The 56,452-nt window shown below is 72.4% G+C and carries 51 protein-coding genes and 1 rRNA gene (1 of these 52 cut by a window edge); 12 read left to right on the top strand and 40 right to left on the bottom strand.

The window, feature by feature from the left end; all coding sequences use genetic code 11:
* The 8 genes from ACZ7DE_RS17735 to ACZ7DE_RS17700 all read right to left on the bottom strand — a co-directional run.
* Positions 1–901, bottom strand: partial view of a hypothetical protein gene (locus ACZ7DE_RS17735; RefSeq protein ID WP_470762166.1) — the 5' portion only. Its footprint begins 830 nt before the window's first position; only the first 901 of its 1,731 coding nucleotides appear in the window; its start codon is at positions 899–901; its stop codon lies beyond the left edge, outside the window.
* A gap of 175 nt (positions 902–1,076) precedes the next feature.
* Positions 1,077–1,988 carry a S1 family peptidase gene (locus tag ACZ7DE_RS17730; protein ID WP_470762163.1) on the bottom strand — a complete coding sequence of 304 codons (912 nt, stop codon included), beginning with the start codon at positions 1,986–1,988 and terminating at the stop codon, positions 1,077–1,079.
* Positions 1,989–2,214: 226 nt separating this feature from the next.
* Positions 2,215–3,003 (bottom strand): DUF1684 domain-containing protein, encoded by a 789-nt coding sequence (locus tag ACZ7DE_RS17725; RefSeq protein WP_470762159.1) that lies wholly within the window; start codon positions 3,001–3,003, stop codon positions 2,215–2,217.
* On the bottom strand, positions 3,000–3,131 hold the full coding sequence (locus tag ACZ7DE_RS17720; RefSeq protein WP_470762156.1) for a hypothetical protein: 132 nt from the start codon (positions 3,129–3,131) through the stop codon (positions 3,000–3,002). Before ACZ7DE_RS17720 ends, ACZ7DE_RS17725 begins: the two co-directional genes overlap by 4 nt.
* Positions 3,128–4,213, bottom strand: coding sequence for an LLM class flavin-dependent oxidoreductase (locus tag ACZ7DE_RS17715; RefSeq protein WP_470762155.1), 1,086 nt, complete (start codon positions 4,211–4,213; stop codon positions 3,128–3,130). Before ACZ7DE_RS17715 ends, ACZ7DE_RS17720 begins: the two co-directional genes overlap by 4 nt.
* A gap of 41 nt (positions 4,214–4,254) precedes the next feature.
* The gene (locus ACZ7DE_RS17710; RefSeq protein ID WP_470762152.1) at positions 4,255–6,054 is read right to left on the bottom strand and encodes an FAD/NAD(P)-binding protein; all 1,800 of its coding nucleotides are present in this window, start codon (positions 6,052–6,054) and stop codon (positions 4,255–4,257) included.
* Positions 6,055–6,403: 349 nt separating this feature from the next.
* Positions 6,404–7,003 (bottom strand): GTP-binding protein, encoded by a 600-nt coding sequence (locus ACZ7DE_RS17705; RefSeq protein ID WP_470762150.1) that lies wholly within the window; start codon positions 7,001–7,003, stop codon positions 6,404–6,406.
* Positions 7,004–7,126: 123 nt separating this feature from the next.
* A complete protein-coding gene (locus ACZ7DE_RS17700; protein WP_470762147.1) occupies positions 7,127–8,350 on the bottom strand; it encodes a DUF5685 family protein in 1,224 nt (407 codons plus the stop codon).
* A gap of 312 nt (positions 8,351–8,662) precedes the next feature.
* Between ACZ7DE_RS17700 and ACZ7DE_RS17695 the strand changes: the two genes are divergently transcribed.
* Positions 8,663–9,100: a cell division protein SepF gene (locus ACZ7DE_RS17695; RefSeq protein WP_470762145.1), complete on the top strand. Its 438-nt coding sequence runs from the start codon at positions 8,663–8,665 to the stop codon at positions 9,098–9,100.
* A gap of 37 nt (positions 9,101–9,137) precedes the next feature.
* On the opposite strand, the gene ACZ7DE_RS17690 is transcribed toward ACZ7DE_RS17695, so the two are convergent.
* Together ACZ7DE_RS17690 and ACZ7DE_RS17685 are read right to left on the bottom strand one after the other, a co-directional pair.
* Positions 9,138–10,328: an acyl-CoA dehydrogenase family protein gene (locus tag ACZ7DE_RS17690; protein ID WP_470762144.1), complete on the bottom strand. Its 1,191-nt coding sequence runs from the start codon at positions 10,326–10,328 to the stop codon at positions 9,138–9,140.
* A 145-nt stretch (positions 10,329–10,473) separates the two neighbouring features.
* Positions 10,474–12,075 carry an MFS transporter gene (locus ACZ7DE_RS17685; protein WP_470762140.1) on the bottom strand — a complete coding sequence of 534 codons (1,602 nt, stop codon included), beginning with the start codon at positions 12,073–12,075 and terminating at the stop codon, positions 10,474–10,476.
* A 327-nt stretch (positions 12,076–12,402) separates the two neighbouring features.
* On the opposite strand from ACZ7DE_RS17685, the gene ACZ7DE_RS17680 reads away from it, so the two are divergent.
* Both ACZ7DE_RS17680 and ACZ7DE_RS17675 read left to right on the top strand, forming a co-directional pair.
* Positions 12,403–13,677 (top strand): mannosyltransferase family protein, encoded by a 1,275-nt coding sequence (locus ACZ7DE_RS17680; RefSeq protein ID WP_470762138.1) that lies wholly within the window; start codon positions 12,403–12,405, stop codon positions 13,675–13,677.
* A gap of 206 nt (positions 13,678–13,883) precedes the next feature.
* On the top strand, positions 13,884–14,912 hold the full coding sequence (locus tag ACZ7DE_RS17675; RefSeq protein ID WP_470762136.1) for a phosphatase PAP2 family protein: 1,029 nt from the start codon (positions 13,884–13,886) through the stop codon (positions 14,910–14,912).
* A gap of 129 nt (positions 14,913–15,041) precedes the next feature.
* Here ACZ7DE_RS17675 and ACZ7DE_RS17670 read toward each other — a convergent pair whose 3' ends face one another.
* Entirely contained in the window at positions 15,042–15,257 is a 216-nt protein-coding gene (locus ACZ7DE_RS17670) for an I78 family peptidase inhibitor (protein WP_470762134.1), read from the bottom strand.
* Positions 15,258–15,711: 454 nt separating this feature from the next.
* Entirely contained in the window at positions 15,712–16,437 is a 726-nt protein-coding gene (locus ACZ7DE_RS17665; RefSeq protein ID WP_470762133.1) for a LysM peptidoglycan-binding domain-containing protein, read from the bottom strand.
* A 535-nt stretch (positions 16,438–16,972) separates the two neighbouring features.
* Between ACZ7DE_RS17665 and ACZ7DE_RS17660 the strand changes: the two genes are divergently transcribed.
* Positions 16,973–17,755: a hypothetical protein gene (locus tag ACZ7DE_RS17660; protein ID WP_470762130.1), complete on the top strand. Its 783-nt coding sequence runs from the start codon at positions 16,973–16,975 to the stop codon at positions 17,753–17,755.
* 408 nt (positions 17,756–18,163) lie between these two features.
* Positions 18,164–18,574 (top strand): hypothetical protein, encoded by a 411-nt coding sequence (locus ACZ7DE_RS17655; protein ID WP_470762128.1) that lies wholly within the window; start codon positions 18,164–18,166, stop codon positions 18,572–18,574.
* 63 nt (positions 18,575–18,637) lie between these two features.
* Here ACZ7DE_RS17655 and der read toward each other — a convergent pair whose 3' ends face one another.
* From der to aroH, 5 genes are all read right to left on the bottom strand, one after another.
* Positions 18,638–20,122: a ribosome biogenesis GTPase Der gene (der, locus tag ACZ7DE_RS17650; RefSeq protein WP_470762125.1), complete on the bottom strand. Its 1,485-nt coding sequence runs from the start codon at positions 20,120–20,122 to the stop codon at positions 18,638–18,640.
* Positions 20,123–20,210: 88 nt separating this feature from the next.
* On the bottom strand, positions 20,211–20,903 hold the full coding sequence (locus ACZ7DE_RS17645) for a lysophospholipid acyltransferase family protein (RefSeq protein WP_470762121.1): 693 nt from the start codon (positions 20,901–20,903) through the stop codon (positions 20,211–20,213).
* Positions 20,861–21,547 (bottom strand): (d)CMP kinase, encoded by a 687-nt coding sequence (gene cmk, locus ACZ7DE_RS17640; protein WP_470762119.1) that lies wholly within the window; start codon positions 21,545–21,547, stop codon positions 20,861–20,863. The genes ACZ7DE_RS17645 and cmk overlap by 43 nt, the downstream gene beginning before the upstream one ends.
* 263 nt (positions 21,548–21,810) lie before the next feature.
* On the bottom strand, positions 21,811–22,896 hold the full coding sequence (locus ACZ7DE_RS17635; RefSeq protein ID WP_470762117.1) for a prephenate dehydrogenase: 1,086 nt from the start codon (positions 22,894–22,896) through the stop codon (positions 21,811–21,813).
* Complete coding sequence (gene aroH, locus ACZ7DE_RS17630) at positions 22,893–23,255, bottom strand: chorismate mutase (protein WP_470762115.1); 363 nt, start codon at positions 23,253–23,255, stop codon at positions 22,893–22,895. The genes ACZ7DE_RS17635 and aroH overlap by 4 nt, the downstream gene beginning before the upstream one ends.
* 256 nt (positions 23,256–23,511) lie before the next feature.
* Here aroH and ACZ7DE_RS17625 point away from each other — a divergent pair, with 256 nt between their 5' ends.
* Genes ACZ7DE_RS17625 through ACZ7DE_RS17615 form a run of 3 tightly spaced genes read left to right on the top strand, consistent with a single transcriptional unit; the run spans position 23,512 to position 25,185 of the window.
* On the top strand, positions 23,512–24,162 hold the full coding sequence (locus ACZ7DE_RS17625) for a hypothetical protein (protein WP_470762113.1): 651 nt from the start codon (positions 23,512–23,514) through the stop codon (positions 24,160–24,162).
* 22 nt (positions 24,163–24,184) lie between these two features.
* Complete coding sequence (locus ACZ7DE_RS17620; protein WP_470762111.1) at positions 24,185–24,769, top strand: DUF6529 family protein; 585 nt, start codon at positions 24,185–24,187, stop codon at positions 24,767–24,769.
* Complete coding sequence (locus ACZ7DE_RS17615; protein ID WP_470762109.1) at positions 24,766–25,185, top strand: Rieske (2Fe-2S) protein; 420 nt, start codon at positions 24,766–24,768, stop codon at positions 25,183–25,185. The genes ACZ7DE_RS17620 and ACZ7DE_RS17615 overlap by 4 nt, the downstream gene beginning before the upstream one ends.
* Before the next feature lie 20 nt (positions 25,186–25,205).
* Here the strand turns inward: ACZ7DE_RS17615 and ACZ7DE_RS17610 are convergent, their stop codons facing one another.
* The 11 genes from ACZ7DE_RS17610 to ACZ7DE_RS17560 all read right to left on the bottom strand — a co-directional run bounded on the left by ACZ7DE_RS17610 (position 25,206) and on the right by ACZ7DE_RS17560 (position 38,207).
* Entirely contained in the window at positions 25,206–26,228 is a 1,023-nt protein-coding gene (locus ACZ7DE_RS17610; protein ID WP_470762108.1) for an ADP-ribosylglycohydrolase family protein, read from the bottom strand.
* Entirely contained in the window at positions 26,225–26,956 is a 732-nt protein-coding gene (locus tag ACZ7DE_RS17605; protein WP_470762814.1) for an NUDIX hydrolase, read from the bottom strand. The genes ACZ7DE_RS17610 and ACZ7DE_RS17605 overlap by 4 nt, the downstream gene beginning before the upstream one ends.
* Before the next feature lie 63 nt (positions 26,957–27,019).
* Positions 27,020–28,141, bottom strand: a complete 1,122-nt coding sequence (locus ACZ7DE_RS17600; protein ID WP_470762106.1) for a pseudouridine synthase — start codon at positions 28,139–28,141, stop codon at positions 27,020–27,022.
* Positions 28,141–28,710 carry an SMC-Scp complex subunit ScpB gene (scpB, locus tag ACZ7DE_RS17595; protein ID WP_470762812.1) on the bottom strand — a complete coding sequence of 190 codons (570 nt, stop codon included), beginning with the start codon at positions 28,708–28,710 and terminating at the stop codon, positions 28,141–28,143. Before scpB ends, ACZ7DE_RS17600 begins: the two co-directional genes overlap by 1 nt.
* A 53-nt stretch (positions 28,711–28,763) precedes the next feature.
* Entirely contained in the window at positions 28,764–30,101 is a 1,338-nt protein-coding gene (locus ACZ7DE_RS17590) for a segregation and condensation protein A (RefSeq protein WP_470762104.1), read from the bottom strand.
* Positions 30,102–30,119: 18 nt separating this feature from the next.
* Complete coding sequence (locus ACZ7DE_RS17585; protein ID WP_470762103.1) at positions 30,120–30,707, bottom strand: hypothetical protein; 588 nt, start codon at positions 30,705–30,707, stop codon at positions 30,120–30,122.
* Complete coding sequence (locus ACZ7DE_RS17580; RefSeq protein ID WP_470762100.1) at positions 30,692–31,828, bottom strand: ParA family protein; 1,137 nt, start codon at positions 31,826–31,828, stop codon at positions 30,692–30,694. The genes ACZ7DE_RS17585 and ACZ7DE_RS17580 overlap by 16 nt, the downstream gene beginning before the upstream one ends.
* A gap of 401 nt (positions 31,829–32,229) precedes the next feature.
* Positions 32,230–33,354, bottom strand: a complete 1,125-nt coding sequence (ald, locus tag ACZ7DE_RS17575; protein ID WP_470762098.1) for an alanine dehydrogenase — start codon at positions 33,352–33,354, stop codon at positions 32,230–32,232.
* Between the two features lie 136 nt (positions 33,355–33,490).
* Positions 33,491–35,557, bottom strand: coding sequence for a tetratricopeptide repeat protein (locus ACZ7DE_RS17570; protein ID WP_470762096.1), 2,067 nt, complete (start codon positions 35,555–35,557; stop codon positions 33,491–33,493).
* Positions 35,558–35,823: 266 nt separating this feature from the next.
* A complete protein-coding gene (locus ACZ7DE_RS17565) occupies positions 35,824–36,450 on the bottom strand; it encodes an NUDIX domain-containing protein (protein WP_470762094.1) in 627 nt (208 codons plus the stop codon).
* Between the two features lie 92 nt (positions 36,451–36,542).
* Positions 36,543–38,207 (bottom strand): CTP synthase, encoded by a 1,665-nt coding sequence (locus ACZ7DE_RS17560; RefSeq protein WP_470762091.1) that lies wholly within the window; start codon positions 38,205–38,207, stop codon positions 36,543–36,545.
* Positions 38,208–38,675: 468 nt separating this feature from the next.
* Between ACZ7DE_RS17560 and ACZ7DE_RS17555 the strand changes: the two genes are divergently transcribed.
* A complete protein-coding gene (locus ACZ7DE_RS17555) occupies positions 38,676–40,478 on the top strand; it encodes a glycoside hydrolase family 15 protein (RefSeq protein WP_470762810.1) in 1,803 nt (600 codons plus the stop codon).
* Between the two features lie 256 nt (positions 40,479–40,734).
* Positions 40,735–42,384, top strand: a complete 1,650-nt coding sequence (locus ACZ7DE_RS17550; protein ID WP_470762089.1) for a PucR family transcriptional regulator — start codon at positions 40,735–40,737, stop codon at positions 42,382–42,384.
* A gap of 333 nt (positions 42,385–42,717) precedes the next feature.
* Here ACZ7DE_RS17550 and ACZ7DE_RS17545 read toward each other — a convergent pair whose 3' ends face one another.
* From ACZ7DE_RS17545 to ACZ7DE_RS17525, 5 genes are all read right to left on the bottom strand, one after another.
* Positions 42,718–43,845, bottom strand: a complete 1,128-nt coding sequence (locus tag ACZ7DE_RS17545) for a glycosyltransferase family 4 protein (RefSeq protein ID WP_470762087.1) — start codon at positions 43,843–43,845, stop codon at positions 42,718–42,720.
* Between the two features lie 422 nt (positions 43,846–44,267).
* The gene (gene recN, locus ACZ7DE_RS17540) at positions 44,268–45,986 is read right to left on the bottom strand and encodes a DNA repair protein RecN (protein WP_470762808.1); all 1,719 of its coding nucleotides are present in this window, start codon (positions 45,984–45,986) and stop codon (positions 44,268–44,270) included.
* A gap of 100 nt (positions 45,987–46,086) precedes the next feature.
* Entirely contained in the window at positions 46,087–46,992 is a 906-nt protein-coding gene (locus ACZ7DE_RS17535) for an NAD kinase (protein WP_470762086.1), read from the bottom strand.
* Positions 46,989–47,804 carry a TlyA family RNA methyltransferase gene (locus tag ACZ7DE_RS17530; RefSeq protein WP_470762084.1) on the bottom strand — a complete coding sequence of 272 codons (816 nt, stop codon included), beginning with the start codon at positions 47,802–47,804 and terminating at the stop codon, positions 46,989–46,991. Before ACZ7DE_RS17530 ends, ACZ7DE_RS17535 begins: the two co-directional genes overlap by 4 nt.
* 7 nt (positions 47,805–47,811) lie before the next feature.
* Positions 47,812–48,123: a hypothetical protein gene (locus tag ACZ7DE_RS17525; RefSeq protein ID WP_470762082.1), complete on the bottom strand. Its 312-nt coding sequence runs from the start codon at positions 48,121–48,123 to the stop codon at positions 47,812–47,814.
* 42 nt (positions 48,124–48,165) lie between these two features.
* Here ACZ7DE_RS17525 and ACZ7DE_RS17520 point away from each other — a divergent pair, with 42 nt between their 5' ends.
* On the top strand, positions 48,166–48,513 hold the full coding sequence (locus ACZ7DE_RS17520) for an SCP2 sterol-binding domain-containing protein (RefSeq protein WP_470762080.1): 348 nt from the start codon (positions 48,166–48,168) through the stop codon (positions 48,511–48,513).
* On the opposite strand, the gene ACZ7DE_RS17515 is transcribed toward ACZ7DE_RS17520, so the two are convergent.
* From ACZ7DE_RS17515 to ACZ7DE_RS17500, 4 genes are all read right to left on the bottom strand, one after another.
* Positions 48,497–49,381 carry an ABC transporter ATP-binding protein gene (locus ACZ7DE_RS17515; protein ID WP_470762078.1) on the bottom strand — a complete coding sequence of 295 codons (885 nt, stop codon included), beginning with the start codon at positions 49,379–49,381 and terminating at the stop codon, positions 48,497–48,499. The genes ACZ7DE_RS17520 and ACZ7DE_RS17515 overlap by 17 nt on opposite strands.
* The gene (locus tag ACZ7DE_RS17510; RefSeq protein ID WP_470762806.1) at positions 49,378–50,397 is read right to left on the bottom strand and encodes a FecCD family ABC transporter permease; all 1,020 of its coding nucleotides are present in this window, start codon (positions 50,395–50,397) and stop codon (positions 49,378–49,380) included. Before ACZ7DE_RS17510 ends, ACZ7DE_RS17515 begins: the two co-directional genes overlap by 4 nt.
* Before the next feature lie 71 nt (positions 50,398–50,468).
* On the bottom strand, positions 50,469–51,512 hold the full coding sequence (locus ACZ7DE_RS17505) for a FecCD family ABC transporter permease (RefSeq protein ID WP_470762076.1): 1,044 nt from the start codon (positions 51,510–51,512) through the stop codon (positions 50,469–50,471).
* Positions 51,513–51,585: 73 nt separating this feature from the next.
* Positions 51,586–52,614 carry an HAD hydrolase-like protein gene (locus ACZ7DE_RS17500; protein WP_470762074.1) on the bottom strand — a complete coding sequence of 343 codons (1,029 nt, stop codon included), beginning with the start codon at positions 52,612–52,614 and terminating at the stop codon, positions 51,586–51,588.
* Between the two features lie 73 nt (positions 52,615–52,687).
* Between ACZ7DE_RS17500 and ACZ7DE_RS17495 the strand changes: the two genes are divergently transcribed.
* Entirely contained in the window at positions 52,688–53,971 is a 1,284-nt protein-coding gene (locus ACZ7DE_RS17495; RefSeq protein WP_470762073.1) for a DUF1015 domain-containing protein, read from the top strand.
* A 76-nt stretch (positions 53,972–54,047) separates the two neighbouring features.
* Here ACZ7DE_RS17495 and ACZ7DE_RS17490 read toward each other — a convergent pair whose 3' ends face one another.
* The 3 genes from ACZ7DE_RS17490 to rrf all read right to left on the bottom strand — a co-directional run bounded on the left by ACZ7DE_RS17490 (position 54,048) and on the right by rrf (position 56,278).
* Positions 54,048–54,791: a tetratricopeptide repeat protein gene (locus tag ACZ7DE_RS17490; RefSeq protein WP_470762071.1), complete on the bottom strand. Its 744-nt coding sequence runs from the start codon at positions 54,789–54,791 to the stop codon at positions 54,048–54,050.
* Positions 54,773–55,885, bottom strand: a complete 1,113-nt coding sequence (locus ACZ7DE_RS17485) for a hypothetical protein (RefSeq protein WP_470762069.1) — start codon at positions 55,883–55,885, stop codon at positions 54,773–54,775. The genes ACZ7DE_RS17490 and ACZ7DE_RS17485 overlap by 19 nt, the downstream gene beginning before the upstream one ends.
* Positions 55,886–56,161: 276 nt before the next feature.
* Positions 56,162–56,278 (bottom strand): 5S ribosomal RNA (gene rrf, locus ACZ7DE_RS17480).
* Positions 56,279–56,452 lie beyond the last annotated feature (174 nt).

Here is a 56,452-nt window from a genome sequence, read left to right as displayed (position 1 = left end):
ACAGCGAGCGCGGCAGCACTCCGCTGTCGAGCCCGGCCTGGACGACGCCGTAGCCGAGGCCGACGTCGGGCAGGTCGGTGTCGTCCGGGATGCTGCCGCTGAGGTCGGCCAGCGAGGTGGAGACGGTGGTGTCGAGGGCGAAGTAGCCGGCGCACTGCCGGTAGCCGGCGTCGGCGGTGGTGGCGCGGTCGCCGTCGAAGTCGGCGGTCACGAAGTACCCGGTGACGACTCCGCCGAGCGAGTGGCCGCCGCACAGCACCTTGCGCGCCCGCAGGCCCTGGTCGGGCAGTTCGGCGACGAGCAGGTCGTACTGGTCGCGGACGGTCTGCTCGATGCCGAGCCTCGCCATCCAGCCCAGCCGCTCGTTGCCGGCGAACCCGGCGAAGGTGCGCCCGCCGACCTGCCTGCCGCGGTAGTAGTAGTCGACGGCGGCGTGCTGGTCGCGGGAGTCGATGCCGGTGTGGTCCTCCAGGCAGTTGGAGCGCCGGTCCAGGGCCCAGAACTCGATGTGCAGGCCCTGTTCGGCGGCGCGGGCCACGGTGTTGCGGGCGACGCTGTCGAACGCTCCGGCGCCCTCCAGGATGCCCGGCTGGGCGACGAGGATCCGGTCGGCGTCCGCCGAGGCCGCGGGGCCGTCGGACGAGCGGTAGCGCAGGTACGACAGCCAGTCGCACGCCGCCGGGCGCGCTCCGAAGGAGGCCGGCAGCGGCGCCTTCACCCGTACCGCCGACTCGGTCACCCCGGCGACCGGACTCGACGACGTCACGGGCGTCTCGGTCCTGGCGTTCTGCCCCTGGGCGTTCGGGGCGGCCGCGGTGAGGGCGCCGGCGGTCAGCAGCACCGCGAGCGCGGCACTGCGCAGGGCTTTCGCGGAACTTCCCGTGCTGCGACTCGGTTTCATAGCCGGACCGTAGGGCCGGGTGGAGCGGTCGGTCGGGCAGTGCTCACAAGAACTCAGCAGTCGTCCGCGCTTTTGTCAGAGCCGGACGAACGGGCGCCCGACGGCAGCGGGCCCCCGCACGACGGTTCGCGTGCGGGGGCCCGCCGACGATGCTGCGGGACCGACCGGAGGCGGACTAGAAGACGCTGACGCCGTAGGCGTTCAGGGCCTCCACCACCGGCTGGAAGAAGGTGGTGCCGCCGGAACTGCAGTTGCCGCTGCCGCCGGAGGTCAGACCGTAGGCGACGCCGCTGGTCGAGTACAGCGCACCGCCGGAGTCACCGCCCTCGGCGCAGACGGTGGTCTGGATCATGCCGTAGACGACATCGCCGCCGCCGTAGTTGACGGTCGCGTTCAGGGCCGTCACCCGGCCGCTGTGGATGCCGGTGGTCGAGCCGTCGCGGTAGACGGTGGCGCCGACGCTGGGCGTGCCCGCGCTGGTGATGTCCGTGTTGCCCGCGGTGCCGGACTTGGTGACCGAGGTGTTGGTGTACCGGACCAGCGCGTAGTCGTTGGTCGGGAAGCTGTAGCTGACGTTCGTGCCCAGGGTCGTCGTCTGCCCGGAGTTGGAGTACCAGGTCGACGCGACCTCGCCGCAGTGGCCGGCGGTGAGGAAGTAGTAGGTGCTGCCGCTGCGGACGTTGAAGCCGAGCGAGCAGCGGTAGCCGCCGCCGTAGATGGCGTCGCCGCCCGCGATGAGCTTGTTGAACTTGCCCGGGGTGTGCTTGATCGTGAGGGCGCCGGCGTTGCCGCCCGCCTGCTCCTTGATCTTGGCGATCTCGGAGTCCGAGACCGTGCTGTCGACGGTGACCACGAGTCGGTTGGTCTTGCTGTCGACCGCCCAGGCGGTGCCCGGGACGTCCGCCTTGAGCACCGAGGCGCCGGCGCTCTTGAGTTCGGCGGCGCTGAAGGTGGTGTTGTCCGCCGCGCTCGCGTTGGGGATCGCGATGGCGGCCGCGGCCACGAGTCCGGTGGCCACGGCGGTCAGCCGGGTCCGTCTCGAGATACCGCTCATGGGGGTGGTGGGGGTGGTGCGCTTGATCCTCACGTTTCGTTCCCTCCCAGGGGAAGTCGGGGGCCCGTCGTGTGGGGTCGAGGCCCGTGAGGCGCAGCCAGGACCGACGTTCGTCCGGATTTCGGACACGTCGTGACCCTGACAAGCGCTGAGGGGGAGTATTCGGCCGAACGGCCGGTAGGCGCAAGGGCGCCTTTCGGCCGTCCAACGGTGAACGAACTGCGTGAGTCGATCCCTCTTGCAGCCCTCTTGCCCCAGCTCAGACCAGGTTGCGCTCCCCTGCCTCGACCGCCACGTCCCATGTGTTCCCCGGCGGCGGGAAGGGACAGATGAAAGCGTCGGCAAAGGCGCACGGAGGCAGTACGGCACGGTTGAAGTCCACCGTGGTGCGTCCGTCCGCGTCCGGTGCGCCGGAGTACAGGAACCGGAAGCGATAGCTGCTCACCCCACTGGTGGAGTCGGCGAAGACAACCCACAGCGAGCCGTCGCCCTGCACACCGGCCTGGAGCGTGAGCTCCAGGCCGTCGAGGACGACCGCCAGTTCCCCGCCGAGTGCGAGACCCCGCTCGCGCCCGTCGGCGTTCGGCACCCGTACGGTGCGGTCCTCGCCGTACGGGGTGAAGCGCCCCGGCACCGACCAGCGCGGGTCGTACGCCGTGGCCTCGATGCCGGCGAACCGGCGACGCGCCTCGGAGGCGGGGTCGAAGTCGCGCACGCCCCAGACGCCTTCGCGGACCAGCACGACCAGCCGCCGCTCGCCGTGCGCGACCCGGGCCGCGCTCACCGGGCCGGGGTCGGCGCCGAGCCGTATCCGCCCGGTGAACTGCTCTCCGTCCACGGTCAGCCCGTCGGAGCCGGTCGCGGTGAGCACCACGGCGTCCTCTTCGGCCACCCACACCCCTGGGGTGTCCGGAAGTCGACCCTCCGGATGGTCCTCGAGCCACCGGGTGCCGGTGAGCGCGAGCGGCCCGTAGGGTGCCGCGACCGTCTCGACCCGGCGCTCGTGCCAGCGCTTCCAGGCGTCTGCCGCATGCGCATCCGTCGTCATGTCGGTCGGTTCCTCTCGTCGTTCTCCGGGTTCTCCGGGTTCTCCGGGTTCTCCGGGTTCTCGGCGTTCTCGGCGTTCTCGGCGTTCTCGGCGTTCTCGGCGTACTCGGCGTCTCTGCCGGTCGTCATGCCACTCCCCCCGCGTACCGGTCGGCGGGCCGGGTCAGGCCCAGGTGCTCGCGCAGGGTGCTGCCCGGATAGAAGGTGCGGAACAGGCCCCGGTGCTGAAGGAGCGCCACCGTGCCGTTGACCAGGCGCTCCAGGTCCCGGCGCGGTTCCACGGGGGTGAGGTGGAAACCGTCGACGGCTCCTTCCCGACGCCAGGTGGCGACGAGGTCGGCGAGGTCGACGGGGCCGCCCCGGTAGAGCGGGCCCCGCGCGCTCTGCCGGGGGCCGCCTCCGCCGTGGCCGGGGTCGGCGGCGTGCTCGCCGTCGCCGAGGTCGATGAGCAGACTCGCCAGGACCCGCAGGGAGTTCGGGTCGCGCCCGGCTCCGGCGGCTTCGGACCGCAGCCGGTCCCTGGCGGCACTGGCCTGCGCGGCGCTCACGGCGCGGACGAGAGCCACGTCGGCGTGACGGGCGGCGACCGACCGGGCGTGCCCCTCGGCGGCGTCGATCACCCGCACGGGGCGGCCCTGCCGGGGTCCGGGCGCGCCGGAGGACCCCTGTCCCGGGAGGGCGGAGCCGCTGAAGCCGACGGGATGCAGCCTGTCCCGGTCGGTGCGGTGGCCGTTGCGCGGCTCCCGCGTCCCGGCGTCGTCCTCGCGGCCGCTTCCCGACCTCGCCGCCGCGTCGGCGACTTCACCGGCCTCCTGCCATAGCGCGTCCGGGACAGCGGCGGGCCGACGGCCGAACAGCCGGGTCTCCTCCTCGGCGGTGAAGACGTCGACGCGCAAGCCGGCCCGGCCCCGGCTGACCCGGTCGAGCTCGGCGATCGCCGCCCGAACGCGGAACGGCTCGGGGTCGGCGAGCGTGGGCACCAGTCCGACGCGCCGCGTGGCCGACGCCACCCGGGACAGGACGGCCGGCGCGTCGGGTCCGGGGCGGGCGACGGCGTCCGGGTGGGTGACGGCGTCGTCCAGGGTGACGAAGTCGAGCCCGCCGCGTTCGGCGAGCCGCGCCAGTTCGACGTACGGGCCGGCGTCGCGCACACCGGGCTGGTCGACGGCGGCGGCCAGGTGCAGCATCCCCCGGCCGGGCGATGAGGTCATGGTGAAGAACCCTTTCTGTGGCGCTTCGAGGTGGAGTCGGTTCAGCCGACGGCGTCGACGCCCAGGTCCCGCAGGAACACCAGGGCGGAGCGCGCTGCGGCGTCGTTCTGCCGGAACGCGGGGCCGCCCGTGCGCGGCCGGGTGAACGCGCCCGGGGTACGTCCGTCGGTGTGCGGCCCGAGCGCGAAGCGCCGGGGATGCGGCCGGCCGGACCGGTCCAGCACCCGCCCGTCCGCGCGGTCCACCCGCAGCAGCCCGTCCGGGGTCTCGCCGGCGCCGTCGGCGTGCAGCCCGCGCAGCAGCGGATCGAGGGCGCGGCGCAGCGTCGGCTCCGGCAGCCGGGCCTCCACCAGCGCCCGCGCCTCGACGGAGAAGCCCGGCACGGTCGCGCCGGACGCCCGGAACACGCCGTCCTCGGCGCGCACGGTCATGCCCGCGCCGACGAACTTCACCACCCCGGCCCGGGACAGCGCGAGCAGCTGCCGCAGCCGGGGGCCGGGCGGCCCGGAGGCGAGGTAGCTGAAGAAACCGTGCCACCCGGAACCGATGTCCCCGAGCCTGACCAGTTGCCCGTAGACGGACAGCAGAGCGAGGAAGACGGCCAGGTCGGGGCTGTGGGAGGCGTCGTGACGGCGGCTCAGGTCGTCCTCGACGTAGGTGCGCAGCCCTTCCTGGAACTGTTCGAAGGACCCGTAGGCGATCCCGTCCAGCGGGCGGTCCAGTGCGGCCAGGTCGAGCCGGTCCCGCGGATCGGGCACGGCGGAGGCCACCAGCGCCTCACGCTCGGCCCCCTCGGCCGCGGCCGCGTACTTCTCCTCGAAGTCGGTCCAGGCGATCGCGGTCCGCTCGGCGTGGACCGTGAACAGCCGGTGGTAGTGGGCGAAGCCCAGCTCCTTCTCCACCAGCGGCCACACGTCCCGCCGGAAGTCGAAGCCCCCGGGCCGCGCCAGCAGTTCGTCGATCTCGGCGGGCCCCAGGAAGCGGGGCAGCGGCGGCCGTTCGCCGGTCCAGTCGTAGCCGATCTTCGAGTGGTACGGCACCCCGCGGCGCGAGCCGACGTACAGCACCGGCTCGCGGCCCGACGGCACGTAGACGTCCCCCTCGTACCGTCCGCCGCGCCCCTCGGTGAGCAGCACCATCAGGTCGACGAAGGCGAGCCCGAAGCCGCGCACCAGGACGGGTTCGCCCGCCCGGAGCGCGGACAGGTCGCTGTCGGCGGTGAAGTCCGGCGGGAGGTGGACGAGCCCGTGCTCGCGGGCGTACGCGGCCAACGCGCTCTGCTCCTCGTCGAGTTCGGCGTCGAGATGGCCGAGGGCGAGGACCACGAGGTCGGCGGCCAGGGGCCGGGGCCGGCCCTCCAGCCACACCTGCTGGCGCTCCTCGCGCGAGCCGTCCACCCGCAGGGCGCGCCGTGGGTGGTGGTGGACGGTGATCTCCGGGGGCAGCGCGGCGACGGCCTGCTCGTGCACCCAGCGCAGATAGGCGCCCTGGATCTGCCGGTCGGCGAAGACGCGACCGTCGAGGCCGGCCCACTCGTGCAGGGTGGGCCCGGGCCGCACGGGTCCGGCCATCTGCACCGTGTCGTCGGTGAACATGGTGACGTCCTCGGCGTGCGAGTTCATCCACAGCAGCGGCGACTGGGCGGCCCGCCAGATGCGTCCGGCGCCCGGCGGATGCGGGTCGACGAGATGGATGTCGAGCCCTGAACCGGCGTACAGCTCAGGAGCGTTGGCGGCAATCCGCTCGATGAGACCGGTCCCGCGCGGACCGGCCCCGACGATCACGAGAGACCGTCTCGCCGGGGGTTCGGCCGGGGGTGGGGCAAGGGGCTCGGAAGGCATGCGAAGGCTCCGTGACACGGGTGGGCGCCTTCACCACACGGCTGGAGACACGGCCGAGCCCCTCAGCAGGGCCGTGCAGCGAGAGTACGGGGGTGTTTCCCCTCACTGTCAAGGCTGTCCGAACTGTGAGCGCTACGTCTCGGATCAGTTGACGACCAACCGGGGACCTGTTCCACTTGGCCCATGCATCCGCAGCAGTGGCTGGTCACCCGCTCCCACATCGACTTCGGTCGAGTGTGGTCCTGTTCCTGTTGAGCTGACCCCCTGCGCGCCCGGTTTCCGGGCGTCCCCTGCGCGTTCCTCCCTCGCCAGTTCCGTCTTCACCCACGCACCCTCCCCTCGCCTTTCCTCATCCTCGTGCCACCGCGGCCCGGCGCTCGGGCGCCGCCCGCACCCCGATCACCCGGTCCATCAGGGCGCCCAGCACATCCCGGACCGACCCCCGCTCCCGCGCGTCGCACTCCAGCACGGGAACGTCCGCACCGAGCCCCAACGCCTCCCTGACCTGGTCCAGTTCGAACCGTTCGGCCCCGTCGAAGCGGTTGACGGCGAGGACGAACGGCGCGCCCTGGGCCTCGAAGTAGTCGAGGGCGGGGAAGCACTCCTCGATGCGCCGGGTGTCCGCGAGGACGACCGTCCCCAGCGCGCCCTCCACCAGGTCGTCCCACAGAAAGGAGAAGCGGTCCTGGCCGGGCGTGCCGAACAGGTACAGCGCGATGGCCGGGTCGAGCCTGATCCGCCCGAAGTCGAGCGCGACGGTGGTCTTCGTCTTGGACTCCACGCCCTCGAGCGAGTCGACCCCCACCGACACCTGGGTGATCGCCGCCTCCGTGTCGAGCGGTTCGATCTCGGAGACGGCCGCGATGAAGGTGGTCTTGCCCACCCCGAGCCCTCCGCTCACGACGATCTTCACGGCGAGCGGCACGGTCTGGTCAGAGCGCCCGGGCATGGTCCGTGGTCCTTTCGAGCATCCGCGTCCTTGGCGGGAGATACGTCCCGGGGACGCCCGGCGCTCACCGTCCCGGCGTCCGCCACGGACGATGAGCGCGCACACACGGCACGTGACGTCCCGTCAGCACGAGCAGTCGCAGGCGCAGCACTCACAGCACGAGCAGCCGTCACAGCAGTCGCAGCAACTGCAGTCACAGCTGCCACAGTCGCCGCAGTCGTTGCAGAGGCCCTCGCGCTTCTTCCGCGACCAGGGCCCTTCGAACTCGTCGGCGCAGCAGACCTTGCAGGTGCAGCACAGGCCGAGCGCGACCGCGCAGCCGGCCAGGAAGCCCCGCTTCCCGGGGCGGGGCGGCTCGCCCCCGTAGGGGTTGCCGTACGGGTTGCCGGGTGCGTTCGGGGCGTGCGGATCCGCCGGGTTCTGCGGGGCGTAGGGGCCGGTCGGCGGCCCGAACGCGTCCTGCGGTCCATGCGCGTGTCCGCACGACTGCGTCCCGAACGCCCGGTCCACCGAGCGTCCCAGCTCGTGCGCGAGCAGCAGATGCGCCAGCCTGCCCTCCTCGAACTCGACGTCCTTCAGGGCCAGCCGGATGCCGTGCAGGGCGTCGTCGGCGAGCCTGCGGGCCTCGGCGAGCGGGGTGTGCGTGGCCGTCAGCGGGTTCCAGGCGCCGGCCGCCGCGTCCGCTGCCTGGTCCTCGACCGCGTCCAGCAGATGCGCCAGCCGTCCGAAGAGGCGGCCGGCCTCGGCGAGCGGCGCGGCGTTGCCGGGCCGGCCCGCCAGAACCGCTGTGTGCGCGAAGGCGGCGGCCGTTGCGGTCTCGGTCGGCTCGGTGACGGTCAGCAGTGAGGTGCCCGGCCCGGCGAGGGCCTCGATGCCGACCTGCCGGTCGACGGCGTCGACGAGGACGGCGGTGTCGAATCCGACGGCGGCTCCGCTCCGTTCCCCGGCCCGCCCCCAGCTCGCGGCGACCCTGCGCGCGGCGACGGCGACCGGCCGCCGCGCCAGCATCCCGTCCCCGTCGGCGACGTGGTCGCGCACCTTGGCGGAGGCGAGCACCAGCGAGACGGCCGCCGCGAGCCGTGCGCCCTCGCCCTGCGCGACGGAGGCGGTGCGCATTCCGCGGAGCGGGCACGGTCCCGCCGTGCGCCGCCGGCCGCCGGCGGCGGTCCGCTCGGCCTGAGCCTCCGTCAGAACCGATATCAGCAGCCCGTCGTAGTTGGTGACGACCCGCGCGAACTGCCCGTGATCACCGCGCAGCGCGAGGCACAGCCCGCACAGGTGCGCCATCCACTGGGTCTTGAGACCCTCTCCGAGCCGGTGACTGCACGGCCTGACGATTCCGAACACGACAACCCCCGTCGTCCTTGGGACATTGAGCTGCGGCATGCTATCGACTGATTGTCACGCCGGATCGGGGGCACTCGGTTCACCCGGACGCACCGTCCGTCACCCGTCCGCCACGAAGAATCATATTTCACTCACAGTCAGCAGCCGTATGCGATACGACCCTTGGGAGACGCGGGCTCTCGACGTATTCGCTGTGCACCAGTACCGTCACAAACCCCCCGCGCGGCGTCTATCCACTTGGCGCGACATCCGCATCATGGACGACCATGGGGAATGCGGAAAGCAGAAAGACCGCTGTGAGAGGAGGCGTCCATGGGATCGGTGCGCAAGGCGAGTGCCTGGCTTGGCCTCGTCGACGACAACGATGACGAGCGTTACTACGACGACGACTATTCCGAGGGGACCGACTCCGGAGACGCCTGGGTCACCGACCCCCGCGTGAAGGTGGCGGCGGACACGGCCGAGGAGAAGGGCCGCCGGATCGGCACCGTCACCCCGGACAGCTTCCGGGACGCGCGGGCGATCGGCGAACTGTTCCGCGAGGGCGTGCCGGTCATCATGAACCTCACCGCCATGGAGGCCGCCGACGCCAAGCGCGTGGTCGACTTCGCGGCGGGGCTGATCTTCGGCCTGCGGGGCTCGATCGAGCGGGTGTCCACCCGGGTGTTCCTGCTGACCCCCGCCAACACGGAGATCGTGAACGGGGACCCGTCCGCGCATCGGGCGGACGGTTTCTTCAACCAGAGCTGAGGCAGGGCCGCTCGCCGGCCCTGCCCCCCTCCGGGGGTCAGCGGAAGGCGTCGAGCCCGGTGAGTGCCTTGCCCAGCACGAGCTGGTGCATCTCGACGGTGCCCTCGTAGGTGAGGACCGACTCGAGGTTGGTCGCGTGCCGCATGACGGGGTATTCGAGGGAGATCCCGTTGGCGCCGAGGACGGTGCGCGCGGTCCGGCAGATCTCGATCGCCTCCCGCACGTTGTTGAGCTTGCCGAAGCTGACCTGCTCGGGACGCAGGCGGCCGGCGTCCATGCGCCGCCCCAGATGGTGGGCGAGCAGGATCCCCTTGTGCAGTTCGACCGCCATGTCGGCGAGCTTGGCCTGGGTGAGCTGGAACCCTCCGATGGGCCGCCCGAACTGCTCCCGCGTCCTGGAGTACTCGACAGCGGTCTCGAAGCACGACCGCGCCGCGCCCATCGCGCCCCAGACGATCCCGTAGCGCGCGTGGGACAGACAGCTGAGCGGACCACGCAGTCCGGTGACCTCGGGCAGCACGGCGTCGGCGGGCAACCGCACGTCGTCGAGCACGAGTTCGCTGGTCACACTGGCGCGCAGAGACCACTTGTGCTTGATCTCGGGGGCGGAGAAGCCGGGACTGCCCGCCGGGACGAGGAAGCCCCGGATCCCTTCCTCCGTCTGCGCCCACACGACGGCGACGCCGGCGACCGACCCGTTGGTGATCCACATCTTGCGCCCGTCGAGCACCCAGTCCGAGCCGTCCCGCTTGGCGTACGTCCGCATGCCCGCGGGGTCGGACCCGTGGTCGGGCTCGGTGAGGCCGAAGCACCCGATGACCTCACCGGCGGCCATGCGGGGCAGCCACTGCTGCTTCTGCTCCTCGGAGCCGAACCGGTGGACGGCGTACATGGCCAAGGACCCCTGGACGGAGACGAGCGACCGGATCCCGGAGTCGGCGGCTTCGAGTTCGAGGCACGCGAGCCCGTACTGCACGGCGCCGGCGCCCGCGCACCCGTACCCCTCCAGGGACATCCCGAGCGCGCCGATCCCGCCGAGCTCCCGGGCCAGCTCCCGGATGACCGGCAGCTCCCCGCGCTCGTACCACTCGGCGACGTACGGCAGCACCCGGTCCGCCGCCCAGCCGCGGACGGTGTCACGGATCGCGAGATCCTCCGGCTCCAGCAGGTCGTCGATCCCGAGCGGATCGGCGGGGTCGAAGGGGGGCAACTTCGAGGACGCGGACATACGACAGCCTCCGGCAGGAACCAAAAACTAGCACCGCTAACCAAAATATCCCGCCCGACGTTACGACCCCACACCCCCCACGTCCAGTACACCGCCCACAACGCCACCCACGAGCCGCCTGCGGCCTGGTGCGTGGGTGGGTGGCTCATGCCGAGACGCGGGACTCCGCGACTTCCCTGGGTGCGGGGAGCTCCACCCCCGCCGGAGGCGCCTCGCACTGCATGACGCGCGGCAACCGCAACGCCATCACCGCGCCCAGCAGCAACAACCCCGCGCTCACCAGCAGCGTGACGTGCAGACCGTGCACGAAGCTCTCCTTCGCGACCCGCCGCAGCGCCACCCCGGCCGGCCCGCCCAGCTGCCCGGCCACCTCGTAGGCCTCGCCCAGCGAATGCCCCGCGGCCGCCGACGCGGACCCCGGCACCCCGGGCACGGAGGACAGCCCAGGAGTGTACGCAGCGTTCATCACGCTCCCGAGGAGCGCGATCCCGATCCCCGCCCCCAACTGGTACGACGTCTCCCCGATCGCCGCCGCCCCGCCCGCCTGCTCCGGCGGGGCCTCGCTCAGCATCGACTCGTACGCCGCGAAGAGCGTCGTCTCCAGGCCGAACCCGAGCAGTACGAACCCGAAGAGCAGCAGTCCCGCGTTGTCCGACCCGCCCATCGCGGTCAGCACCAGCACCGCCAGCGCGGTGAGAACGAACCCCCCGCAGACCATCCGCCGCGGCCCGAACCCCCGCAGCAGCCGTGCCCCGGCCAGCCCCGCCGCCATCGCGGCGAAGGTCAGCGGCAGCAGTCGCAGGCCCGTCTCCAGCGGGGACAGACCCAGCACCAGCTGCAGGTACTGCGCCGCGATCAGTTCGAGACCGACCAGCGCCAGCATCGCCAGCACGATGCATCCCACCGACGTGCTGAACGCCGGCCGCGCGAACATCCCCAGGTCCACCAGGGGGTGCGCCCGCCGTCGCTGACGTCGTACGAAGAAGACGATCAGGACCGCGCCCACCGCCAGCGGCACCACGGTGAACGGACCCAGCTCCCCGCCGCCCAGCCGCTTCACGCCCAGCACGACGCCGAACAGCCCCGCCGCCGCCATCAGCGCGCCGACCACGTCCCAGGGCCCGTCTCCCGCGCCCCGCGACTCGGGCAGCAGCAGCCGTCCCACCGGGAGGCTGACCAGCATCAACGGAATGTTGACGAGGAAGACCGAGCCCCACCAGAAGTGTTCGAGGAGGAAACCGCCGAGCAGCGGGCCGATCGCGGCGCCCACCGCCGCCACCGCGCTCCAGATGCCTATCGCCAGCGCCCTCTCGCGCCGGTCCGGGAACACCTGCCGCAGGATCGACAGCGTCGCCGGCATGATCATCGCGCCGCCCACCCCGAGGAGCGCGCGCGCCACGATCAGCGTCTGCGCGCTCCCGGCGAACGCCGCCATCGCGGAGGCGACGCCGAACAGGGCGTAGCCGAGCAGCAGGACCCGTCTGCGCCCCACCTTGTCGCCGAGCGTGCCGAAGAGGATCAGCAGCGAGGCGCAGACCAGTGGATAGGTGTCGACGATCCAGAGCAGCTCGATGGCGCCGGGCCGCAGGTCCTCGGTGACGGCGGGCACCGCCACGTGCAGCACGGTCGCGTCGACGGCGACCAGCAACAGGCTGACGCACAGCACCACCAGGACGACCCAGCGGTTGGCACCGGCCCCGGCCGCCCTACGGCGCAGCCCAGCGGCGGCCGTGGTCGTCCCGGACATGAACGTACCTCCCAGGTGATCCCCCGGTTCGGCGGGCTCACGGGGTGGGGAAGCCCCGCGGCTCGGCCGGAGAGGAGCGGTGATCTCCGGCCCGCGCAGACGAACACGAGTGACACGCAGCGTACGCGAGTTCGCGCCGGGGCCACGTGGCGGACATCTCACCGTTCACGAGGACCCGTGTGGCGTGCGCCACTGTGTTGCCTCTGCGTACACCGTTGCCCGCCCTTCGTGCATCCGCGCGTACGCGGTCGAGTACACGGCGTCGCGCCTCGGCCCCCGAGAGCCCGCCGATCACCCTCGCCGGCCGCCGCGTCGATAATCGGGCCCGTGACCGATCTCGAGACGCGTGTGACGCTCCGCGGCTCCGCGCCCCTGCGCCGGGCGGCCCCCGCCCTCCTGGGGTACGCGGCCGTACGCGGCCTGGGCCTGCTCGTCCTCGCCGTGTGGAGCGCGGTCCGCGACAAGGACGCGTACACGCTGCTGACCGCCCGGTGGGACGCCCTCTGGTACACCAGGGTCGCCGAGCTGGGATACGGCTACGAGGTCCGTCTGCCGAACGGCGACGTCCATTCCAACCTCGCCTTCTTCCCGCTGCTGCCCTGGCTGGAGAGGCTCCTGCACGCGGTGACCCCGCTGTCGTACGCGGACGCCGGTTTCGTCGTGTCCCTGCTCGCCTCGCTCGCGGCGGCCTGGGGCGTCTTCGCGGTCGCCGACCACGTCCACGGACGCCGGGCCGGGGTGTGCGCGGTCCTGCTGTGGGCCGTCCTGCCCGTGGGGATCGTGCAGTCGATGGCGTACAGCGAGTCGCTGTTCACGGCACTGGCCGCCTGGTCGCTGTACGCGGTGCTCACCGGCCGGTGGGTGACCGCGGGCGCCCTGGCGTCGTTGTCCGGTCTCACCCGTCCCGTCGGGCTCGCGGTGGTCGCGGCGGTGTGGGCGGCCGGCGCGGCGTCCTTCCTCCGTGACCGCGGGGACGCGAGGGAGGTCTCGTTCGCGGGAACCCGCAGCGCAGCGCCCACGTCCGGCGCACACGCCCCCGAACACGCCCCGCGTCCGTCGGCGGGGACTCCGGACCGGCGCGAGGAGGGCGCCGCGAGGCCCGGCTTCGCGCCGCGCGCCCTCGGCATGCTTCTCGCGCCCCTCGGCGCCGCCGGATACGTTCTGTGGGTCGGCCACCGCACCGGCCGGGGCCCCCTCGGCTATCTCGACGTCCAGGCCGGCTGGCGCAACGGCTTCGACGGGGGCTTCACCTTCGCCCGCTTCGTCGCCGACAAGTTCACGTCGTTCCCGTCCGCCCTCGCCGGGCTCGGACTGATCGTCGGCGTCGCCCTGCTGCTCCGGCTGTACGTGGTCTGCGTACGCCGGGGTCAGCCGCTCCCGCTGCTGGTGTACGGGGGCGTGGTCCTCGCGCTCGCCCTGTGCGCGTCGAGCTACTTCGGCTCGAAGCCACGCCTGTTGATGCCGGCGTTCCCGCTCCTGCTGCCCCTCGCGGTGGCGCTGGCCCGGCTGCGGACCGGCAGGTCGGTCCTGGTGGTGGGGTGCGTGGCGGCGGCGTCGGCCGTGTACGGGGCGTGGTGGCTGAACGGCTCGGGTCCCCCCTGATCGAAGTCCGGCTTTTCAGTGAAGCCTTTCATCGGTTACCTAAAACCATCCCCTCGGATGATCAAAAGAATTGAAGGAAACGGTGTTCGACGCTTAGTGATTCCGCAGGGATAAACAGCGTTCTGAGAGCAATCCCACATCACATCGTCATCACAAACCAGCGGAATCGGCCGGGTCTCGAGCTCACTCGCTGTAACGTCGTTTAGGTGCGTACCGAACAAAACCTCACCCGTCTGGACCGGGTGTTCGCCAGGCTCGACCGTGAGCCGGAACGACCGGCCCACATCGATGTGCCGAAGATGAGCAGGCACCGGGTCGCCCTGTTGCTGGCGACCCTGGCCTTCTATCTGGCGATCGTGTGGCTCGTGGTGATCACCTCGTGGCTGGTCCGCCTCGACTGGCAGGTCATGTTCTTCCGGCCGTACCAGCAGTGGCCCGAGATCCACGCCTTCCTCGACTACTACGTGGTCCTCGGCCAGCGCGGCCCGACCGCCGTGATGGTCGCCGCCTGGCTCGGCTGGAGATCCTGGCGTCAGCACACCCTGCGCCCGCTGCTCACGCTGGGCGCCTCGCTGCTGCTGCTGAACATCACCGTCGGCGCCGCCAAGCTCGGCATGGGCCGGCTGGGACCGCACTACGCGACCACCATCGGCTCGAACGAAATGGGCCTGGGCGGCGATATATTCCCCAGCGGCCACACCGCCAACGCGGTGGTGACCTGGGGAATCCTGGCGTATCTGGCCTCCACGCCGCGGGCCCGCCGCTGGCTGTCCGCCGTGTCCGCCGTGGTCTCCCTCGGCGTCGGCCTCACCACCGTCTACCTCGGTACGCACTGGCTGAGCGACGTCGTGCTCGGCTGGGCCGCGGGTCTGCTGATCCTGCTGGCGCTGCCCTGGTGCGAACCGCTGATCGCCCGTGCCGAGGTCTCGATCTTCGCCCTGCGCGACCGCCTGCGCGAGCGTCGCAGCGGCACGGTCCCGGCTCCGGTCACCCCCGTCGCGGTGTCCGTGCCCCTCAAGCACCGCCCCGCGCCCCAGGACGAGCCCTCCACGGGCCGTGAGCCGGTTTCTCCGACCCGTTCGCCGCGCTCGCCCGTCTACCTGGCCCCGGGCCCGCACACGGCCCGCTCGGAGCGCACCCCGGTCACCCCGGCCGGCAGCCGCCGTCCACCGCACGCCGACCGCCTCCCGCGCGGCGCCGCGACCTCGGCGGCCCGCCCCGTCACCGGCGGCTGACCTCGGCGAACGCCGCCCCACGACGGCGGGACTCCGGTACGCACACCTTGGTCCCGCGCACGAAGGCCCCGGTTCCCCCTTCGGGAACCGGGGCCTTCGTCGTACCCCGTGCGCGCCGGCCCGGCCGCCTCAGCCCTTCCAGGCGCGCGCCACGCGCCCGTCCCGCACCTCGAAGTTCAGCCGCCCGAAGCGGTACTCCATGGTGACGATCGTCCCGGGCTCCAGCAGGCGCACCGTCGACCACCCCCGCTCGCGCGCGAGCCGCTCGGCCTGTGCGGCCTCGAGGCCGACGTACCCGTCCGGGTTGTCCTGGGGCTCCACTGGCGGAGTGCTGTTCGGTGCCATGCCGCCACGCTAGGCCGCGCGCCCGGCCCCGGGGAACCCCGTACGGCGGCCGCGGATCACTCCGGTCACACTTCTGTCACAGGATCACGACATGTGTTTAGGTCGCCGTTCCGCCATCCGTGCACAGCGGAACGTCACACGTACGGGCGGTTCCGCGCGCGTTCCACGCGTATTCGAACGCAATTCCCGGAGGTCGTTCCGACGCTCCGGATATCGCGTCGGAAAGCGCGTTCAGAACCACTCCCGGACCCTGCTGCATTTCCTTCCGTGCGGGGCCGGAAAAGCTGACGGCTCATAGGAAATACACGGCTCCCCCACACATCCTCCGTACGTCCTCCGGGGGGCGGGGACCCGGCCGGCCCGCGCGGCCCGGACCCCGGGGCCTGTGCAACCGTGGCGGCCCCAGCCGGTCGTCTCACCGGGTGGGGCCGCCGTGTCACGGAGGGGGAACGGCTCAGAGCGTGAGGCGCTGCCCGGGGACGATCAGGTCCGGGTCGCCGCCGATGACGGCCCGGTTCTCGGCGTAGACCCGCTGCCAGGTCATCCCATTCCGGGCCGCGATGGTGCTCAGCGTGTCGCCCTGGCGGACGGTGTAGTCACCGCGGGACGAGCCGCGCGAGGTCTGGCTCGCCGTGCGCTCCTGCGTCTGCGAGGAGCTCGACCTGGTGGAGCTCGACTCCGAGGAGCGCGACTTCGTGGACTTCGAGCTGTTCGACTTGTTCGAGTGGTTCCAGCTGTTCGAGGAACCGGACTTCGAGGAGGCGGACCCGGCCTCGCCCGACCCGGAGGACGAGCCCGCCCCCGGTGCGCTGCCGGACGCCCCGGCGCGCGCCGAGCAGGTCGGCCACGCGCCCCACCCCTGGGAGTTCTGCACCTTGGTGGCGACGGAGATCTGCTGTGCCTTGCTGGCCTTGTCGGCGGTGGACGCGTAGGCGGTGCCGCCGTACGCGCGCCAGGTACCGGCGGAGAACTGCAGCCCACCGTAGTAGCCGTTGCCGGTGTTGATGTGCCAGTTGCCGCCGCTCTCGCACTGGGCGATGCGGTCCCACACCCCGCTGTCGGCAGCCGCCGCGTCACCGGTGGCGGACAGCAGTCCGAGGGGGGCGAGAAGCACCGCCCCGGCGAGGACCGCCGTCTTGCGCGACGACTTGCGGGTGTAGTGATCGGCACATTCGGACATGTAGATCCCTCTCTACGTACCCGGGCTCCCCCTGACCGGGGCGCGTCGGCCGCGCAGGGACGCGGTCGTCGCGCTCCGCCCCGTCCGTCGGCGGTCGTGCTGCGCGGTCTGGCTCTGCGCGGCCGGCGGACGTACCCGAGCGGTGCTCGTTGCACACGGCGGAGCAATCTATGGACCTGACGCCCCGTTATCAACCAACCCCCCGTTCCCCCAGGCCAGTTGGCGGTTACCTTAGGTAGCGGCGAATTCCGGTCACCCGGTTCATTCGTTCATTTCCTGATTTGTCGACCGGAAGTCCGACCCGACTGTGAGCCAGTTCACCGGGCCAACCTCCGTGACCTGCCCGTTACTTGACATAAAGTGCCCGTCCGGGCACGCAGTGCGACCAAGCACGCAGAATGGTTCGATTCCGTTCGCCGTACAGCGTGACTCCCGCCACAGATCGCCCGTTGTCTTCTTCATGAGCCGGGGACCCACCCGGACCACGAGCCGGAGTCACCCGGCCTCGCACGCACCGCATCCGAGGGAGCCACCCGTGCCGCGCATGCTCGACGTCAGCGACGAGGTACGCGCCGAGATCGGCGACGAAGAAGCCGACCGGCTGCTCGCCGGAGACAACGCCCCGGGCAGTTACGACTGCACGTCCTGCCGCACCCCGGGCGACTCCGCGAACGAGCACACCAGCACCGTCCTGTTCATCGGGGACGAGACCGCCGTCCTCGCCTTCGCCCACGCCACCTGCCTGCCCTCCCAGGTCGTGCAGGTCACCGAGGAGCAGTTGCAGGGCGCGGTGCGCTCCATCAGCGGCGACACCGTCGACCTGGACCCCGACAAGGTCGTGCCCGAGCAGGCGGTGCTCGGCGTGACCAGCGGACTCGTCCTGATCGCCGGGGAGTTGCACCCGGCCCTGGTGGTCGAGCCGACCGCGCCCATCGTGCGGCCCGGCACGATCGGCGCGGGCGACGACTTCCTGCCGCTGCTCATCGAGCAGGGCTTCATGCCGCTGAGCGAGCTGACCGAGGTGCCGCCGGTGCAGCACGGCTGGTCCGTGCTCCTCGCGATGGGACAGCTGCACGCCGTGCTGCAGCCCTCGTCGAACGGCGGCCAGCCGGTCGCCTGGTGGCAGGCGCACCAGCCGCTGCAGGTGACGGAGGGTTGGCGAGCCGCGGCCAACAAGCACCAGCAGGTCCTGATGTTCGCGGCGCCGGTCGGCTCCATCGGGCGCCAGCCGCGGGAGGACCTCCTGCGGGACGCGCTGGACAAGGCCGCGGCGAACGGGCAGTTGGTCGGCGCGGCGATGCCCCTCGCGGGCACCTGAGCCCGCGTCGGACCGCGGGCCCGGGGCCCGGGGCCTGGGGCCGGAAGCCCGGGGGTCGGGGGTCAGAGCCCGGAGCCCGGGGGGCCGGAGCCCGGGGGTCGGGGTCGGGGGCTGGAGCCCGGGGGTCGGAACCCGGGCGCCTGGGGTCCCACGGCGCGGAGCAGCCGCCGGTGATCCGCGGCCCCGCTCCCTCCCCTGTGATCCACGACCCCGCGTCCGCCCCCGTGATCCGCGCCCGCGCGTCCGCCCCCGTGATCCGCGGCCCCGCGTCCACCCTCGTGATCCGCGACTTCGCGTCCGCCCCCGGGATCCGCGGTCCCACGCCCTCCCCCGCGTTCCGCGCCCGCGCGCCCTCCGCGGACGGCCGGTGTGCCGCATCCCTTCCCGTGCCGCGTCGTTTGGACATACGTGCACACCTACGACGTTCCCCGCCGCCCGCCCTACCCGTCGATCCCGTCCACACGACCGGCCGAGGACTCCCAGGGCGGCCCATCGGCCACGCCGATCTACGACGCGCTCTACTCCGAGTACGTCAAGACGTTCCGTTCGCTGCCGGGCGACCGCAGCGGCGAGGACGAACTGGGCTTCACCGCCTTCGGGAACATCCCGCACCACACGAGCTCGTACCCGGCGCCGCGCCCGGGGTCGTTCAGCAGCTCGTACAGCGCCTACAGCGCGGGGGCGCAGACCGCGCGGCACGGCATGGGACAGCAGTCCCAGTGGCAGCGCGTCGGGCAGATCGGCCAGCAGGCCACGCCCACGGCGGCGATGCACCACGTCCCCGCGGCGCTCCCGCCGGCCCCCCGCAGGGCCTTCTGAGCGACTCCGGACGCGGCTGGAGGGCGGCACCCACTTGGGGTGCCGCCCTCCAGCCGTGTCGTGTCACTTCTTCTTGTTGCCGCCGCGCTTCTCGCGCACCCGCACCGAGATGTGGATCGGCGTGCCGTCGAAGCCGAACTCCTCGCGCAGTCGGCGCTCGATGAAGCGCCGGTAGCCCGCCTCGATGAACCCGGAGGCGAAGAACACGAACCGCGGGGGCTTGGTGCCGGCCTGGGTGCCGAAGAGGATGCGCGGCTGCTTGCCGCCCCGGACCGGGTGCGGGTGGGCCGCGACCAGCTCGCCGAGGAAGGCGTTGAGGCGGCCCGTCGGGACACGGGTCTCCCAGCCGGCCAGGGCGGTCTCGATCGCCGGGACCAGCTTCTCCATGTGCCGCCCGGTGCGCGCCGAGACGTTGACCCGCGGCGCCCACGCCACCTGGGCGAACTCGGTCTCGATCTCCCGCTCCAGGTAGTAGCGGCGCTCCTCGTCGAGGGTGTCCCACTTGTTGTAGGCGATGACCAGTGCGCGCCCGGCGTCCACGGCCATCGTGACGATGCGCTGGTCCTGCACCGAGATCGACTCGGAGGCGTCGATCAGGATGACCGCCACCTCGGCCTTCTCCACGGCCGCCGCGGTACGCAGCGAGGCGTAGTAGTCGGCGCCCTGCTGGAGGTGGACGCGCTTGCGGATACCGGCCGTGTCGACGAACTTCCAGGTCACGCCGCCGAGTTCGATCAGCTCGTCGACCGGGTCACGGGTGGTGCCCGCCATCTCGTTGACGACGACGCGCTCTTCGTTCGCCACCTTGTTGAGCAGCGAGGACTTGCCGACGTTCGGGCGGCCGATGAGCGCGATGCGGCGCGGTCCGCCGACCGCGGCGCCGAAGCTCTGCTCGGGGGCCTCCGGCAGCGCCTCCAGGACCGCGTCCAGCATGTCGCCGGTGCCGCGGCCGTGCAGGGCGGAGACGGGGTGCGGCTCGCCGAGGCCGAGGGACCACAGGTACGCCGCGTCGGCCTCGCCGCTCTGGCCGTCGACCTTGTTGGCGGCGAGCACGACGGGCTTGCCGGCCTTGCGCAGCAGCCGGACGACCGCCTCGTCGGTGTCGGTCGCGCCGACCTTGGCGTCCACGACGAAGACGACGGCGTCGGCCGCCTCGATCGCGTACTCGGCCTGCGCGGCCACGGACGCGTCGATGCCGAGGACGTCCTGCTCCCAGCCGCCGGTGTCGACGACCTTGAAGCGGCGGCCCGCCCACTCGGCCTCGTAGGTCACGCGGTCGCGGGTGACGCCCGGCTTGTCCTCGACGACGGCCTCACGGCGGCCGATGATCCGGTTCACCAGGGTCGACTTGCCGACGTTCGGACGGCCGACGACGGCGAGCACGGGCAGCGGGCCGTGACCGGCGGCCTCGATCGCCCCCTCGACGTCCTCGATGTCGAAGCCCTCTACCGCGGCGAGCTCCATGAACTCCGCGTACTCGGCGTCGCCGAGCGCCCCGTGGTCGTGCTCGAAGGATCCCGAGCCGTCGGGCTGGATGTGGTCGTTCATGAAGTCCGTACCTCGTCGTTCATTCGTGGTGATCGGTGGAGCGCCCGTTTTGTTCAGGTTGATCCACTACTCGGTTATTCAGTGTCGCTCAGCGCCCGGTCAGGCGCCTGGCGTTTTCCAGGTGTGCGGCGAGCTGCTTCTGGATGCGTTCCGTGGCCTCGTCCAGCGCCTTGCGGGTGCGCCGTCCACTGCCGTCGCCGGCCTCGAAGGGGTCTCCGAAGACGACGTCGACGCGGGAGCGCAGCGGGGGCAGCGCCTTTATCAACCGTCCGCGCCGCTCCGTGCTTCCCAGCACGGCGACGGGGACGATCGGCGCTCCGCCGCGCACCGCGAAGTAGGCCAGCCCGGCGCGCAGGGCGGCGAAGTCGCCCTCGCCGCGGGTGCCCTCCGGGAAGATCCCGAGGACCCCGCCGTTGTCCAGCACGCCCAGCGCGCGGGTGATGGCCGTCCGGTCGGTGGTGTCCCGGTCGACCTTGAGCTGGCCGATACGGGTCAGGAAGGGGTCCAGCGGGCCGATGAACGCCTCCTTCTTGATCAGGAAGTGCGTCGGCCGCGGCGCCACGCCCATCACCATCGGGCCGTCGATGTTGTGGGAGTGGTTGATCGCGAAGATCAGCGGACCGGTCGCGGGCACCTTCCAGGCGCCCAGCACCCGTGGCTTCCACAGCCCGTACATCAGGCCGACGCCGATGCGCCGTCCGACCTCTGCGCCCTTCTCCGAGGGCGCGGGCGTCGCCGTCACCTCGCGGTCCGCTTCTCCTCGACGAGGGTGACGACGCACTCGATGACCTGGGTCAGCGTCAGCTCGGTGGTGTCCACCTCGACGGCGTCGTCCGCCTTGGCGAGCGGGGAGGTCTTGCGGGAGGAGTCGGCGGCGTCCCGCTTGATCAGCGCCTCCCGGGTGGCGTGGACGTCCGCGCCCTTCAGCTCGCCGCTGCGGCGGGCCGCGCGCGCCTCCGGGGAGGCGGTGAGGAAGATCTTCAGGTCGGCGTCGGGCAGCACGGTGGTGCCGATGTCCCGTCCCTCGACGACGATGCCCTTCTCCGCGGAGGCCGCCAGCGAGCGCTGCAGCTCGGTGATCCGGGCCCGCACCTCCGGAACCGCGCTGACCGCGCTGACCTTGGAGGTGACCTCCTGGGTGCGGATGGGAGCGGACACGTCGACACCGTCGACCGTGATGGTCGGGTGGGCCGGGTCGGTGCCGGAGACGATCTCCGGCTTGCCGGCGACGGCGGCGATCGCCGAGGGGTCCTCGATGTCGATCGCGTTGCTGACCATCCACCACGTGATCGCCCGGTACTGGGCGCCGGTGTCCAGGTAGCTCAGCCCGAGCTGGGCGGCCACGGCCTTGGACGTGCTCGACTTGCCCGTGCCGGAGGGGCCGTCTATGGCGACAATCACGGGCTGGGCGGCGCCGTTTTCCACGGGGGGACACCTTCCTGGTGCGAGGCGGTGGGTGTACGGGGGCGCGACTGTGCCCCGCACAAGGTTACCGGGCACAGGTCACTCGTCCGGCCGCGGCCGATTTGCGCCTCCGTCGGCCCGTCCGGCGTCCGAGGACGCGTCCCGTCCGGGCCCGCGGCGGGGGCCGGGGGCAGCGGGGGTCCGTGGTGCGCCCCCGGGTGACGGCCGCACCGGCAACACGCGTCCACGCCGCCGCGCCCCCGCGTCCCCGCCCCCCGGGACGTCTACTGCCGGATCGCCCAGCCCTTCTCGCGCAACGCCGCCGAGAGGACCGGCGCCGACTTGGGCTCGACCATCAGCTGGACCAGGCCCGCCTGCTGCCCCGTCGCGTGCTCGATGCGGACGTCCTCGACGTTGACGCCCGCCTGCCCCGCGTCGGCGAAGATGCGGGCCAGCTGCCCGGGCTGGTCGTCGATGAGCACGGCGACGACCTCGTAGGCCCGCGGAGCGGCCCCGTGCTTGCCGGGGACGCGGACCTGGCCCGCGTTGCCGCGGCGCAGCACGTCCTCGATGCCGCCGGCGCCCTCGCGCCGCTTGGCGTCGTCGGAGGACTGCAGCGCGCGCAACGCCTGCACCGTCTCCTCCAGGTCGGCGGCGACGTCGGTGAGCAGGTCGGCGACCGGCCCCGGGTTCGCGGAGAGGATGTCGATCCACATCCGGGGGTCGGAGGCGGCGATCCGGGTGACGTCCCGGATGCCCTGTCCGCACAGCCGTACGGCGGCCTCCTCGGCGTGCTCCAGGCGCGCCGCGACCATGCTGGAGACCAGGTGGGGCATGTGGGAGACGAGCGCCACCGCGCGGTCGTGGGCGTCCGCGTCCATGACCACCGGGACGGCCCGGCAGTGCGAGACCAGCTCCAGGGCGAGGTTCAGCACCTCGGTGTCGGTGTCCCGGGTCGGCGTGAGGACCCACGGCCGGCCCTCGAAGAGGTCGCCGGTCGCGGCCAGCGGACCCGACTTCTCGCGGCCCGACATGGGGTGCGTGCCGATGTACGCCGACAGGTCCAGGCCGAGCGCCTGCAGCTCGCGGCGCGGTCCGCCCTTGACGCTGGCCACGTCGAGGTAGCCGCGGGCCACCCCCCGGCGCATCGCGTCGGCGAGCACGCCGGCCACGTGTGCGGGCGGGGCGGCGATGATCGCGAGGTCCACCGGGCCCTCGGGCTGCTCGTCGGAGCCCGCGCCCAGCGCAGCCGCCGTACGGGCCTGCTCGGGGTCGTGGTCGGCGAGGTGGACGGTGACGCCCCGCTGGGCGAGGGCGAGCGCGGCGGACGTGCCGATCAGCCCGGTGCCGACGACGAGTGCGGTCCTCACTGGGCGATGTCCTTGCGCAGTCCGGCCGCGGCGCCGAGGTAGACGTGGTTGATGTCGGCGCGCGGCCGGTCGGACTCGATGTGCGCGAGGATGCGGACGACCCGCGGCATGGCGCCCTCGATGTCGAGTTCCTGGGCGCAGATCAGCGGCACGTCGACGATGCCGAGCTTGCGGGCCGCGGCCGCCGGGAAGTCGCTGTGCAGGTCGGGCGTGGCCGTGAACCAGATGCTGATCAGGTCGTCGACGCTGAGCGAGTTGCGCTCCAGGACGGCGGTGAGCAGAGCCCCCACCTGCTCGTCCATGTGGCCGGCCTCGTCCCGCTCGAGTTGGACGGCTCCCCGGACCGCTCGTACCGCCACGGCGCTGCTCCTCGCTGAAGTGCTGACGTGCTGCTGAGTGCTGCTGTGCTGCTGTGCTGACGTGCTGACGTGCTGCTGAATGCCGATGTACCGGCCTACGGCTCTTGACTCATCCAGCCTAGTCATGCCGTGCCGGTCCGGTGCGCGCCGCCCGCGTGCCGAGACGACAACGCCCCCGCACGCCCTTTACGGCGGGTGCGGCCTGCGCTCTGATGACACTCTGACGGCAGGACACCCGCATCGGGGAAGGCCCGACATGAAGCGTCCAGGACCCCTGCTCACCCTTCTCGCGGGACTGGTGTTCGGCCTGTTCCTGCTGACGCTCAACGCGACGACGGAGACGCGCACCGCGTCGTCCTCGTACGAGAAGCGGCCGCCCAGTCCGGCCCCCGCCCGGAGCACGGTCTCCCCCACGCCCGCGCCCACCCCCTCCCGCGGCCGGGCGGCCGACGCCGACTACGCCGGCCGCACCGACGACGACGCGGCGGCGGTCGCCGTCTCCGTCCGCGACGGCAGGGCGATCGCCTACTACTGCGACGGCCGCACCCAGGAGTCCTGGCTCAAGGGCGACGTGAAGGACGACGGCACGCTGCGGCTCACCGGCGAGCACGGCGCGAAGCTGGAGGGCACGCTGCGGGACGGCCGGAGGATCGACGGCACGGTCGACGTCGGGGGGCGCCACGCCTTCACCGTGGACCGGGCGAGGAAGCCGTCTGGGCTGTGGCGGGCGACGGCCACCGTGCGCTCCGCGAGGATCGACGGCGGCTGGATCGTCCTGAAGGACGGCGGTCAGGTCGGCATCGTCACCCGCGACGGCGAGCCCTCCCCCGCTCCCCGCATCGACCCGCGGACCGGCACGGTGACGGTCGACGGCGAGCGGCTCACGGCCCGCCCCGCCACCCCCTGACCCCTTCGAGCAGGGAGCCACCATGACCATCGACCCGAACGCCGCCACCCAGGGCTTCCCCGCGCCCGAGCCCGCGGGACGCGGCCCGCACCCGGCCCGCTATCTGGTCCCGGCGCTCGTCGCCGCCGCGGTGGCGCTCGCCCTGGGCGTGTACGGCAAGGTCCACGACCCGGCCGGGACGGCCTTCAACCTGGCCGGCTTCAGCAGCACGGGCGCGGTGAAGTCCTGGCTGGCGTCGGCCGCGATGTTCTTCGCCCTGGTGCAGCTGGTCTCGGCGCTGATGCTGTACGGGAGGCTGCCCGGCCCGGCCTGGTCGGGCAGACTGCACCGCTGGTCCGGCCGCGCGGCCTTCTTGATCGCGGTCCCGGTTGCCGTGCACTGTCTGTACGCGCTTGGCTGGCAGACGTACGAAACACGCGTGATGTGGCACTCCGTCCTGGGTTGCTTCTTCTTCGGCGCTTTCAGTGCCAAGATGCTGCTGCTCCGCTGGGAGCGCCTGCCGGGCTGGCTGCTGCCGATCGTCGGCGGACTCGTCTTCGCCGCGCTGACGGTGATCTGGCTGACCTCGGCCCTCTGGTTCTTCCGCACCTTCGGAGTGACGACATGACCCTCCCCGCGACACGACGCACGGTTCTCCTGGCGACGGGCGGCGCGGCAGCGGCGCTCACGGCGGGGTGCAGCACCTACGGCGACGACAACGCGTCGTCCTCGTCCGAGAAGTCGTCGGCCGCCGCCGGCCAGGAACTGGCGAAGACGACCGACATCCCCGTGGGCGGCGGCAAGATCTTCGCCGACGAGAAGGTGGTCGTGACCCAGCCGGCGAAGGACGACTTCAAGGCGTTCTCCGCGGTCTGCACGCACCAGGGCTGCACGGTCGCCGGCATCGCCGACGGCATCATCCACTGCCCCTGCCACAAGAGCGAGTTCCGCATCGCCGACGGCTCGGTGGCCGGCGGGCCGGCGCCCAGTCCGCTGCCCGCGCAGCAGATCACGGTCACGGGCGGCACGATCAAGCTGGCCTGAGCCACCGGCCCACCGGCGGCTCACTGGTCCCAGAGCGCCCCGAGCGTCACCAGTTCCCCCTGGTACTCGATCCGGTCCGCCCATGCCGTCGGCCAGGCGTCGGCGCCGGCGTAGGCGCCGGCGAAGGCCCCGGCCAGACAGGCGATGGAGTCGGAGTCCCCGGACGAACAGGCGGCCCGGCGCAGCGCGGTCACCGGCTCGTCGGGGAAGAGCAGGAAGCACAGCAGGCCGGCTGCCATGGCCTCCTCGGCGATCCACCCCTCCCCGGCGTCCAGACAGGGGTCGGTCTCGGGCGACGGGCGGCGCAGCGTCTCCTGCAGTCGCTCCAGCACGCCCAGGCACTCGTCCCAGCCGCGCGCGATGAAGTGCTCCGCGCTGGGGTCCTGGCTGCGGGTCCACAGGTCGCCGAGCCAGCGGTGGTGATAGCGGGTGCGGTTGTCGAGGGCGTACGAGCGCAGCAGCCCCACCAGGGCGGCCGGGTCGGCGCCCTGGGCGAGCAGCCGTACGGCGTGGGCCGTGAGGTCGGAGGCGGCGAGCGCGGTGGGGTGACCATGGGTGAGGGCGGACTGGAGCTGGGCCGCCCCGGCCCGCTGCTCGTCACTGAGGCCGGGGACGAGGCCGACGGGGGCGACGCGCATGTTGGCGCCGCAGCCCTTGGAGCCGATCCGACTGGCGTCCTGCCACAGGCGTTCGTCGTCCTCGAGGAGGTCGCAGGCGGTCAGGCAGGTCCGGCCCGGGGCCCGGTTGTTGTCCGGCGACCGGTACCAGTCCACGAACTCCTCGCGCAGCGGCCGCTCCAGCGACGCCGGCACGAGCAGCCCGCGGTCCATGGCGGTCCGCAGGGCGCGCCCCACCGCGAGGGTCATCTGCGTGTCGTCCGAGACGAAGGCGCGCGCGGGCAGTTCCATCTCCCGCCACGGCCCGCACTTGGCGAGGATCGACGGGACGTCGTTGAACTCGGTGGGGAAGCCGAGCGCGTCGCCCAGGGCGAGGCCCAGCAGGGAGCCGGTGGCGCGCTTCCTGACGGTGGTCGAGGTGGTCATGCGGGGCGTCCTTCCCGGGGCGGTCGCAGCAGGGGCGGGTGGAGTGCGGTGGCGGTGCCCGCGCGGTAGAGGGCGGCGGGCTTGCCGCGTCCGCCGGTCAGACGTGCGGCGCCGGGCACGGGCTCGACGAAGCCCGGGGTGGCGAGCACCTTGCGCCGGAAGTTGGGACGGTCGAGGACGGTCCCCCACACCGTCTCGTAGACCTGCTGCAGCTCGCCGAGGGTGAACTCGGGCGGGCAGAAGGCGGTCGCGAGGCAGGTGTACTCGAGCTTGGCGCCGACCCGGTCGTGGGCGTCGGCCAGGATCCGGTCGTGGTCGAAGGCGAGCGGCTCGACGTCGTCGTACGGCTGCCAGCGCGCCTGGGCCGCGTCGCCGCCGCCGGTGGGCTCGGGGGCGTCGGGCAGCAGGGCGGCGAAGGCCACGGACACGACCCGCATCCGGGGGTCGCGGCCGGGCTCGCTGTAGGTGCGCACCTGCTCCAGGTGCAGCCCGGAGACGTCCTTCAGGCCGGTCTCCTCGGCGAGTTCCCGCCGAGCGGCGGTCTCCGCGGACTCGTCCGGGAGCACGAAGCCGCCGGGCAGCGCCCAGTGTCCGGCGTACGGCTCCTGACCGCGCTCGACGAGCAGGACGTGCAGGACGCCCGCGCGCAGCGTCAGGACGGCGAGGTCGACGGTGACCGCGAAGGGCTCGTAGGCGTGCTTGTCGTAGCCGTGCGGGCCGGACACCATGACGAACACCCCCTAGTAATAGTCACTACGACTATAAAAGGGGGTGCCGTACCGCACAAGGCTTTAGAGGTCGACTTCCTTCATCAGCATGCCGACCTCGGTGTTGGACAGCCGGCGCAGCCAGCCCGACTTCTGGTCGCCCAGGGTGATCGGCCCGAAGGCGACGCGCACCAGCTTGTCCACCGGGAACCCGGCCTCCGCCAGCATCCGGCGCACGATGTGCTTGCGGCCCTCGTGCAGGGTCACCTCGACCAGGTAGTTCTTGCCGGTCTGCTCGACGACCCGGAAGTGGTCCGCCTTCGCGTACCCGTCGTCCAGCTGGATGCCGTCCTTGAGCTTCTTGCCCAGGTCGCGCGGGATCGGGCCCACGATGTGCGCGAGGTAGACCTTCTTCACGCCGTACTTGGGGTGCGTCAGCCGGTGCGCGAGCTCGCCGTGGTTGGTGAGCAGGATGACGCCCTCGGTCTCGGTGTCGAGCCGGCCCACGTGGAACAGCCGCGTCTCGCGGTTGGTCACGTAGTCGCCGAGGCACTGACGGCCCTCGTTGTCCTCCATCGTGGAGACGACGCCGGCCGGCTTGTTCAGCGAGAAGAACTGGTACGACTGGGTCGCGACGGTCAGGCCGTCGACCTTGACCTCGTCCTTCTCCGGGTCGACCCGCTTGCCCTGCTCCAGGACGATCTCGCCGTTGACCTCGACCCGCGCCTGCTCGATCAGCTCCTCGCAGGCCCGCCGCGAACCGTAGCCCGCGCGCGCGAGGATCTTCTGCAGCCGCTCGCCCTCCTGCTCGGCGCCCGGGAAGGTCTTGGGCAGCTTGACGTCCTTCTTGGCCGCGTACCGCTCGCGGTTGCGCTCCTCGGCGCGGGCCTCGTACTCGCGCGAGGTCGCCGGGACCGAACGGCCGCGCCCGGTGCCCTGCCCCTGCTTGGGGCCGCCCTTGGCGCCGCCGCGTGCGGAGGCGCCCCGCCCGGACTTGGGGCCTTCATGGGTGCCGCCCGGGCCCACGTCGTAGCGGCGCTCCTCGGGGCGGGGCTTCTTCGGCCGGCCGCCCTGCTTGTCGTCACGGGCGTTACCGGCGCCGCGGTAGTTACCGCGCCCACCGCTGCTCCCGCCGCGGCCGCCGCTGTTGCCACCACGGCTCCCGCCGTTGTTTCCGCTGCTGTTCCTGCCGCTGCTGCTTCGCATCAAATTTCCGTCTTGTCGTCTGCGTCCTCGGAATCCGGAGCGTCCGGATCGAACGACGGCACCGCCTCCTGGGTCTCGGCCTCGATCGCCTCCGCCTCCGGGAGGAAGGGCGCGAGTTCCGGGAGCTCGTCCAGGCCGCGCAGGCCCATCCGCTCCAGAAAGTAGTTCGTCGTCACGTACAGGATCGCACCTGTTTCGGGTTCCGCGCCCGCCTCCTCCACCAGACCGCGCTGGAGCAGGGTGCGCATGACACCGTCGCAGTTCACTCCGCGCACCGCGGAGACCCTGCTGCGGCTGACCGGCTGACGGTAGGCGACGACCGCCAGGGTCTCCAGCGCCGCCTGGGTGAGCCGGGCCTGCTGCCCGTCCAGGACGAAGCCCTCCACGGCCGCCGCGTACTCGGGCCGGGTGTAGAAGCGCCAGCCGCCCGCGACGAGCCTGAGCTCGAAACCGCGCCCCTGCACGGTGTACTCGTCGGCCAGCTCGCGCAGCGCGTCGGCGATCTGGCGCCGGGGCCGCTGCAGGATCTTCGCGAGATGCTCCTCGGTCGCGGGTTCGTCGACGACCATCAGGACGGCCTCCAGGGCCGGCTTGAGGTCCAGTGCGGCGACGGTCTCCTCGCTCACTTCCGCGTCTCCTTCTCGGGCTCCTCGGGCGGCCGGTCGAACTCGTCGGTGACCGTCGGCTGCGCGTTCCCGTCCCCGCCGGTCCAGCGCACCAGCAGCTCGCCCAGCGCGGTCTCCTGGTCGAGGGCGACGGCCTTCTCCCGGTACAGCTCCAGCAGCGCGAGGAAGCGGGCGACGACGGTGAGGGTGTCGTCGGTGTCCTCGACCAGCGTCCGGAAGCTGGCCTCGCCGAGCTCCCGCAGCCGGGCGACGACGATCCCGGCCTGCTCCTGCACGCTCACCAGCGGCGCGTGGATGTGGTCGACGTACACCTGCGGCTTGGCCCTGGGCTGCATCGCTTTGACCGCGAGCTTCGCGAACCCCTCCGCGCCGATGCTGATGACCACCTCGGGCAGCAGCTCGGCGTGGTGCGGTTCGAGTCCGACGGTGCGGGGGTAGCGGCGGCCCTCGCTCTCCAGCCGGTGCGTGAAGATGTCGGCGACCTGCTTGTAGGCCCGGTACTGCAGCAGACGGGCGAAGAGCAGGTCCCGGGCCTCCAGCAGGGCCAGGTCGGCCTCGTCCTCGACCTCCGCGGCGGGCAGCAGCCGGGCCGCCTTCAGATCGAGCAGCGTGGCGGCCACGACCAGGAACTCCGTCGTCTGGTCGAGGTCCCAGTCCGGCCCCATGGCCCGGATGTGCGCCATGAACTCGTCGGTGACCTTCGACAGCGCGACCTCGGTGACGTCCATCTTGTGCTTGGAGATCAGCTGCAGCAGCAGGTCGAAGGGTCCCTCGAAGTTGGCGAGCCGCACCTTGAAGACGCCGTCGGACGGTTCCTGCGCCACGGCGACCGGATCCGGAGCGACGGCTTCGGCCATGACGGGCTCCGGAACCGCGGCTTCCGCGGGAACCGGCCCGGGAGCGTCGGCCCCCACGACGGCCGACTCCATGGCTGCCGACTCCGCCGCGACCGGATCCGCGGCAACCGGATCCGCCGTCGGCGGTTCACCTGCGGGCGGTTCCGTGAGAGCAGGTTCGGCAACGGGCGGTTCCGGTGCGGCCCGGTCCGCCACCGGCGGTTCGACCGCGGGCGGATCCGTGACGGCAGGTACGGCGAGCGCCGACTCCGGGACGGCCGGTCCGGTCGTGGCAGGCTCGGTCGCGGCCGGCTCCGGTGCTGCCGGCTCCGTGACCGTCCCGTCCGGTGCTGCCGGTTGCGCGACCGACGGTTCCGGGGCGGCCGCCCCGGACTCCGGCTCGACGGGTACCCGCGCCGTTCCCGGACCCCGCCCCAGCGCACGCCTGCGACCGGCTGCGCCGCCGGAGGCAGATGCGGGTACGTCGTTCGAGGTCATGACCCCCGCAGGCTACCGCTACCGCCCGCGCAGCCGTCGTACGAGGATGCTGGCGTCCCCGCGGCTCTCCAGGTCGGCGAGGACCACGGCGACCGCCTCGCGGACGATGCGCCCCCGGTCCACGGCCAGCCCGTGCTCGCCGCGGAGCACCAGACGGGCGTGCTCCAGGTCCATGAGCTCCTCGGCGGAGACATAGACGGTGATCTTCTCGTCGTGGCGTTCGCGCCCGCTGGGCCGACGAGCGGCGGCTCGCCCGCGCTTGCGGGGCTGGCCGTCGTCGGCGGCGCCTGCGGCAGAACCTTCCTGCGCGCCCTGCCGCCGCTCCGGACGCTCCCCGGCGGCGCCCCTGGTGCGGGACTCCCCGGCGTCGCCCTGGCCGGCGTCGGCCGCCGCATGCTCGGCGCCGTCGCCGTCGCCGCCCTGCGCGGGCACCGCCTGCGGCGCGTCCTCCGCGCCGCCGGCCGCCACCCCGTCGCTCTCGCCGGCCGGCGCCGGCACCCGGGCCTCGCCGTTGGCGGGGCGCCGGGGCGCGGACGGCTGGAGCGCCATTCCCCCTGTCGTACGGAAGAGTTCGTCGGCCCCCGGCAGACTCACTCGGCGTGACACCGGGCGAGCACCTCCCTGGCGAGCTGACGGTAGGCGGCGGCGCCGACGGAGTTGGAGGCGTACGTGGTGATCGGCTCACCGGCGACCGTGGTCTCCGGGAAGCGGACCGTGCGCCCGATGACCGTGTGGTAGACGTGGTCGTCGAACGCCTCGACGACACGCGCGAGCACCTCACGGCTGTGCACGGTGCGCGAGTCGTACATGGTCGCGAGGATGCCGTCGAGCTCCAGCTCCGGGTTGAGCCGCTCCTGGACCTTCTCGATGGTCTCGGTCAGCAGCGCCACACCCCTGAGGGCGAAGAACTCGCACTCGAGCGGCACTATCACCTTGTGGGCCGCCGTCAGGGCGTTCACGGTGAGCAGGCCGAGCGAGGGCTGGCAGTCGATGACGATGTAGTCGTAGTCGTCCAGGAGCGGCTTGAGGGCACGCTGGAGCGTGGACTCGCGCGCGACCTCGGAGACCAGCTGCACCTCGGCGGCCGACAGGTCGATGTTGCTGGGCAGCAGGTCCATGTTGGGGACCGCGGTCTTCAGGAGCACCTCGTCCGCCGCCATGCCCCGCTCCATGAGCAGGTTGTAGACGGTGAGGTCGAGCTCCATCGGATTGACGCCGAGACCGACCGACAGCGCGCCCTGCGGATCGAAGTCGACGAGCAGCACGCGCCGGCCGTACTCCGCGAGCGCGGCACCCAGGTTGATGGTCGACGTCGTCTTGCCGACGCCGCCCTTCTGGTTGCACATCGCGATGATCGTCGCGGGGCCGTGCTGGGTCAGCGGGCCCGGGATCGGGAAGTACGGCAGCGGGCGTCCGGTCGGTCCGACGCGCTCACGGCGCTGTCGGGCCGCGTCGGGCGCGAGCGTGGCCGCGTACTCCGGATCCGGCTCGTACTCGGCATCGGGGTCGTAGAAGTGCCCGTCGGGCAGTTCGTCGTAGTCGGCGAAGTGGTTGTGGGGCGCGCCACTTCCGTCGCCGGCCATGGCGTTCACGTGATGGCCATCCATGCTCTGGTGTGCTGACAGAGCCATATGGGGGCTGCTCTGGCTCTGGTGGGCTGCGAAGGTTCGGACAGCGACGGAGCCGACAGCCTCGAGCCCCGCGGAACCCGGGTCCCGCGTAGGCATTCCTGGTTGACCACCCCCGGGAGCAAATGTCGACTCATTCACAAGTCGTCTTACCTCCTTGGTGACCAGGAAACTTCTAGACAAGGTCAGCGTGGCACCATGCCGACAGTCGGCGACTCTATGGCGTGTCGGGCGTCCGCAGCAACACAATCCGCCGGACCCGGCCCGATGTGTCGGCAATGAAACATCCCTCTGTCAAGGGCGTACGGCCGTCGCACGGCAGGTTTCACCGGTGTGCGAATCGGTCGAAGAGTTACGTTCGAGGCGAGTTGGCCGAGAGCCGCAAAGTGACCATACACACATCCGGCCGGACCTTGTCGGGCAAGGTCCGGCCAGGTGGACGCCGTTGACGCGCCTTGTTGACGTATCGCCTTTACGAAAAGGTGACTTAGCCTCCCGGCTCAGCCGAGCAGCGACTCGAGCTCCACGTGCTCCAGCCCGTGCGCCTCCGCGACCTCGCGGTAAACGACCTTGCCGTCATGGGCGTTGAGACCCTTTGCCAGTGCCGGATCGCGGCGCAGCGCCTCGACCCAGCCCTTGTCGGCGAGTTCGACGATGTAGGGCAGCGTGGCGTTGGTGAGCGCGTAGGTGGAGGTGTTCGGGACCGCGCCGGGCATGTTGGCGACGCAGTAGAAGACCGACTCGTGGACCGGGAAGGTCGGCTCGGCGTGAGTGGTCGGCCGGGAGTCCTCGAAGCAGCCGCCCTGGTCGATGGCGATGTCGACAAGGACACTTCCGGGCTTCATCCGGGACACGAGCTCGTTGGTGACCAGCTTCGGGGCCTTGGCGCCCGGGATGAGGACGGCGCCGATGACGAGGTCCGCCTCCAGGCAGGCCTTCTCCAGCTCGAAGGCGTTGGAGACGACGGTCTGGATCTTCGTACCGAAGACCTTGTCGGCTTCCTTGAGCTTGTTGATGTCCCTGTCGAGCAGGGTCACGTGGAAGCCCATGCCGATGGCGATCTGCGCCGCGTTCCAGCCGGAGACGCCGCCGCCGATGACGACCGCCTTGGCGGCCAGCACGCCCGGGACGCCGCCGGGCAGCACACCGCGGCCGCCGTTGGCGCGCATCAGGTGGTAGGCGCCGACCTGGGGGGCCAGCCGGCCCGCGACCTCGGACATCGGGGCGAGCAGCGGCAGCGCGCGGCTCGGCAGCTCGACGGTCTCGTATGCGATCGCGGTGGTTCCGGACTGGACGAGCGCGTCCGTGCACTCCTTGGAGGCGGCCAGGTGCAGGTAGGTGAAGAGCGTCTGGTCCTTGCGCAGGCGGTGGTACTCCTCGGCGATGGGCTCCTTGACCTTCAGCAGCAGGTCGGCCGTCGCCCACACCTCGTCGGCGGTCTCCAGGATGTGCGCGCCGGCGGCCACGTACTCCTCGTCCGTGATGGACGAGCCGACGCCGGCGCCTCGTTCGACGACGACCTGGTGGCCGTGGCGCACCAGCTCGTGCACACCGGCGGGGGTGATGGCCACCCGGAACTCGTTGTTCTTGACCTCGCGGGGGATGCCGACCTTCACGTCGATCACGGTCCTTGGCTCAGAGGGTGTGGGGGTACAGCGAAGACATTCCCGGAGGTATAGGGCGCACCGGGATGTACCGCAGGAGAACGCGCGGCAGAGCCAGTCTAATGAAGGTGTTCCCGCTGTCTAGCCTTTCATTGCATCAATCTTCAGCGGATGCACTGCGGATTTCGCAGGTGTTAGCGGTATGTTCCGGCCGCTCGGGCTCTGCAGGGCCGTCCGCGAGCTCCTCTCCCAGGATGCGCTCGGCCGCGCCCCGGTGCAGGCGGGCCGCCTCCGGGTCGCCCAGCCGCTCCAGGGTGTCGGCCAGCCTCAGCTGCACCGCGGCCTGCAGACGCGCGTCCTCGGCGCGCCCGGCCCACATCACCGCCTCCTGGCAGGTGCGCAGCGACTCCTCGGGGCGGCCCGCGTACTCCTGGACCCGGGCCAGCTCGCTCAACGCCCGTGCGTGCGCGCCGACATCGCCGTTCTTGCGGTGTCCGGCCGCAGCGGCGCGCCAGGCCCGCTGCGCCTCCCCGTAGCGGCCGGCGTAGGTGTGCGCGGCCCCGATGCGGCCGTAGAGCCGGGCGGCGTCCGCGCGCTCGTCGCGGCCCAGCCGCTGGGCGAGGGCCCGGCCGAACCAGTCGGCGGCCCGCTCGTAGTCCCCGAGCTCCAGATGGGCGCCGCCTACGGATTCCATCGCGCGGCCGATCGCGTACGGGTCGTTCGCCGCGCGTCCGGCGTCCAGAGCCGCCCGGTAGCGCACCAGCGCCTCGGCCGTGCGGCCCGTCCTGGCGTCGACGTCGGCCAGGTTCAGCAGCGCGGCGGCCTTCTCGCGGGGCAGTCTCCGGCGCTCGGCCACGTCGAGGACGAGCTGGTGGACGCCGTACAGGTCGGCGGCGGCCGCCTGGGTGCCGAGATGCGCGACCATCGCCCTGACCAGCTGGGACATCAGCCGGCGGGCGAGGGTGTCCAGCTCCCCGTCGGCTACCGCGAGGCGGGCCGAGGCGAGCAGGGCGGGACGGCGCGCGTGCAGCCACTCGGCGGCGGCGCTCGGGGTGGGGAAGCGCAGGGCGCGGGGCGTGCCCTGGAGCTTCTCGCGGGCCTGGGGGTTGTCGGTCTCGGTGACGGCCCGGCAGGACTGCAGCAGCCGTACCGTGCGCTCCAGCATGCGGGCCCGGGCCAGCTGGAGCTCGGCCGGGCGGTCGTGGGTCTCGGCGGCGGCGCGCAGCAGGGGATGCAGGCAGCCGGGGACCTCGTACTCGGGCAGCGGGGATTCCACGGCGCGCAGCAGTCCGAGGGAGGTGAGGTCGTCCAGGGTGGTGCGGGCGGTGCCCACCGAGCAGCCGGCCAGCGCGGAGGCGGTGTGCGGGTCCGCGAGGCCGGCGGGGGCGAGGCACAGCAGTCGCAGCATCCGGGCGGCGGGGGCGGGCAGCGCGGCGTGCACCAGCGAGAACATCCGGCTGAGCGGGGAGCCCTCGTCGACCTCGGCGTTGAGCTGCTTGGCGAGGTCGGCGACGGCGGCCTGGGGGCGGGCGGCGAGCCATCCGCCGGCCAGGGTCAGCGCGGCGGGCTGGCCCTGACAGGCCTCCACGAGGCTCTCGGCCGAGCGCGGGTCGACGGTGACGCGGACCGAGCCGGTGTACCGGGTCAGCAGTTCGAGGGCGGACTTGGTGTCCAGCCCGCCCAGGGTGCAGGGACGGACGTCCGCGATGCCGGTGAGGGGCCCGGACGAGACCGCGACGAGCAGGCACTGGGGGGTGTCCGGAAGCAGCGCGTCGACCTGTTCGGCGCCGGCCGCGTCGTCGAGCAGGAGGACCGCCCGCCGCTCCGCGAGGGCCGCGCGCAGGATGGCCGACAGGTCGTCCTCGTCGGCGCCGGCCGGGGCCGGCACGTCCAGGGCGGCGAGCAGTTCACGCGCCGCGCGCTCGACCGGCGCCGGTGTGCCGTCGGGCTCGGCGAGACGGGCGCGCAGCACCCCGTCCGGATAGCGGCCGGCGATCTGCCGGACGAGTTCCTCGGCGAGCGCCGTGCGCCCGGAGCCGGGCCGGCCGGCGATGAGCAGCACGCGCGCGCGGGGTGCTTTCCGCCCGGAGATGGTGTCCAGCCCCGCGCGCTCGATGTCGGCGCGCAGTTCCTTCAACTCCCGGGTGCGGCCCAGGAAATGGCCCTCTGTCGCAGCGTGTCCGGACAGCTGCGCGCCGCCTGTGTCCACTGCCTGATCCGTCACGGGCCACACTCCCGTCCCACCGCACACGCAAGCCCGCCGGGACTCCGGATCGGGTGATTCCAGAGCCTAGTTCACGCTCTGCGACGTTCCGGGAGGAGCACGGCGGGGCGGCCCGGAGGTCCCCCGATCGGATCAGCCGATCGTCACACCGCGAGTGGTCCGGAAGGGGTACGCGATCGGCCGGATCCGGACGGCGACGGGTCTTGGCAAGGCCGGATCCGGACGGCGACGGCTCCGGACGGCGACGGCTCCGGGCGAGGGCGGGTTCAGGCCTCGAACGGACGGGCCGGCCAGGGCGCCTCCGCCGGACGCAGCGCGTCGATGCCGTCCCCGCCGCGCGCGGCCGCCAACGACAGCACGCCCACCACGAGGCAGTTGTTGTGCACGTCGCCCGCGAGGACCGCCCGGACGAGCTCGGCGACCGGCACCCGGGCGTGCTCCATGTCCGCCTCCTCGTCCTCCACCTCGAAGCGCTGCCCGTCCGCCTCCGACAGGCCCCGGGCCAGGAAGATCCGCACGGACTCGTCACAGCCGCCGGGCGTCGTGTACACGTCGGTGAGCACCCGCCAGTCCTCGGCCTTGACGTGCGCCTCCTCGTACAGCTCGCGCTGGGCCGCGTGCAGCGGGTTCTCGCCGGGCACGTCGAGCAGGCCGGCCGGGATCTCCCACAGCTTCTGCCGCACGGGGTGGCGGTACTGCTTGATCAGCAGCACGCGGTCCTCCTCGTCGAGGGCGAGGACGGCCACGGAGCCGGGGTGGACCTGGTAGTCCCGGCGGACCACCGAGCCGTCGGGCATGACCACCTCGTCGGTGCGCACCGAGGTCTTGCCGCCCACGAACGGGGTCTGGGTGGCCCGGATCTCCCACGCCTGGGGAGTGTCCTTGATCGTCATGCCCTGCGTCCTTCCACATGCCACCTGCGCAAACGAAAACCGGGGCGCCAACCCTTGAAGGTTTGCACCCCGGCAACCGTACAACCGGTGTGTTACTTCGAAGTCTTCCCCGCGGCGACCTGCCGCTCGACCGCCGCCTTCACCAGGCCGGCGAACAGCGGGTGCGGACGCGTGGGCCGCGAGCGCAGCTCGGGGTGCGCCTGCGTGGCCACCAGGTACGGGTGGACGTCGCGCGGGTACTCGACGTACTCGACGAGCTTGCCGTCCGGCGAGGTGCCGGAAAACAGGATGCCCGCCTTCTTCTCCAGCTCCGCGCGGTAGGCGTTGTTGACCTCGTAGCGGTGCCGGTGGCGCTCCTCGACGTACTCCTTGCCGTCGTAGACCTCGCGGACGATCGAGCCCTCGGCCAGCTTCGCCGGGTACATGCCCAGCCGCATGGTGCCGCCCATGTCGCCCTCACCGGCGACGATGTCGAGCTGCTCGGCCATCGTGGAGATGACGGGGTGACCGGTGGCCGGGTCGAACTCGGTGGAGTTGGCGTCCGAGATGTCGAGCAGGTTGCGCGCGGCCTCGATCACGATGCACTGCAGACCCAGGCAGAGCCCCAGCAGCGGGATCCGGTTCTCGCGGGCGTAGCGGATCGCCCCGACCTTGCCGAGCACACCGCGGTCGCCGAAGCCGCCCGGGATGCAGATGCCGTCGACGTCGGCGAGCTGCGCCTTGGCGCCCGCCGGGGTCTTGCAGTCGTCCGAGGTGACCCACTTGATCTTCACGCGGGCCTTGTGGGCGAAGCCGCCGGCGCGCAGCGCCTCGGTGACCGACAGGTAGGCGTCGGGCAGATCGATGTACTTGCCGACCAGCGCGAGGGTGATCTCGTGGTCGGGGTTGTGGACGCGGTCGAGCAGGTCGTCCCAGGTCGTCCAGTCCACGTCGCGGAACGGCAGGTCCAGCTTGCGGACGACATAGGCGTCCAGACCCTCGCCGTGCACGGTCTTGGGGATGTCGTAGATCGAGCGCGCGTCGGGGCAGGCGACCACGGCGTCCTCGTCGACGTCGCACATCAGCGAGATCTTGCGCTTGATCGCGGTCGGCACCTCGCGGTCGCAGCGCAGCACGATCGCGTCTGGCTGAATACCGATGTTCCGAAGGGCCGCGACCGAGTGCTGGGTCGGCTTGGTCTTCAGCTCACCCGAGGGACCGATGTACGGCAGGAGCGAGATGTGAACCACGAAGACGTTGTCCCGGCCGACCTCGTGCCGGACCTGGCGGACCGTCTCCAGGAACGGCAGCGACTCGATGTCGCCGACCGTGCCGCCGACCTCCGTGATCACGACGTCGACCTCGTCCGTCGCCATGCGGCGGATGCGGTGCTTGATCTCGTTGGTGATGTGCGGGATGACCTGGACGGTGTCGCCGAGGTACTCGCCGCGCCGCTCCTTGGCGATCACCGTGTTGTAGACCTGACCTGTGGTGACGTTGGCGGAGCCGTCGAGGTCGCGGTCGAGGAAGCGCTCGTAGTGGCCGATGTCCAGGTCCGTCTCGGCGCCGTCGTTGGTGACGAACACCTCACCGTGCTGGAAGGGGTTCATCGTGCCCGGGTCGACGTTCAGGTACGGGTCGAGCTTCTGCATGACGACGCGCAGACCCCGCGCCTTGAGCAGCATGCCGAGGCTGGAGGCCGTCAGACCCTTGCCGAGCGAGGAGGCGACACCCCCGGTGACGAAGATGTGCTTGGTCGTCGTGGATTTGGGCGTCATGGCCAAGAGGGGGCTCCCGTGGTCGCGATTTGGGGGTGCGGTTCGGGGGCTTCGAGACCACCGGTCCACGGGCTACCAGGGTATCAGCGCCTCGGAGAGATGGCTTCCGGCCACGCTCCGCGCACGGCCCGACACGGGCAGCCGTCCCCGCACCGGTTTATCACCCGTTGCTCACCCGTTCGGCCCACCCGCGTTGCCGCGAGCGGCACGCAGATCATCTACGTGCGTCGTATCCTGCTCGGACACTCGCTGCCGAGCCCGGCCGGCAAGACGGCACACCCCAGCCCGTATCCCACCGGAACAACGAGAGCTCGTCAGTTCGTTGAGCAATAATCGGCGTTTTGCCCTGAGGGCCGAGCGGCTGCTTTGCTTCAGCGCTCAACGACGCATTACAAACGACCCCTTGACCGCACTAGCGACAGCCCCCGTTCTCGCGGGGGCGACGTGGCCGTTCGACTGGAGTTGCACGTGGCCGGGCGCATCGAAGACTACGCACTCATCGGAGACATGCAGACCGCTGCCCTGGTCTGCCGTGACGGGACAGTGGACTGGCTGTGCCTGCCCCGCTTCGACTCGCACGCGATCTTCGCCGGTCTGCTCGGCACGGAGGAACACGGGTTCTGGCGCCTCGGGCCCGCGCACGCCTCCGACGCCCCGCCGCCGCGCGCGGCCCGGCGGACCTACCGCGGCGACTCGCTGATCCTGGAGTCCGAGTGGGACACCCCGCGCGGCACGGTCCGGGTGACCGATTTCATGCCCCCGCGAGACGGCGCGCCCCAGCTGATCCGGATCGTCGAGGGCGTCTCGGGCCGGGTCCCGATGCGCTCGGCGCTGCGGATGCGGTTCTCCTACGGCCGGGTGGTCCCCTGGGTGCACAAGCACGAGGGCCGCACGGTGGCCGTCGCGGGCCCGGACTCGGTGTGGTTCGACACCGACTGCGAGACCTACGGCAAGGCGCTGACGACGTACGCCGACTTCACGGTCGCGCCCGGCGACCGGATCGCCTTCACGATCTCCTGGGAGCCCTCGCACAAGCAGCCGCCCGCGCTGCCGGAGCCGGAGCAGTCCCTGGAGGCGACCGAGGAGTTCTGGCGCGAGTGGGTCGAGCACTGTACGTACCACGGCCCCTACCGTGAGGCCGTGGTCCGCTCCCTGATCACGCTCAAGGCGCTGACGTACGGCCCGACCGGCGGCATCGTCGCCGCCCCGACCACCTCGCTGCCCGAGGACATCGGCGGAGTCCGCAACTGGGACTACCGCTACACCTGGCTGCGCGACGCGGCCATCACCCTGTCCTCGCTGTTGCGCACCGGCTACCGCGAGGAGGCCCGCGCCTGGCGCGAGTGGCTGCTGCGCGCGGTCGCCGGCGACCCCGAGAACCTGCAGATCATGTACGGCATCGCGGGCGAACGCGAACTGGGCGAGGCCGAGCTGGACTGGCTGCCCGGCTACGAGAACTCCGCCCCGGTCCGGGTCGGCAACGGCGCGGCGCACCAGCTCCAGCTGGACGTCTACGGCGAGGTCACCGAGGCCCTGCACCTGGGCCACATGACGGGCCTGGCCCGCAACGACTACGCCTCCCTGCTCCAGCTGAAGCTGATCCGCTACCTGGAGAAGCACTGGGACGAGCCCGACGAGGGCATCTGGGAGGTGCGCGGCCCTCGCCGCCACTTCGTGCACTCCAAGGTCATGGCCTGGGTCGCCGTCGACCGCACGATCAAGCTGATCGAGTCCGGCGACGCGGACGGCCCGCTGGAGAAGTGGCGCGAGCTGCGCGACGACATCCACCGGGACGTGTGCGAGAAGGGCTACGACAAGGAGCGCAACACCTTCACCCAGTCCTACGGCTCGAAGGAGCTGGACGCGTCCCTGCTGCTCATCCCGCAGATGGGCTTCCTGCCCCCGGACGACAAGCGCGTGATCGGCACCATCGAGGCGATCCAGCGCGAGCTGTCCACCCCGGACGGCTTCATCCTGCGCTACCCGACCTCGGGCGGCGACGAGGGCGTGGACGGCCTGCCCGGCGACGAGGGCGCCTTCCTGGCCTGCTCGTTCTGGATGGCGGACGACCTCGCGATGATCGGCCGGGTGGACGAGGCCCGCAAGCTGTTCGAGAAGCTGCTCTCGCTGCGCAACGACCTCGGTCTGCTCGCCGAGGAGTGGGACCCGCGCCTGCAGCGCCAGGTCGGCAACTTCCCACAGGCCTTCAGCCACGTCCCGCTGATCGACACGGCTCTGCGCCTGACGGCGTCGGGCGCGTACGGCGGCTGATCCCGACAGGGCGACGGCGTCCGGCGGCCGAACAGGGCCGCCGGTCCCGTCCCGTCCCGCCGCGCCGGGCGGGGACCGGATCCGGTGGACCGGGATCCGGTGGACCGGGATCCGGTGGACCGGGATCCGGTGGGCTACGCATCGCCCCGCGGGCCGCGACCGGGCACAGGCCCACGGCCCGCCACCGCCCGGCCGCGCGGTGTCCGACCGGGTCCGCGGCTGTCACCGCGCCGTGGGCGCAGGTAGCGTCCGCTGCATGGACAGCCGCACGGACCACCGATTCGACAGCCAGAGCGCCGGCATCACCGTGCAGCGCGCGCTGGAGCTGCCCGGCCTGCGCAGCGGGCTGCCGGAGATCCTCGCGGGCGGCGAGCGGCTGGACCGCACGGTGCGCTGGGTGCACGCGGGCGAGGTCCCGAACATCGCCTCGCTCCTCAAGGGCGGCGAACTGCTGCTGACCACCGGCTACGGCCTCGGCACCCGACCGGCCGAACAGCGGGCGTTCGTGCGCACCCTGGCCGAGCGGGGCATCGCGGCCCTGGTGATCGAGCTGGGCCCGCGCTTCGCCCGGCTGCCCGCGGCCCTCGTGGAGACGGCACGCACAACCGGGCTCCCGCTCGTCCAACTGCACCGCGAGGTGCCGTTCGTGACGGTCACGGAGGAGGTCCACACCGAGATCGTCAACGGGCACTACGCGCTGCTCCAGCGGGCCGAGGAGGTGCACCGGCGCTGTACGCAGGCCCTGCTCGGCGGCGGCGGGATCCCTCAGGTGCTGGGCATCCTGGCCGACTTCGGCGGCAACCCGGTCTTCCTGGAGACGACCGACGGCCAGCTGCTGTATGCGGCCGGGGAGGGCCCCGAGGGCGCGGACCCGCTCCAGGTGTGGGAGGGCCTGCGCGGCCCGCACAAGGACGCCCCGCCGCCCGCCGGTTCGGTGCTGGTGGACGTCCCCGGGGGCGGGCCGGGGACGGGTTCGGTGCGCGCCCGGCTCGTGCTGCTGCCCGTACGCGCCCCGCTCGCCCCGGTGCACCGGATCGCGGCCGAACGGGCGGCCGGGATCCTGGCCGTGGTGCTGATGCAGGCCCGCCAGGAGGAGGAGCTCGCCGCGCGCGGCCGGGGCGACTTCCTGACCGACCTCGCCGAGGGCCGGATCGCCGCGGAGGACGCCCCGGCGCAGGCGCGGGTGTTGGGCTTCCGGCCCGGCGCCGGTCCGCTGCTCCCGGTGGTCATGCGGCTGGGCGAGGGCATCTCCCCGGGCGGGGGCTGGGCGGTGCTGGCGCGGGCGGTCGCCGAGGAGCTGGCGTCGGTGGGCGTGCCGGTGCTGCTGGGCGTGCGGCCGGTGGAGGGCCGGGTGCCGGTGCTGCTGGGGCTGCGCTCGGAGTCGGAGCGGTCGGCGGTGGCGGAACGGGTCGCGGCGGCGCTGCGGGCCGGGGTGGAGCGGGCCGGCATGCAGCGGCCCGGGGCCCCGCCGCCGGTGGTGGTCGTCGGCGTGGCGGGCGGCTGGGCGGCCGCCTCTGCGGGCCTCAGACACGCCGCGGAGACGGCGACCGCCGCACAGGGTCTGCCGGACCGGCCCTGGTACGACGCCCGCCGCCTGGACATCGACCTGCTGCTGTGGAGACTGCGCGACCACCGCGACCTGGCAGCCTTCGTGGACCGTGCGATCGGCCCGGTCCGCGATCACGACCAGCGTTCCAGGCCGCCGCTGCTGCCGACCCTGGAGACCTATCTGGCGCACGCCGGCCGCAAGGCGGAGACGGCCCGTGAGCTGCACCTGAACCGCCAGACGCTCTACAACCGCCTCGCCCGCATCGGCGAGTTGCTCGGCACGGACCTCGACGACCCGCAGACCGTGCTGGCATTGAGTCTGGCGCTCCGGGCCCGACGGCACGTGCCGCAGGTCTGACGCCGTCGGCCGGTCATCGTCTGCGGCCACCGTAGCGGTCAACCGTCAGCCGTCAGCCGTCAGCCGTCAGCCGCTGATCGTCGACCGCTCACCGCTGCCGTTCACTCTCCGGCCCTCGTCGCCATCGGCCGGCCGCCATCGGTCTCTCTGATCGTCGGCCGGCCGGCGTCATCCCCTCTGGTCTTCGGCCGGCCGGCGTCAGCCCCGTGATCGTCGGCCGGCCGGCCTCAGCCCTTGCCGTCTTCGGCCGGCCGCCATCGGCCCGTTTGGTCCCGGCCGACCGGCGTCGGCCCCCGTGGTCGTCGGCCGGTCGCCGTCGGCCCTGCGTTCGGCTCAGATCATCGGTCGGGGCTGGGTGAGCTCGTCGTAGACGCTGAGCACCTGGGCGACGGTCTCGTCCTCGGTGGGCCAGGTGGCCGCCTGGCCGGTGCCCAAGTCCCGCAGGTGCTCGGACCGTTCGGGATCGCCGAGAAGCTCGACGACGGTGCCGGCGAAGGCCTTCGGGTCGCCGGGCGGCACCAGTGCGGCAGCGTCGCCGACGAGTTCACGGATGCCGCCGGCGCGGACCGCGACGAGCGGCACGCGCGCGTGCAGGGCCTCCTGTGCGAGGACCGAGCGCGACTCCCCATCGCCGGGCAACAGCGCGAGGTCGGCGGCGGTGAGCAGTTCGCTCACGTCGTCCCGCAGCCCGACGAGCCGGACCGGCAGCCCCTCGTCCTCGATCCGGCGCTGGAGCTCCGCCCGCTGCGGCCCCTCCCCCGCGATCACCACCAACGGCGCCGGATCCAGTTCGCGCCACGCGCGCGAGGCGTCCAGCAGGAGGTCGTAGCCGCGGTGCCGGTCCAGGGAGCCGACCGCCATCAGCAACGGTCGGCCGATGGCGCCGAGTTCGGCCCGCAGCTTGGAGGGCGGCTGCTCGGACTCCTCAGGTCCCTCGGTCCGCGGGGGCCGGGGCAGCGCCACGGCGGCGAGCCGTGCGTCGCGGGCTCCCGTCCGGCGGGCCCGGTCGACGAGGTCGGAGGTGGTGCCGAGGACCACCGCGGCCGTCCTCGCGACCCGCCGCTCCAGCAGCCGCAGCAGGTGGGCACGGGCGCCCTCGGCGTGCGCGCGGTTGTGCCAGGTGACGACGAGCGGGGTGCGCCGGCCGCCGAGCGCGAGGGTGGCCCGGAAGGAAGCGTGCAGTCCGTGGGCGTGAACGAGGTCGGCGTCCGCGCAGGCTGCCCTCAGCGCCGCCACGGACCCCGGGTCGCTGCTGCGCGGCACATGGACGTGTTCGGCCCCGGCACCCGTGAAGTCGTAGGCGTCGTCCGCGTCGGCGGGGGCGCACACCGTCACCCGCACGCCCCGCGCGACGAGCCCCGCGGCCAGGGAGCGCACATGCGCGCTGCTGCCGGCGTTGCCGCCGCCCAGCACCTGCACGGTGCGCAGCGACGACTGGCCGTGCGGTGAGTGGCTGCTCACGTGGCCGGGGCTCCTGGTTCGGCGTCGGACGGTCACGAAGGAACGTACTGAAGGACCGGGCGGAGGGGTGGACCGCTGGCGTTCCTCCACGCACTACGCCCAAGGATGCCAGGACGTACGGGTGTTCCGTGCCGCCGAGCACCCCGGGACCGGGCAACAGACCCCCTCGCATCACCCACACGGGTGAAGGAAGCAAGGGTTCCGTTCGATTACCGGCGTTCCGCTCGCCCCGGTTCCCGGCAACCCGGTTCCCCTGACCCCCGCCCCGGTACCCCTGAGCCCCGCCCCGGCTCCACCCACAACCTCCCCCACTGACCCGGACGCCACCCGAAACCCCGCGGGGCGGGCGGTACGGGTCACCCCGTACCGCCCGCCCCGCGCCCGCTGCGCCTGCCGTGCGCGCCGGCCGTGGCCGTGCGCCGCTACCCGTCCGCGCGAGCCGTGGCGAGGAGCTCCTCCGCGTGCGCCCGGGCCGTCTCGGAGTCCTCCTGCCCGGCGAGCATCCGGGACAGCTCCCGGATCCGGTCCTCGCCCTCCAGCACCTTCACGCCCGACCGGGTGACCGACCCGTCGTTGGTCTTCTCGACCAGCAGCTGGCGGTCGGCGAAGGCGGCCACCTGAGGAAGGTGGGTGACGACCACGACCTGGGCGGTCTTGGCGAGCCGTGCCAGCCGGCGCCCGATCTCGACGGCCGCCTTGCCGCCCACGCCCGCGTCGACCTCGTCGAAGAGATAGGTCGGCACGGGATCCGTCCCGGCGAACACGACCTCGACGGCGAGCATCACGCGCGAGAGCTCACCGCCGGACGCGCCCTTGGCGATGGGCCGCGGCGGCGCGCCCGGGTGCGGGGCGAGCAGCAGCTCGACCTCGTCCACGCCGGCCGGCCCGTAGGCGACCGGACGACCGCCGACCTCGACGCCCTCCGGGTCCTCGGTCTGGCGGATGTCGAACGACACGCGCGCGTGCGGCATGGCCAGCGAGGCCAGCTCGGCGGTCACGGCGGCGGCGAAGCGCTCGGCGGCCTCGGTGCGCGCGTCCGTCAGCGCCTGTGCCAACCCGCCGAGTTCGGTCCGCAGCGCGTCCCGCTCGGCGGTCAGCTCGTCGATGCGCTCGTCGTCGCCGTCCAGCTCGGTGAGCCGGGCGGCGCTCCGCTCGGCCCAGGCGAGGACGGAGTTCACGTCCTGGCCGTACTTGCGGGTGAGCGCGGTGAGCGCGGCCCGCCGCTCCTCGACGGCCGACAGCCGCAGCGGATCGGCGTCGAGGTCGTCGGCGTACCCCGCGAGCTCTCCCGCGACGTCGCCCAGCAGGATCCCGATCTCCCCGATCCGGTCGGTGAGCGCGGCCAGCGCCGGATCGTGCGACCTGACGGCCTCCAGGGCCCGCTGTGCGCCCGCGACGAGCGTGGCGGCGTCGATGCCCTCGGGATCCTCCGGATTGCCTGCCAGGGCGGCGTGCGCGGCCGTGGCGGCCGACGACAGCGCCTCCGCGTGCCCGAGCCGCTCGGCCTCCTCCGCGAGCTCGGCGTCCTCCCCGGCACGGGGTTCGACGCCGGCGATCTCGTCGAGCCCGAAGCGCAGCATGTCGGCCTCCTGGGCCCGCTCACGCGCGCGGGTGACGATCTCCTCCAGCTCGACGGCCACGGCCCGCAGCCGCCGGTAGGCCTCGGTGTACTTGGCGAGCGGCACGGTCACGGCATCGCCCGCGTATCGGTCGAGGGCCTGCCGCTGCCGGGACAGCTTCAGCAGCCCCTGCTGGTCGGTCTGCCCGTGCACGGCCACCAGCTCGTCGGCGAGCTCGGCGAGCAGGCCCATGGGCACGCTCCGCCCGCCCACGTGCGCCCGCGACCGCCCCTCGGCGGACACGGTGCGGCTGATGAGCAACGCCCCGTCGTCGAGCTCGGCCCCGGCCTCCTCGGCGCGTACGACCACCGGGGCGCCCGCGGGCAGGGTGATCCGCCCCTCCACGACCGCCTTCTCGGCGCCGATCCGCACGAGCGCGGGATCCGCGCGTCCGCCGAGCAGCAGTCCGAGGCTGGTGACCACCATGGTCTTGCCCGCGCCCGTCTCACCGGTGACGGCGGTGAAGCCGGGCGACAGCTCGACGACCGCGTCGTCGATGACCCCGAGCGACCGTATCCGCATCTCCTCCAACACGGGGAAGACCTTACGAGGTCGGAGAGGGAAAGTGCGAGGCACCCTGTCACCCGGGCGAGTGGACGCGCCTTTCCCGCCCCCGCGAGCGCTAGTGCCGGGCCCCTCGCCATCCCGAGACGGGCAGGGCGAACTTGGCCACCAGCCGGTCGGTGAACGAAGCGTGGTGCAACCGGGCGAGCCGCACCGGCACGGCGCCCCGCCGGACCTCCACCCGGGCCCCCGGAGGCAGTTCGAAGGTCCGCCGGCCGTCGCACCACAGGACCCCGGGCGGGATGTGCGGCAGCAGCTCGACGGCGAGCACCGAGTTCGGCGAGGTCACGAGCGGCTTCGCGAACAGCGCGTGAGCGCTGATCGGCACCATCAGCAGCGCCTCCACCTCCGGCCACACCACGGGCCCGCCGGCGGAGAAGGCGTACGCGGTGGACCCGGTCGGGGTCGACAGGACGATCCCGTCGCACCCGAACCCGGTGACCGGCCGCCCGTCGATCTCCAGCACGACCTCGAGCAGCTTCTCGGCGCCGGCCTTCTGCACCGCCGCCTCGTTCAGCGCCCAGTCGGTGTGCACGATGTCCCCGTTGCGATGCACGACGACGTCGACGGTCATGCGCTCCTCGACCTCGTACGCCTTCGTCACCACCCGGTCGACGACCTTGTCGAGGTCGTCGCGCTCGGCCTCGGCGAGGAAGCCGACGCTCCCGAGGTTGACGCCCAGCATCGGCACCCCGGACGCCCGCGCGAACTCCGCGCCGCGCAGCAGCGTGCCGTCACCGCCGAGGACGATGAGCAGCTCGCACCCCTCCAGGCACTGCGGGGTGGCCTCGGCGACCAGTTCCACGTCGTCCGGCACATGCAGGTCGGACGCCTCGTACTCCAGTACGCGCACCCCGATGCCCTCGCGCAGCAGCCCCTTGACCACCAGCTCGGCGCTGCGGATGGCCGCGGGCCGCCCGGTGTGGGCGAGCAGGAAAACAGTACGAGCTCGGTTCTGACTCAACGCGGCCCCTCCGCAACTGCACGGTCGACGTCGGCCGGGTCAAGGGCAGGCGCCCCGGCCCGGAGCCACAGAAAGTACTCGACGTTGCCCGAGGGCCCGGGCAGCGGACTGGCGGTCACACCGCGCACCCCGAGCCCCAGGTCCCAGGCCTTCGCCGCCACACCCCGAACGGCTTCCGCCCGCAGCTGCGGGCTGCGCACGACGCCCCCGCTGCCGAGCCGTTCCTTCCCCACCTCGAACTGCGGCTTGACCATCATCACCAGGTCCGCGTCCGGCTTCGTGCACCGCTTCAGGGCCGGCAGCACCAGCCCGAGCGGAATGAAGGACAAGTCCCCCACGACAAGATCCACAGGCTCCCCATCGATCGCTTCAAGCGTCAACTCGCGTACGTTCGTACGGTCCTTGACGGTGACGCGTTCATCGCTGCGAAGAGACCAGGCGAGTTGTCCGTATCCGACGTCGACGGCGACGACGTGCGCGGCCCCCGTCCGCAGCAGCACGTCCGTGAACCCGCCGGTCGACGCGCCGGCGTCCAGCGCCCGCCGCCCCCGCACCGCCAGTCCCTGCGGTACGAACGCCTCCAGGGCGCCGGCGAGTTTGTGCCCGCCGCGGGACACGTAGTCGGGGTCGGCGTCGTCGACGGCGACGACGATCGCGGCGGCGGTCTCGACCTGCGTGGCCGGCTTCGTCGCGACGGTCTTGCCGACGGTGACCCGGCCGGCGGCGATCAGCTGTCCGGCATGCTCGCGCGAGCGCGCGAGCTTCCGGCGGACCAGCTCCGCGTCCAGACGACGACGTGCGACTCCTGCCACGTTCGGTTCAGCTCCTAGTGCCATACGAGGGTGAGGGCGCCCTCTGGTCGTGCGACGGCGAGGGCGCCGGGGGTCCCGGGCGGGCGTCGAGCGCGGTCAGCGCGTCGCGCAGCCCCCGGTGTACATCCTCGTACACCTCGACGTGTCCGTCGGTGGCGAGGTGGTCGGCGTCGGCGAGCCGCTCCAGGTGCGCGTCCACGTCGGCGTCGCCGGTGGGGACGCGGGTGACGCCCAGCGGCGCGGGAGCGGCGGGGTCGTACTCCTGCTCCGGCCCCTCGGGCGCGGGCTGCGGGCCCGTCTGCGGCACTGTGTCGCTCATGCCCAGACGCTACCCCGAACGCCTGGGGTACCGTCGGTCGCGATGGCCACGACCGAGGAGTGCCGCGCCGCACTCGAGAAGCTCTCCCAGAACATGCAGAGCGCCGAAGGGGACGTCCGGGCGGCCACGGCCCTGGACCGCTCGGTGAGCTGCCGGATCACCGACCTGGACGTCACGTTCGTCGGCCGCATGACGGACGGCCGGATCGTGGTGCATGACACCCTGCTGGGCCCTCCCCGGGAGAAGGCCCAGATCCGGCTGACCATGTCCGGCGACGACCTGGTGGCGCTGGTCGCCGGCGAGCTGAACTTCGCCAAGGCGTGGGGCTCGGGCCGGGTGAAGCTGGAGGCCGGCCTCAAGGACCTGTTCCAGCTCAGGAAGCTTCTGTAGCCACGGCCCGCCGGGCGTCGGCCCGCGCCCTGCGCGCCGCCGGAACCACCAGCGGCGTTCCCGTCTCAGGGTCGTCGATGACCTGGCAGCGCAGCCCGAAGACCTCCTCCACCAGTCCGGCCGTGACGACGGCGGCGGGCGCGCCCTGCGCGATCACCTCGCCGCCCTTCAGGGCGATGAGATGGGTGGCGTACCGGGCCGCGTGGTTGAGGTCGTGCAGCACGGCGACGAGCGTGCGCCCCTGCTCCTCGTGCAGTTGGGCGCACAGGTCGAGGACGTCGATCTGGTGCTGGATGTCGAGAAACGTGGTCGGTTCGTCGAGGAGCAGCAACGGCGTCTGCTGGGCGAGGGCCATCGCGATCCACACGCGCTGGCGCTGCCCGCCGGACAGTTCGTCGACGTACCGGTCGGCGAGCTCGGCGACCCCGGTCTGCGCCATCGACTCCTGCACGACCCGCTCGTCCTCGGCCGACCACTGCCGCAGGATGCCCTGGTGCGGGTAGCGGCCGCGCCCCACCAGGTCGGCGACGGTGATCCCGTCGGGCGCGATGGACGACTGCGGCAGCAGTCCGAGCGTCCGCGCCACCGCCTTCGCGGGCATCGACTGGATGACCTGCCCGTCCAGCAGCACCCGGCCCCGGCTCGGCTTCAGCATCCGGGACAGCGCCCGCAGAAGCGTCGACTTGCCGCAGGCGTTCGGGCCGACGATCACGGTGAAGGAGTTGTCCGGTATCTCCACCGACAGCTGTTCGGCGATGACCCTCTGGTCGTAGGCGAGGGTGACGTTCTCGGCGGACAGGCGGTTCACGGTGCTCCTTCGGTTGTTCTGTTCGGCCGAGCGGCTGTGGTGGTCGAACGGGCCGCTCATATGCGGCCCGCCTTGCGTTCGGTGACCAGGAGCCACAGCAGGTAGACCCCGCCCAGCACTCCGGTGACCACGCCCACGGGCAGCTGTCCGTCGCCGAAGAGCCGCTGCGCGGCCCAGTCGGCGATCACCAGCAGGGCGGCGCCCATGCACAGGGACGCCACCAGGTTCGGTCCGGGCGAGCGGGTCAGCCTGCGGGCGAGCGGCGGCGCGGTCAGCGCCACGAAGCTGACGGGCCCCGCCGCGGCGGTGGCCGCCGCGGTGAGCAGCACGGCGGCCACCATCAGCAGCAGCCGCACGCGCTCCACGCGCACGCCCAGCGCGTGGGAGACGTCGTCGCCCATCTCCATCATCCGCAGCCCGCGCGCGTTGGCGAGGACGAGCGGAACGAGCACGCAGGCCAGCGCGAGCAGCGGCCAGACCTGCTTCCAGTCACGGCCGTCGAGGGTGCCGGTCATCCACACGACCGCGCGGGACGCGTCGACGAAGTCGGCCTTGGTGAGCAGGTAGCCGTTCACGGCCGTCGCGACGGCCGAGACGCCGATGCCCACGAGCACCAGCCGGTACCCGTGCACGCCCCGCCTCCACGCCAGCAGGTAGATGAGGGACCCGGTCACCAGACCCCCCACCAGCGCGCCGACGGTCACCTGGGTGGCGCTCCCCGAGAACAGCACGATCATCACGAGCGCGCCGGCCGTCGCCCCCTGCCCGAGTCCCAGGACGTCCGGGCTGCCCAGCGGGTTGCGCGACACGGCCTGGAACAGCGCCCCGCCGAGCCCCAGCGAGGCGCCGACGAGGAGCCCCACGAGCACGCGCGGCAGGCGCAGTTCGTTCACGATGAACTCCTGCCCCGCGTCGCCCTCGCCGAGCAGCGTCCTCACCACGTCACCGGTCGAGATCGGGAAGTCGCCGGTGCCGATCAGCAGCACGCTCGCACCGAGCGCGGCGGCCGCCAGCAGCACGACGACGAGCAGCGCCCGCACATCCACCCGGACGGAGAGCCCGCCGGGGGTGCGCAGAGCACGCGGGCCACGACGGCCGCGGGCGTCACGCGGGTCACGGGGACCGCGGAGGGTCTTCTGCTCGCTCTTCACAGCTGGGCCGTCCTCCGCCGTCGTACGAGAAAGATGAAGACCGGGCCGCCGATGATCGCGGTGATGATGCCCACCTGGACCTCCGACGGCCGGGCCACGACCCGGCCGAGGACATCGGAGCCCAGCAGCAGCACCGGGGCCAGGACGGCCGCGTACGGCATGATCCAGCGCAGGTCGGGGCCGGTGAACGAGCGCACGACGTGCGGGACCATCAGCCCGACGAACACGATCGGACCGCAGGCGGCGGTCGCGGCGCCGCACAGCACGGTCGCGGCGAGCATCGACAGCGCCCGGGTCCGGTTGAGGTCGGCGCCGAGCGCCTTGGCGGTGTCGTCGCCCATCGCCACGGCGTTCAGCGGCCGGGCGAGCGCGAGCGCCAGGAGCGTGCCGACCACCAGGAACGGCAGCACCTGCCGAATGGTCCCGTCGGTCGCCGAGGACAGCGAGCCCACCGTCCAGAAGCGCATCCTGGCCAGCGCCGCGCCGTCCAGGATCATCACGGCCTGCAGATAGCCGTAGAGCGCCGCGCTGATCGCGGTGCCGGCGAGCGCGAGCCGTACCGGCGTGGCCCCGCGGCTGCCGCCCAGGAACCACACCAGTGCGCCGACCGCGGCCGCCCCGAAGAACGCGAACCACACATAACCGGTCAGGCTCGTGACGCCGAAGTAGGAGATGGCGGTGACGACGGCGGCCGACGCGCCCGCGTTGAGGCCGAGCAGTCCGGGATCGGCCAGGGGATTGCGCGTCAGCGCCTGCAGCACCGCCCCGGACAGGCCGAGCGCGGCCCCGACGAGCAGCCCGAGCACGGTCCGCGCGAGCCGCTCGTCGACGACGACGTCCGCGTACGTGCCAGAGTCCTCGAACAGGCCGTGCCAGACCTGCGCGACGGACAACTCCTTGGCCCCGACGGCGATGCTCGCCACCGCCACCAGCAGCAGGACCGCCACGGCGGCGAGGAGTCCGGCGGAACGTATCGCCCGGCGGTTCGGGGGCGCGGGGGCGGTCTCCGCGCGCGGTACGGGAACACTGTCGACCAACACGCAGTTAGGTTAGCCTACCCTGCTATTTGGTCGGTGCCCTGGTCCGTCCCGGGGCCGGCTGCCCTTCGGCGCCTCACAGGCCGAGCCGCGCCAGGGCCTTCCCTCCGTCCAGCCCACAGGCTCCGTCCCCCGCAGCCGTCCAGGCCGCCGCGCACAACGCCCGCAGCCCGTCCAGGGCTTCGCCCTCGCCCGCCAGCTCGAGGCGCTCGGCTCCCGCGGTCGCGGTCCAGCCCCCGCACCGGAAGCCGTCCCCCTCCGCGCACACCTCCGGCTGTCCGGTGAGCATCCCGCGCAGGTCGCCGTCGACGTACGTCGGCCGGTGCTGCGGCGGCGCGGCGAGCAGGTGCGCCCCGTCGGTGACACCGGTGAGGACGAGCAGCGAGTCGACCTCGCCGTTGAACGCGCCCTCGATGTCCGTGTCCAGCCGGTCCCCGACGACCAACGGCCGCTCGGCTCCCGTCCGCAGGATGGTCTCCCGGTGCATCGGGGGCAGCGGCTTGCCCGCGACCTGCGGCTCGGCGCCGGTCGCGATCCGCACCACCTCCACGGCCGCCCCGTTGCCCGGCGCGATCCCCCGTCCGCTGGGGATCGTCAGGTCCGTGTTGGACGCGAACCACGGCACCCCACGCGCGACGGCGTACGAAGCCTCAGCGAACCGCCCCCACGGCAGGTCGGGACCGCCGAACCCCTGCACCACGGCCGCCGGATCGTCGTCCGCCGACTCCACCGGCTCGAGCCCGCGCTCGCGCAGCGCGACCCGCAGTCCCTCCCCGCCGATCACCAGCACCCGCGACCCCGCCGGCACCTGCTCGCTGATCAGCCGCGCCACGGCCTGCGCAGAGGTGATGACGTCGTCGGCGCCGGTCGGTATCCCCAGCTCCGACAGATGACCGGCCACCGCGTCCGGCGTGCGCAGCGCGTTGTTCGTGACGTACGCGAGCCGCATTCCTCCCGCCCGCGCGGCGGCGAGCGACTCGACGGCGTGCACGATCGCGTTCCCGCCCGCGTACACCACCCCGTCGAGATCGAGCAGAGCCGTGTCGTACGCCTCGCTCAGGGCCTGCCCCCTGCCCTCCGGTCGCGTCCTGACGCTCCGGCTCATTACACATCGCTCCTCGCTCGATCTGCTTTCCCTCGATCATCCCGCACGCCGCCGACACACGTACGATGCCGGGATGAACACAGCAGGTCCCCCTGAGGCAACGGTGCCCCGAGGCCTGGAACTCACCCCGTTCCGAGGCCTGCGCTACGACCCCGACCGGGTCGGCAGTCTCGCCGCCGTCACATCCCCGCCGTACGACGTGGTCGTGCGCCCCGACGGCCTGCACCACCTCCAGGACGCGGACCCGTACAACATCGTCCGTCTGATCCTGCCTCAGGCCACCGATGCGGCCGCCCGCAACGAACAGGCCGCCGACACCCTACGCCGCTGGCTGGCCGAGGGCGTCCTCACGGCCGACTCCGAGCCCGCCCTGTACGTCTACGAGCAGCGGCACTCCGACGGCATGCTCCAGCGCGGCCTCATCGGCGCCCTGCGCGTCTCGGAACCGTCGGAAGGGATCGTCCTCCCCCATGAGGACGTCATGCCGCACGTCGTCGCCGATCGCGCGGCCCTGATGCTCGCCACGCACGCGAACCTCGAGCCGCTCCTTCTCACCTACCGGGGCGACGGCGCCGCCGCGGAGAGCGTGGAGCGCGCGGCCGCCCTCCCCCCGCTCCTGTCCACCACCACGGAGGACGGCTACAGCCACCGCCTCTGGGCGATCACCGACCCCGCCGAGACCGCCCGCGTCCAGGAGGACCTCGCCCGGCACCAGGCCCTCATCGCCGACGGGCACCACCGCTGGGCGACGTACCTGCGTCTACGCGCGGAGCACCCTTCTCCCGGCCCCTGGGACCACGGCCTCGTCCTCCTGGTCGACACCGCGCGCTACCCCCTGCGCGTCCGCGCCATCCACCGACTCCTGCACGGTCTGCCGGTGACCGAGGCACTGGCCGCGCTCGACGGCCGGTTCCGCGTCCGGCGTCTGGACGTCCCCCTCCCGCAGGCTCTCGAGGCCCTGGCCGACGCCGCCTGCGCGGGCAACGCGTTCCTCCTCGCGGGCGACGGCGCCTTCCACCTCCTGGACCGCCCGGACCCGGCCCTCCTGGACCGCACGATCCCCGCCGACCGCCCGGAGGCCTGGCGCACCCTGGACGCGACGGTCCTGCACGCCACGCTCCTCGGCCACATATGGGGCATCCCCGAGGACGACCCCGCCCGCATCGCCTACATCCATGACACGGCCGCCACCGTGAGGAAGGCCGAACGCGACGGGGGTACGGCGGTCCTGCTCCACCCCGTCCGCGAGGAGGTCGTCCGCGACCTCGCCCGGCAGGGCGTCACGATGCCCCGCAAGTCGACGTCGTTCGGCCCGAAGCCGGCCTCGGGACTGGTCCTGCGCGCACTCGACGTCTGACCGCACGAACTCGACGTCCGAGCGCACGAAAAAAGGGCGGGACCCGGTTACCCCGGATCCCGCCCTTCGACCTGCGTCAGTCCTCGTCGCGGTCGGCCTTGCCGTCCGCCGCGTCCTCGACGTCCTCCGCCGCATCCTTCACGACGGCCCCGCCGGTCACGTCGTCGTCGTGGTCCTCGTCGTCCTCGTTCAGGGCGTCGACGAAGTCCACCCCGTCGAGCTCGGCGAGCCGGTCGGAGGCGTCGGTGCTGCCGTCCCGGTCCGCCTCGACGGCCTTGGCGAACCACTCCCGCGCCTCGTCCTCACGCCCCGCCGCGAGCAGCGCGTCGGCGTAGGCGTACCGCAGCCGCGCGGTCCACGGCTGGACGGAGTTCGACGCCAGCTCGGGGCTCTGCAGCGTCACGATCGCCGCGTCCAGCTGCCCCAGGTCGCGCCGGGCCCCGGCCGCGACGAGCCGCATCTCCACCTGGCCGGCCTTGTCGAGCTTGTGCACCTCGGGAGCGCCGGCCATGTCCAGGGCCTTCTCCGGCCGCCCGAGCCCGCGCTCGCAGTCGGCCATGACGGGCCACAGCTCCACGGAGCCGCTCATCCGCCGGGCCGCCCGGAACTCGGCGAGCGCCTCGCTGTACTTCTGGTTGGCGTACGCGGCGAACCCGCCCGCCTCCCGCACGGCGGCGACGCGCGACGCCAGTCGCAGCGCCACCTTGGAGTACGCGTAGGCGCGCTCGGGGTCCTCGTCGATCAACCGGGCGACCATCACCAGGTTCTTGGCGACGTCGTCGGCCAGCGTCTTGGGCAGGCTCAACAGCTCCTGCCGCACGTCCTTGTCGATCTCCTCGCCCGTGACGTCCTCCGGGATCGGCAGCCGCTTGATCGGCTCACGGTCCCGGTCCCGCTCGTCACGGAAGCGGCCACCGCCGCCACCGCGCCGGTCGTCCCGACGGTCGTCACGCCCGTCACGGCCCCGGAACCCACCGGGCCGTGCACCACGATCGTCCCGACGCGGACCGCGGGGGCCGCCCCTGTCGTCCCGACCGCGGAAGCCACCGCTCTCACCCCGGTTGTCGTCGCGCCGCCCGAAACCCCCACGGTCGTCCCGGCGATCGTCCCGCCTGTCGTCGCGACGGTCGTCGCGGCGGAAGGCGGGGCGGTCGCCACGGTCGTCGCGACGGAAGCCGCCACGGTCCCCACGGTCGTCCCGACGCGGCCCGCGGTCCCCGCGGTCGTCACGCTGGAACGCCGGACGAGAACCCCGCTCACCCTCACGACGATCATCACGGCGGTCATCACGACGGTCATCGCGCCGGTCGTCCCGTCGGCCGTAACCACCGCCGGCACCGGCACGATCGCGTCCCTGGCCGCCACCGAAGCCACCACGACTGTCATCGCGACGGAAGCCACCACGGCTGTCGTCCCGCCGACCGTAGCCGCCACCGCGATTGTCGTCGCGTCGGCCCTGTCCCCCACGGTCGTCGTCGCGGCGGAAGGCGGGGCGGTCGCCACGGTCGTCGCGACGGAAGCCGCCACGGTCCCCACGGTCGTCCCGACGCGGCCCGCGGTCCCCGCGGTCGTCACGCTGGAACGCCGGACGAGAACCCCGCTCACCCTCACGACGATCATCACGGCGGTCATCACGGCGGTCATCGCGCCGGTCGTCCCGTCGGCCGTAACCACCGCCGGCACCGGCACGATCGCGTCCCTGGCCGCCACCGAAGCCACCACGACTGTCATCGCGACGGAAGCCACCACGGCTGTCGTCCCGCCGGTCATCGCGCCTGTCGTCGCGACGGTCGTCCCGACGGAAGGCGGGGCGGTCGCCACGGTCGTCACGACGGAAACCGCCACGGTCCTCACGGCCGCGGTCGTCACGGCTGCCGCGGTCATCGCGACCCCGGTCGTCACGGCGGTCGTCACGGCGGTCATCTCGGCGGACGAATCCGCCGCGGTCGTTGTCGCGGCGGAAGCCGCCACGGTCCCCGCGGTTGCCGGCGCGGTCGCCGCGGTCCCCACTGTCCCGTCGCCGCTGGTCGCGCTCAGGTCGGTCGTCGGGAGAGTTGGTGGACATCGGTGACTCCTGTCTTCGGTACAGCAAACATTCTCGCGCACCCGGGTACCCGGCGCGCTCCAGAAAAACAAAAAAGGACCCCTGGTCCCAGCTGAACGCTGGGACCAGGGGTCCTTCCAAAGATTGTTCGGCGGCGTCCTACTCTCCCACAGGGTCCCCCCTGCAGTACCATCGGCGCTGTAAGGCTTAGCTTCCGGGTTCGAAATGTAACCGGGCGTTTCCCTCACGCTATGGCCACCGAAACCCTAATGGTTTCGAGCGAACAAGCACACTTTTTACTTGTTTTCAGCTCTAACCGGCAACGGTCGTTGCCTCAGAACTAACACAGTGGACGCGAGCAACTGAGGACAAGCCCTCGGCCTATTAGTACCAGTCAGCTTCACCCATTACTGGGCTTCCACATCCGGCCTATCAAC

Source organism: Streptomyces sp. NPDC037083 (assembly GCF_055606485.1).
Note: the sequence above shows the minus strand (reverse complement) of the source record. Positions and strands in the feature narration are given on the sequence as shown.

Excerpts from the sequence above, each read along its gene's own strand:
- ACZ7DE_RS17725 (WP_470762159.1), bottom strand. The coding sequence starts at position 3,003 with ATGACGACGGATGCGCATGCGGCAGACGCCTGGAAGCGCTGGCACGAG.
- ACZ7DE_RS17720 (WP_470762156.1), bottom strand. The coding sequence starts at position 3,131 with ATGACGACCGGCAGAGACGCCGAGTACGCCGAGAACGCCGAGAACGCC.
- ACZ7DE_RS17715 (WP_470762155.1), bottom strand. The coding sequence starts at position 4,213 with ATGACCTCATCGCCCGGCCGGGGGATGCTGCACCTGGCCGCCGCCGTC.
- ACZ7DE_RS17710 (WP_470762152.1), bottom strand. The coding sequence starts at position 6,054 with ATGCCTTCCGAGCCCCTTGCCCCACCCCCGGCCGAACCCCCGGCGAGA.
- ACZ7DE_RS17705 (WP_470762150.1), bottom strand. The coding sequence starts at position 7,003 with ATGCCCGGGCGCTCTGACCAGACCGTGCCGCTCGCCGTGAAGATCGTC.
- ACZ7DE_RS17695 (WP_470762145.1), top strand. The coding sequence starts at position 8,663 with ATGGGATCGGTGCGCAAGGCGAGTGCCTGGCTTGGCCTCGTCGACGAC.
- ACZ7DE_RS17690 (WP_470762144.1), bottom strand. The coding sequence starts at position 10,328 with ATGTCCGCGTCCTCGAAGTTGCCCCCCTTCGACCCCGCCGATCCGCTC.
- ACZ7DE_RS17685 (WP_470762140.1), bottom strand. The coding sequence starts at position 12,075 with ATGTCCGGGACGACCACGGCCGCCGCTGGGCTGCGCCGTAGGGCGGCC.
- ACZ7DE_RS17670 (WP_470762134.1), bottom strand. The coding sequence starts at position 15,257 with ATGGCACCGAACAGCACTCCGCCAGTGGAGCCCCAGGACAACCCGGAC.
- ACZ7DE_RS17665 (WP_470762133.1), bottom strand. The coding sequence starts at position 16,437 with ATGTCCGAATGTGCCGATCACTACACCCGCAAGTCGTCGCGCAAGACG.
- der (WP_470762125.1), bottom strand. The coding sequence starts at position 20,122 with ATGAACGACCACATCCAGCCCGACGGCTCGGGATCCTTCGAGCACGAC.
- ACZ7DE_RS17625 (WP_470762113.1), top strand. The coding sequence starts at position 23,512 with ATGAAGCGTCCAGGACCCCTGCTCACCCTTCTCGCGGGACTGGTGTTC.
- ACZ7DE_RS17620 (WP_470762111.1), top strand. The coding sequence starts at position 24,185 with ATGACCATCGACCCGAACGCCGCCACCCAGGGCTTCCCCGCGCCCGAG.
- ACZ7DE_RS17615 (WP_470762109.1), top strand. The coding sequence starts at position 24,766 with ATGACCCTCCCCGCGACACGACGCACGGTTCTCCTGGCGACGGGCGGC.
- ACZ7DE_RS17610 (WP_470762108.1), bottom strand. The coding sequence starts at position 26,228 with ATGACCACCTCGACCACCGTCAGGAAGCGCGCCACCGGCTCCCTGCTG.
- ACZ7DE_RS17605 (WP_470762814.1), bottom strand. The coding sequence starts at position 26,956 with ATGGTGTCCGGCCCGCACGGCTACGACAAGCACGCCTACGAGCCCTTC.
- ACZ7DE_RS17600 (WP_470762106.1), bottom strand. The coding sequence starts at position 28,141 with ATGCGAAGCAGCAGCGGCAGGAACAGCAGCGGAAACAACGGCGGGAGC.
- scpB (WP_470762812.1), bottom strand. The coding sequence starts at position 28,710 with ATGGTCGTCGACGAACCCGCGACCGAGGAGCATCTCGCGAAGATCCTG.
- ACZ7DE_RS17590 (WP_470762104.1), bottom strand. The coding sequence starts at position 30,101 with ATGACCTCGAACGACGTACCCGCATCTGCCTCCGGCGGCGCAGCCGGT.
- ACZ7DE_RS17580 (WP_470762100.1), bottom strand. The coding sequence starts at position 31,828 with ATGCCTACGCGGGACCCGGGTTCCGCGGGGCTCGAGGCTGTCGGCTCC.
- ACZ7DE_RS17565 (WP_470762094.1), bottom strand. The coding sequence starts at position 36,450 with ATGACGATCAAGGACACTCCCCAGGCGTGGGAGATCCGGGCCACCCAG.
- ACZ7DE_RS17560 (WP_470762091.1), bottom strand. The coding sequence starts at position 38,207 with ATGACGCCCAAATCCACGACGACCAAGCACATCTTCGTCACCGGGGGT.
- ACZ7DE_RS17550 (WP_470762089.1), top strand. The coding sequence starts at position 40,735 with ATGGACAGCCGCACGGACCACCGATTCGACAGCCAGAGCGCCGGCATC.
- recN (WP_470762808.1), bottom strand. The coding sequence starts at position 45,986 with ATGCGGATACGGTCGCTCGGGGTCATCGACGACGCGGTCGTCGAGCTG.
- ACZ7DE_RS17525 (WP_470762082.1), bottom strand. The coding sequence starts at position 48,123 with ATGAGCGACACAGTGCCGCAGACGGGCCCGCAGCCCGCGCCCGAGGGG.
- ACZ7DE_RS17520 (WP_470762080.1), top strand. The coding sequence starts at position 48,166 with ATGGCCACGACCGAGGAGTGCCGCGCCGCACTCGAGAAGCTCTCCCAG.
- ACZ7DE_RS17515 (WP_470762078.1), bottom strand. The coding sequence starts at position 49,381 with ATGAGCGGCCCGTTCGACCACCACAGCCGCTCGGCCGAACAGAACAAC.
- ACZ7DE_RS17500 (WP_470762074.1), bottom strand. The coding sequence starts at position 52,614 with ATGAGCCGGAGCGTCAGGACGCGACCGGAGGGCAGGGGGCAGGCCCTG.
- ACZ7DE_RS17495 (WP_470762073.1), top strand. The coding sequence starts at position 52,688 with ATGAACACAGCAGGTCCCCCTGAGGCAACGGTGCCCCGAGGCCTGGAA.